We start from the raw sequence: 57,671 nt of genomic DNA, 5'->3' as shown, positions 1-57,671 counted from the left end.
TAACGAAGTTCACAAACCGATTGTGCGGCAACGAGGTTACTTTATCGGTGGCAAATTTGACCAACTCAAGCGAGATATTCCTTATGCTTCTTTGATTCAAGCATTTCGAGAATTGATGCGACAACTGTTAGCTGAAAGCCAAGCCAGAGTTGAGGTTTGGAAAAATAAATTGCTACAAGCATTGGGAGTTAATGGTCAAGTTATTATTGATGTCATCCCGGAAGTAGAACTGATTATTGGGCAGCAAGCGCCTGTACCGCAGTTGGGGGTTGCTGAGTCTCAAAACCGTTTTAATCGGGTGTTTAAGCAATTTATTCATGCCTTTACTGCTGCTGAACATCCCTTAGTACTGTTTTTAGATGACCTCCAATGGGCAGATGCTGCCTCTGTGAAGCTGGTCGAGAATTTGATGACTGACCCAGAAAGTCAGTATCTCTTGCTGATTGGGGCTTACCGAGATAACGAAGTTAGTGCTACCCATCCACTGATATTAATGCTAGAGGCAATTCGAGCATCTGGGGTTACGGTTGAAGAGTTGCTCTTGAAGCCATTAGCAATACCTCATATTACTCAACTCGTTAATGATACGTTCAATTGCGAATCATCTCAGGCAGAACCTTTAGCTGATTTGTTGTTTCAAAAAACCCAAGGTAATCCCTTTTTCTTGACTCAGTTACTAAAAGTACTACATCAAGATAATCTCTTGACATTTGATTATCGTTCGGGTTTATGGCAGTGGGATCTTAGCAAAATTCAGGAACAAGCCATTACCGATAATGTAGTCGATTTAATGGTGAATAAAATTCAAAGACTCTCAGAACCAACGCAGCAAGTTTTACAATTAGCTGCTTGTGTTGGAAACCGTTTTAATTTAGAAATTCTAGCTGTAGTCAACGAAAAATCTGCATCAGCAACAGCAATTGATTTATGGTCAGCTTTGCACGCGGGATTAATTATACCCTTAAGCGATACTTACAAAATTCCTCAGTTGTTGAATCAGTCGGAATTGGCAACATACTGCGATACTGCGGTACAAGTTGACTATAAGTTTTTGCACGATCGCGTTCAGCAAGCTGCCTATTCTTTAATTCCAACCGACCAGCAGCAACAAGTACACCTGAAGGTTGGAAAATTACTATTACATAATACTGAAAAAGCCCAGTTGGAAGAACATCTTTTTGATATCGTCAACCATCTTAATGCTGGCAGTTCATTGATTGTGGAACCAGCAGAAAAATATGAACTGGCAGAATTAAATCTGAAAGCAGGTCAGAGAGCAAAATCATCGTCGGCGTTTGTAACTGCACTCAAGTTGCTGGAAATAGGGATGAATTATTTACCTGAAAATAGCTGGCAAGATAAATATTTGCTCACATTAACTTTATATTTACAAGTTGGAGAAGCAGAATTTTTAAATGGTAAATATGAGCAAGCTTTGCTGATTTTTGAGCAGACTTTCAGCCAGGTTAAAACTACTCTTGATATGTGTCGAGTGAATGAATATCGGATTATGTGTTATCGCATGGAGAATGATTTAAACTCCGCATATAAAATTGGGCTAAATACTTTGGAGCTTTTAGGCTTGGAGTTTACAGCTTATCCCGATGATGCATATCTATTGGAAAAACTTAATCAAACAAAAAAAGTTATTGGCGATCGCTCAACTTTTAGTCTCGCAGAACTACCACAAATGCAAGACGAAGAGAAGCTAATGGCTCAACGCATCTTAAAAGAAGTCTGGCCCATTGCCTACTTTTTAGGATCTAAAGCGTTGCATATCACATCTATGAACATAACTCAACTTTCAGTTCAGTATGGCAACTCACCAATTTCTGTATTTGGTTACATGCTGTATTCCTTCAACTTAGTATTTCAATATGGTGAGGTAGATTCAGGTTATGAGTTTGGTGAGCTATCTTTGCATTTGCATGAAATTTTCAGAACGAAGGAATTAGAAGCGAATATTTTGAATATGTGGGGAGGTTTAATATGTCATTACAAAGACCATATTAGCCAGGCAAAACCTTATTTATTGAAGGGATTTAATAGTGGTTTAGAAACAGGTTCTTATCAATGGTCTGGTTATTGTTCAGTTAATTTTTTATGGCAATGCTTATTTGGGAATGAATCTTTAGAAAAAACCGCAGAAGTAGCTGAAGATTTTATTCCTAGCCTCCGCAAGATTGACAAAAATATGTTGAACTACCATCTGCTGGCTATGGAAGCGATCGCTAATCTGACTAAGCCAGCAGGCAAGATTGACGAGCTTGTTGGAGATTGGGCAGATGAACGGCAGGTGCTAGAGTTTGCATTGGCATCTTCGGATATGTTGAGTGCATTTGTAGTTTACATCTATAAACTTGCGCTCTGTAACTGGTATGGAGATTATACCAAAGCTGTTGAGTATGCAGATAATGCCGAAAAATTTGTTGGGGGAGCGCGAGGAATTTTTATTAATCCTGTTTTCTATTTTCACCAAAGTATTGCCTTAGCTGGGGCTTATGCGGAGGCAGATACCGCAACTCAAGCCATTTATCTGCATAAACTAAATGCCAACTTAGAAAAATTCCAGCAATGGGCAATGCACTGCCCAACTAATTATCAACATAAGTTCCTGCTGATTCAAGCTGAAATTGCTCGGATTTGTAAACAAGATTATCAGGCAATGGAGCTGTATGACCTTGCGATCGCTTCTGCTGCCGAAAACGGTTATTTACAAAATGAAGCCTTGGCAAACGAACTCGCATTTCGATTTTACTTAGCCAAAGGTAGGAAAAACTTTGCCAAAGTTTATTTTAAAGAAGCCCGCTATGGCTATTTAAAGTGGGAAGCTACAGGTAAAGTTCGGCAACTGGACGAACAATATTCCCAAATTTTTAGAGATACAGTCGAGCGGCGTACGGCTACAAAGCAGATTCGGGATATTTCTGAAGTTAAAACCCAAGTTCTAGATATCAGCACAGCGATTAAAGCATCCCAGGCACTCTCAAGCGAGATGGAGTTAAATCCTCTGCTGGAGAAGATGATGACGATCGCGATCGAGAATGCTGGGGCCCAAATGGGTTATCTACTTGTAAAACGAGAGAACCAGTGGGTGATTGAAGCCGAAGGAAGCATTGATCGAGATCAAGTGACAGTGCGATCGTCGAGTCTGTTTCAAGTAAAGCATAAATTGCCAGTTTTGCTGATTAACTATGTTGAAAGAACAAAAGAAAATTTAGTTTTAGACGATGCTAGCCACACAGAACGTTTTGTGAGTGACAACTATATTGTTGCCAATCAACCCAAATCAATTTTGTGTTTGCCTTTCTCTCATCAGGGTAAGCTAACTGGAGTTCTTTACCTGGAAAATAACCTCACCACCGGAGTCTTTACCGCAGAGCGATTAGAGGTACTAAACTTATTAACTTCGCAAGTTTCCATCTCTATAGAAAATGCTCGGCTCTACACAAATTTGCACATATACTCCCAGGAGTTAGAGATTTCAGAAACACAAGCGCGTGAGAAAGCAAAACAGCTAGAACACACCCTCGATGAATTGAAGCTTACCCAGTCTCAGATGGTGCAAAGCGAAAAAATGTCTAGCTTGGGGCAGTTGGTAGCAGGGGTTGCTCACGAAATCAATAACCCAGTCAGCTTTATCTACGGCAACCTTACTTACGTTAATAATTATGTCAAAGACTTGATGAGTGTAGTAGAACTTTATCAGCAGCAAAACCAGAATTTACCGCCTAAAGTTCAGAATGAGATAGATGCGGTTGACTTAGATTTTTTGATGGAAGACTTACCTAAGCTGTTGGCTTCCATGAAAGGGGGAACCGATCGCATTCGCCAGATTGTATTATCTTTACGAAACTTTTCCCGTTTAGACGAAGCTGAAGTCAAAGCCGTTGATATCCATGAGGGCATTGATAGCACCCTGATGATTTTGCAAAATCGGCTTAAACCCGAACCAAACTCTCCCGGAATTCAGGTAATACACGAGTACGGCAACCTGCCACCCGTAGAATGTTACCCTGGCCAACTAAATCAGGTATTTATGAACCTGATCGCTAATTCGATTGACTCTTTGGAAGAATTTAACAAACATCGGACTTATGCCGATATCGCACGTCAGCCAAGTATCATTACAATTCGTACTACTGTTGAAGGCGATTTTGCCGTCATCCGCATTGCTGACAACGGCTCTGGTATCGGCGAAAATGTGCGGCGGCAACTCTTCACACCCTTTTTTACTACCAAACCTGTTGGTAAAGGCACTGGTTTAGGGCTATCTATTAGTTACCAGATTGTGACTAATAAGCATCGAGGACAGTTGGAGTGTGTATCAGTTTTAGGACAAGGGGCTGAATTTATGATCTCTATCCCCCTTAAGGCAAGGCAGGGGGCAGGGGAGGCAGAGAGAGCAGGGGAGGCAGAAAAATTGTAGGTTGGGTTAAGCAAAGCGCAACCCAACAAAGCCCCCGAAATGTTGGGTTACCCTGCGGGATCTTGCTACGTTCCTGAACCGAACCTACACAACTTTTCTCCCCCTGCTCCCTTATCCCCAGTCTCTAATAAATAAATTAGCAACCCAACAAAGCCCCGGAAATGTTGGGTTTCGTTCCTCAACCCAACCTACACAGTTTAAGGTTTTTAGCGTTAACTGAACTGTATTGCCCCTGCTCCCTTATCCCCAGTCTTTAACAAATAAATTAGTGCCTCAACTAAAGCTTGATTTTGTTCATCAGTACCAACAGTAATGCGTAATTTATCATCTAATCCAGGCTGCTTGAAGTAGCGGATTAAAATTCCTCGTTCCTTCAGTTTTTGATAGAGATATTCGGCGTTTCCTTGTTTTGGCTGTACCAGTAAAAAGTTAGTTTGGGAATCCCAAAGGTGAAAACCTAATTGTTTTAAGTCTGTTGCTAACTTAGTCCGCGATGCTTTAATCTTTGCCACACAAGCATTTTTATAAGCTTGATCGGTAATAGCAGCCGTGCCAATTGCACAAGCGATCGCATCAATGTTATAGCTATCTTTCACCTTAAACAATCCCTGCAACAGCTTGGGATTTGCCACCCCAAATCCCAGCCGTAATCCAGCCAACGAGTACCCTTTAGAAAGTGTGCGAATTACGATAACGTTTTCATAGTCTTCTACCAAAGCCAATGCATTCTCTTCGGTAAAATCTACATAAGCTTCGTCAATCACTAAAACTCCAGACAACTGGCTGGCTAATTTTCGCAGATCATTTGTTGCTACCACATGCCCCGATGGACTATTAGGCGATGCAATGAATGTCACACATCCATTGGCAGCAACCAGTTCTTCCAAAGGTAAACTGTAGTCATCGCTGTAAGGAATCTCAATAATTTCCGCAGCTTGCATTTCTGTTAATGTGCGATATAGCACATAAGTTGGTATTGGATAAACTACTTTCTTTCCAGGTTCTGCACAGGCTCGAATCACCACACTCAACAATTCGTCACTGCCATTTCCCACAATTATCCAATCCCTAGGAACACCTAAAACTTTACTTGCAGCTTGCCGGAACTCCCCCCCGAAAGGTTCTGGATACCGCCGCAACCACTCGCCATCAATATTCCGCAGCACAGCTAGCGCCGCAGGCGAAGGAGGATAGGGGTTCTCGTTACTGTTGAGTTTAATAATCTGTGTACCGCGTTGAGGCTGCTCACCGGGAATGTAGCTAGCCATTGCATCAACATTAGAGCGAAAGTAGTTGGTCATAGAGCATGAAATATGGAAAAAACAGATTTTTATTAGTTAAGAGTTATTTAATTTTGGATTTTAGATTTTAAATTTTAGATTTCTTCTTCAATCCAAAATCCAAGTTGCGCTGGAAGCGCACCAAAGGTGCAACCCAAAATCTAAAATTGGCAGAGTTAGGAGTTCACTAGACATTCAATCCTTGGTTCAAGGGAAGCAAGCTACGCGTAGTGTTCCGCAGAAAAGGTATTATCTGTTAGAGAATAACTGTTAATCTACCTGATTTTGGGCTTAACCCAGAAGTATTGAGACAGCACCTTCTAAAAACAACAAAGACCGCCGATACATTTTAGAACTTGGCATAATTAACTCTTCGCTATATTGTTTTTAACCCAGCAAACACTCGTAAGTCCCTATAAGGAGAAGGGAGGAGCAGGGGGAGCAGGGGAGGCAGGGAAAGCAGGGGGCAGGGGGAGAATACTAATGACAAATGACAAATGACAAATGACAAATGACAAATCATTACCGATATATTATTTTTTACAAACCCTATGGCGTTCTCAGCCAGTTTACAAAAGATGCTCCCACACATAGCACCCTGAAAGATTATATTGATGTACCTGATGTGTATCCTGTGGGACGCTTAGACTGGGATAGTGAAGGGTTGCTGCTGTTAACGAACGATGGGCAATTGCAACATCGTCTCGCCCATCCGCGTTTTGGTCATAAACGTACTTACTGGGTACAGGTAGAGCGAATTCCAGATGCAGATGCGATAAAAAGGTTGCAAACTGGTGTGGAAATTCAAGATTACCGCACTCAACCAGCAGAAGTTAGGCTATTACCACAAGAACCACAGCTACCTGAACGTACTCCGCCGATTAGATTTCGCAAAAATGTACCGACAGCTTGGCTAGAAATGACTTTGACAGAGGGAAAAAACCGCCAAGTACGGCGTATGACTGCGGCTGTAGGGTTTCCGACTTTGCGGCTGGTTAGGGTTAGCATAAGCCACCTACAATTAGATGACCTACAATTGGGTCAATGGCGCGATCTCACCACATCTGAACTTCAATTTCTGCATAATTTCAGTAAATCGAAAAGTTTTCCTGCAAAGGGGAATGCTCTATAACAAGAATTCGATTTTCTATTGTGAGCCTGCGACTTCCAATCTGATACCATTTTGGATTTTAGATTTGGGATTTTGGATTGGAAACCGCTTAGTGTATCTGGGTTTTCTCTGTCCATCTGTCGCAATCATTTTTAAAATTGGTATGATGGGCATTTTGCACATTGGGGATGCACTGGCTATATCAACCAAAACTTTGAACAATATACATATCATTTCCTGTATCCCCCACTAAAAGCAAGCTACTGTCATCACTTTCTAAATTTTGACTGCCAGCAATACCCTTTTGCAGAACTTTAATTATTCTTTGGGCAGTGAAAGATTCCAATTCTACAAAGTTTCCAGATTCTAACCATGCTAGTTCTTCAGCAGATAAACTTTGACGAACTTCTTCAGGCAATTGTTTAGCTGCTTGCGCCGACTCTGGAGAGGATTGAATGAACATTCCGCGTTTAGTAGCGATAATTTGACGTGGCGTTAATCCGATATCAATAATTACAATCTCGCTATTGAGAAACCAGTTAGCATTGGTTCTCAAATTATGAACTAAACCAATTCCTCGTGGATTGCAATCATGTATTGCATAGACTTTCAAATCGGGATTGCGGCGGAGCATTTGCATTGTGGTGTCAAAAATGCTTTGAGGATATCCAGTAATGCTGAGAATTGCACAGTTATTTTCAAAGTGAAAATTATTAGCAATTAATAGTTGAGCAATAGTAGCAGTATCACAAACGACTAATCTATCAAAACTGTAAACAGTCACATCAGGATTAACCGTGGCTGGTCTATTTTCCTGGTTTGGAGAAGGAAGAATTTTGAGAATTGAACCATTGATTTGCTGCCAACGATCTAGCCAACCTTGAAAATCATTTTGAGAAAATAAAAACTCCTGTGGAAATTTAGTTGGTCGTAGCTGTCGAGTTCCAAAGTATATTGATAACATTCCTAGAAGAACGGCGATGACAAATAGACTAAACGAGTTATATATAATTAAAGCAGCATAAATTCCTACAGCAAGAATTATGCCTCCTATTATTTGTAAGCATCTAGCATATTCTTTGCGAGACTTAATGTTTGTTTTGTTTGATGTGGATTTTGTATATAAATATAAGATGAAGCATATATTAAATAGAATAGATACTATCATGAAAGAATTAGCACCAAACAAGAAAGAAGCAAATCCACCTATGAACCCTGGTGCCCAAATATTAAAAAATAAATATATAAACAACAAACCAAATATTGAAGCAGACTTGGCTTTTATCCGATTATCTAATAAATAAAGCAGTTGCTTGGGTGTAAAAAATAAGGTGTGATTTGCAGAAATATCAGCGATCGCCTTTGCAAACATAGGGTCAGTAATCTTAACATTACTCATACTAGTCGGTTCAAAAGCAAAGGGATGATTGCATTTTATACACCGACCTTGATTAGCTGTCCGGTCTTTTAATTTATTGTCAGTTCCGCAGTTAATACATTTCATAATGGTTGTTGGATGTTAGTTATTAATTGTTAGTCAATACGGTTCAGAGCAGACTTGATCCCCCCTAACCCCCCTTTTTAAGGGGGGAACTATCAAGCATTTGATTTGTTAATAAAACACTGTAGTCTTCTCGTTGGCGAATTAGGCGATGTGTGCAATTTTCTAGCAAGACTTCCGCAGGTTTGGGGCGGTGTAAAAAATGAGACGACATGGCATAACCATAAGCACCGACATCTAGAATGGCAACGATATCACCAATTTCTAACGCTGGGAGTTGGCAATTTTTCCCCAGGTAATCTCGTGAATAGGTGGTGTTACCACAAATATCAGTTTTGAATAGGGAGACGCGATTAATCGCGTCTGTACAAGAGATGCGATTAATCGTGTCTGTACAGGAGTGGGGAGTGGGGGATTTATTTGCTTGCTTCCAAGTGATAATTTCTCGGTAGCCGCCGTGTACTGAGGGTACTGAAAGATTAGCAACGGTGGTATCAACTCCAACAATCTGTTTTTCTCCTTGCCATTTCACAGAAACAACTTGAGCAAGCAACGTGGCACATCCGGCGATCGCACTTCGTCCCGGTTCAATTACCAAATCAATTTCCCGTCCTAAACGAGTAATTCTCTTGGTTAACTCAGCCCCAAATATTTCCCAGGCAAAGGCTGTTTTATTGTGATGATATGGGTAGCCAAAACCACCACCAAAATCTAAATATTCCCAATCTGGTAACTGTTGGGCTGTGGCGATTACTGTATCAATTACCTGGGTAAAAGCAGTTGTGGCATTAGTTCCAGTTCCTCGATAGAAGTGTAAACCACTCAGCTTTAGTCCAACCTCACCAGTTAAAGCGATCGCATCACCAAATTCTTCAGGACGTACACCAATGCGGCTATCTCCCGTAATTTCTGGCAAATTGAGGCGTAAACCCAGGCGAATATATTTCTCTCTGCTTTTGGGCAAAACTTCGCAGCACAACTGCAACTGAGCCAGACTATCAAAATTGAGAGTTGTAACTCCCCAATTCAAGACTTGTAGCATCTCAGTCCGATTCAAATTACTACCGCTATAAACAACCTCACTAGGATCGAAACCAGCTTGCAATCCCAGGTAAATATCTCCTGGCGTATTGGCGTGAAGTCCCCATCCAAATGAGCGAAAAATTTTTAACAGCGCAATGTTGCCATTGGTAACACTGGCAAAACGAAATTGTGTGCGCGGATAGCTGACTGCTTTGGTAATCCCCTCAATAGTTTCGTCCAAGCGATCGCCATTATAAACATAAAGCGGAGAACCGTAAGTATTTATTAACTCCTGCGCCTGTTCCCAAGAAAATGGCGGACTAAGGGAATTTTGAAAGTCATAAAATTTCTTGTTCTCCATAACTTAAACTTATTTTCTCCCTATATCAATTACGAATTACGAATTACGAATTACGAATTATCTTGTAATTTCTCCATAGCCAACGAGGTAACCAAAACGGATGATCCCAGGAATGTTTACTTAGTTTTTCATTTAAAACATGCGATCGCCAAAGTTGCCACATAATCAGTAACCAGAGAGTCTCACCAATTCGCCGTCCTTGAATAGCTGCTCCTAGTTTGCCTTCAACGATTTGTGCCGCGATGTCAGGATAAAAGTGATTGTTGGCACGAAGTATCTCAGGATTGAGCCAAATGCCCAGTTGATGCCAAAAATCATTTAAACACCAAGAAGTTAAGGGAACCCCCATACCCCGCTTTTGTCGCCAGACAATTTCCGGCGGGAGCCAATTTTCTACAGCCCGCTTGAGGATATATTTTTCACAGGCTCCCTGCAAACAGAGTTCTCCAGATAGGCGGAATGTCCATTCTGCTAAAGGTAAATCACAAAAAGGCGATCGCACCCATAATCCATGAGCAAACCCCAATGCAGTCGCACGGGGATGGATATTCTGTGCCCCTTTGAGCATCAGACTGGCGCGGCGCAAGCGATGTAGCAAAGATGGACACTCATTGCGATCGAGAGCCGCCAATAGCCAATCTTCAGGATGCAAATTTTGGATTTGTGCATAGACCTCTGGCTGATAAACTTGAGATTCGTATCCCCCAAGACGGTGAAAGGTGCGGAGATATTGCTGGATAAAAGTTTCCTGTCCGGCGGGATTTTCTGCTTGATAAACACCTGCGGCAATTAAAGGTTTGTTCGTCCAACCGGCAAATAATTGATCTCCCCCTTCGCCGTTAAAAATCACCTGAGTTTCCTGACTCGCCCTCTGAGATAGGAGATACAACGGAACACACACGCCATCTCCAAAGGGCAAATCCAATGCTTGCACAGTAGGAATTAGGGCATTCTTGATCGAACTTGGGGTTATTGCAACTTTAATCAGTGGAATTTTGAGAAACTGGGCGACTTGTTCAGAGTATGGATATTCTGGAATGCCTGCCTCACCGAAATCTAAAGTGTAGGCGCGGACTTTCACCCCTGCTTGCACCAGCAGCCCCGCCACCACTGAAGAATCGAGTCCGCCAGAGAGCAACACCCCAACAGGCTCATCCTTTAAATCGGCAATTTGTCGCTCAATCGAGTCTTTAAGAAGAGTTTGCAATTCGGTAATTGCTGTAGCTTCATCTGTTAAATGTTCTGAGGCTTCCCGCCACGAGTGGATGTTCTTAGATTCAGGCGATCGCAGCTTACCTGATTGACAATCACTCTGCCAAACTAATTCAGTTCCCGCCGTCACTGCAAACACTCCATTAACAGGGGTTAAGGGTGTTGGAACGTAAGAAAAACAGCTATAGCCATATAATCCAGAAATGCTAACTTCTGACTGTTGCAAAATCGGTAAGAGTAGTTGCAGTTGAGATGCAAACCAGATCACTTGTCCTTGTTGAGTCCAATACAAAGGCATCTTTCCGAAAGGTTCTCTACCCAAAATTAGGCTGTTGTTTTCCTGTAGACTCACCCAAGCATCGGGTAAACTGAATAATCCTGATGCAGAGATAGCAGCAACTTGATTATTAGGACTTACGCAGAAGAGATCCCCCAACCCCCTTAAAAAGGGGGCTTTCAAGGTTCCCCCTTTTTTAAGGGGGGTTAGGGGGGATCTAGATTTCAGGTGTTCAGCGTGTAAGTCCTGATTTTGTCGTGCTGAGGAATTTCCATCAAGTCCTATATAAACAACATTCCAGATGGGAAGAGGATAATTTTCCTGTGGAGATAACTCGCTTTTCAGACCTAACCCCCTAACCCCCAACCCGTGGCGGGAAGGGGGAAAATTCAAAGCCTCTCCCCTTTTAGGGGAGAGGTTTGGAGAGAGGTTTTCCAGAACACTACTTAACAGCGCTTCCAACTCGTGTTGAGCGCCGTAACCCCAATAACCAAGAAAGTGATGCGGGATGTTGCCCATCTGGACTATTTAACTTCAAAGGTTTCATCACTAATCTGCCGACCTTCCAAGAACATCTGCACCTTCCAATTGCCAACAGTTGCAGCAGGATTAATAATGTAGCGACACTGGGTATCCCAGACAGACGTATTAATTTCGCGGGTTTGATAGTTGTTTTGCTTGACAATTTGACCACTTGGGTCAATCCAATTACAAGAGAGAGCCAGCTTTTTACCCAAGGGTGCATCCTTTAAAGTGACACGGTAAGAAATTTCTGGATTGGTTTGACGGGAAATTGTCTTCAAGTCACCGCCACTATTTTGCACCAAGGTGATGCGGTCTTGTTGAGCAGAAACACGAGAGAGTGTAGAATTCTGCTGCTGCATGAAAAATATTGTAGATGCAATGACCACCACTACAACTGCCACAACTCCAGAAGTAATCCATCGATTCCGGCGTTGTTGTATTTCCAGTGCTTGGCGGCGATTTAACTGAATCAGCGCTTCATCCAATAACTCTGGCGGTAAATTTAACTCCTGTAAAATTTCTCTAATCTGCTGTTGGTCTAATTCCGCTTCCCGACGCACTTGCAGACCTTCTACTTCTGTAACTATTTGTGATAATTGCTCTTGAGTCAGTTGCTGCGTCATAGCTTAACTCCTGTTAAAAAAACTTTATGGCGATCGTTGATTACGTGCAATCAGAAGAAATTTATATTAGACATCTCATATGATGTCCGGGCAATTAAGCATAATACCCGGAACCCCACCCCGCATTTGCTGACGCAAACGCTCCCCTCCCCGCTTGCGGGGAGGGGTTGGGGGTGGGGTTCTTTTATTATGGGTAACTTGGCGGACATGATATCACTTTTGTAGGTACATCATAAGCTACAAAATTAAGTTGTTGCTTTTCGGATTCTTTCTAAGATATCTTTCCGAAAGCTTTATTTATTTTGAACCAATCTAAAATCCAAAATTGATATGACTCAAGAACAACAAACGGCAATTGAAGGTATCTATGAAGTCTGTATCGGCATCCCAGAGGCAATTTCTGCAATTCAGTATTGGGAGCAATTTGGCTATCGCATTGGTGAAATGGGTGAATTAACCGCAGATGTAGCCAATCAATTATATGGGGTGAATTCATCTTTACGCTCAATCCGCCTCTACCACCAAAATGCAGATCATGGTTTGATTCGGCTAATGCTTTGGCAAAACCCCACCCATGAAGGTTTGGGAATAGCGTCAATGAAAATTAAGGGAAATCGCTGGGCGACAAGCTTAACGGCAGATGTTTTAAGTATTTTAAATCATATAGAGGATGCAAAAGCGGCAGGTTTGCCTATTAGGTACACTAACCCTTATTGGGAAGTCATCTATAACAAAGAGAGGAAAAGCCGTCCTTTTATTGAGCCAGCAGTTGGTGTACGAGAAATGCTGCTACTACAACCCTTAGCTCGACAGGTTTTATTTCAACGGTTTGGCTATACACTACCGCATTACGGACAAGTTAACCATAATGCTGCTCTCAAGACTAGTCAGTTTACCCACCTGGGAATCATAGTTCAAGATGACAGCAAAGAAACGCTGAAGTTTTATGAAGAAGTTTTGGGTTTGCTGCGTGTGCGTGATGATGTTGAAACTAGCTATGAATCTTCACCAGCAGGTAAAGATATTTTTGACCTTAACCCTGGTGAAAAGTTTATTGTCACGACTTTTGATGATCCCCGTTCTTCTAAGTCTGACCTGATGGCTGCACGTAGTGGTAGACTTTACATCATTCGATTCCCAGAATCTATTAATTTGGAATCGCGCTTTGAAGCTGCCCAACCAGGTAGCTTGGGTATGTCTTTATATACATATCGCGTAAAGGGAATAGAGGAGTATTGCGATCGCATCAAAGCAAGTACTGTACAAAAAGTTACAGACATCATTATTAATGAGTTTGGTGAGACGAGTTTTTCCTTCGTTGCGCCAGATGGCTACTTCTGGACTTTGCTAGAAGGTAAATAACGTCTCCCCCAAATCAAGAACTGTTGGAGAATTATTGAATGCTGTTGGCGAAGTCGTATTTGCCTCCACGTTCAAGGGCGCGTTCGTAAGCAGGTCGTGCATGGATGCGCTCGATAAATTGCTTAATCTTTGGTCGGCTTGAGATGAGTTCAGCTTCCATAGCGACTATTTCCAGAGGAAAGCTCATTTGGATATCGGCGGCAGTAAATTCTTCGCCTACAAACCACGTACTCTTACCAAGTTCACCTTCTATGTAGTCAAAGTGAAGCTTGATCTGGGGTGCGATAAATCCTTCGTTTACGCTGGTGTCTCCTGTAGCAAAACGGTTGAAGACGAGGTTCATCACTAGAGGTGGCATTGCAGATCCTTCAGCGTAATGCAGCCAATACGTATAGCGCAGACGCTCTGACGTACCGGATGGCGGGATTAGCCGACCATTGCCGTAGCGACTCACTATGTATTCGATAATAGCACCCGACTCAGCAACAGTCTCTTCTCCATCTGTGATTACTGGTGACTTGCCAAGTGGATGGACTTCACGCAGCGATGTTGGTGCCAGCATCGTCTTTTCATCGCGTTCGTAGAACTTAATCTCGTATTCTATACCTAATTCTTCAAGCAGCCATAGCACACGCTGCGATCGCGAGTTGTTGAGATGATGGACAACGATCATAATAGCTACTTTTTCACAATCGGGTTGATAGGAGCTTTTGCTCATCTCAACTTATCATCAGTTCCCCCACTCTTCATCTATCTGGTGGTTTGTCTTGCGTCTTAGTGTAGATCAAGCGATTGGCAGTTTCCAGATGAATCAAGTGGCGATCGCTGGAATGGCAATTTTGACTTCTTTGAATTCTTTAGGGTGAGGCTTTAGACCCAACTTTTCGGTAATTTAGCTTAGTGGTCTGTCAAGTCAACAATGTTTAGTAAACCAAGTTTTAAGCTGATATGCATCTAAATTATATAAACATTCTTTATAATCGTTGACGGTTGACGGTTATCGCTCATCAGTCAACGGTCAACAGTCATCAGGTAAATGTACAAGTTAAATGCGTAACAGCTTAGAATCTTTCTCTCTTTTTCTCTGTGTTCTCTGTGCCTCTGCGGTTCGTTATTCCAGCAAAGTTAGCTTGACAGACTACTATATTTGTGCGTATTCCTCTTGCCATTATTGCTGCCAATAACGGAATCAAGCCAAAAAGTGACCAATAATTCAGATTTTCATTGACTACGAACCCACAATCATTAACAGGGGTTGCTACTGCATTCCCTGGTGATTCCAGCTTTGACTCCGAAGAACTAGCTGGTATCGACTTTGTTATGGTCTTCATTTTAAAGTTTGATGGTTGTAGATGAACATAGGAATAATCCAGCCTTACAGTAACGGGTTTTTAGAAGTTGTACCAGAGAGCGATTATTGGCAGATTGCAGCTATACACATCAATGGCCAAGCCTACTGCCCTACTCCTCGGCTGTATCGATCAGAAAAAGTGGCATTAGCAAAAGCTACACAAATTTATGATTGGCTAGCTGACCACGAAGGAGAAATTAGTGGTGGGGGTTACTACTGCTCTGAATTGAAACTCATTCTATGGCAGCAACCGAAAGTATCTTAGTACAGTTTTGCATAAAAGCGTAGCGTTTTTAATGCAGGGGAACACATTGGCATTGTCAGCCGACACATTGGCATTGTTAGCCGACGCATTGGCATTGTTAGCCGACGCATTGGCATTGTTAGCCGACGCATTGGCATTGTTAGCCGACGCATTGGCATTGTTAGCCGACGCATTGGCATTGTTAGCCGACGCATTGGTATTGCAGGGTATTGCCAAATTTAATTCACTACGAATTAATGAAACTCTGTATTTAGTTAACTTTGTATTAATAGCTGCTTAGAGTAAGCCTGTAGTCCCTGCCTCAAGTGTGGGGATTTTACTTTGTTGATAGGATGCGATCGCGTAGCTTCTCCAAGAGTTGTCCGTCGCAGGTATCGCTCCTCTTGTTCAAGCCTTCGCGTTCAATCTTTGTGCCATTTTCCAAAATACAGCATTTGCGATGCCTGCGGTTTTTGCTAGCCTACGCACCTGCGGAATGTGGGTTAAAACAGCAGCGATGGCAAGTATTGTCAGTTTCCCAACAAGCGATCGCTTCCCAGCAAGATGTAGCTGACACTTTCAATCCCTAATAGGGATTTTAGGTAATTGCAATTTATCCGCATTGTTGATTAAAAATGGTACTGCTTGTTTCAATCCCTAATAGGGATTTTAGGTAATTGCAATATTATCAAGTACAGATTTACAAAATAGCCGCCAATCGTTTCAATCCCTAATAGGGATTTTAGGTAATTGCAATTTATCGGTTTTGTTCTATTAGTGGGGAGTGATGTTTCAATCCCTAATAGGGATTTTAGGTAATTGCAATTGAGTTGTTCTGGAGAGGGCAAAACAGTTTTGAAGTTTCAATCCCTAATAGGGATTTTAGGTAATTGCAATGCTGGCTTCTGAAAGTCTTGCTCTATTTGGTTTTGAAGGTTCGGTTGCGCGAATGGAAAAATCATAACACGAGGAGTTGTGATTTGGCTAGAGGCAAATGGCTGAAAACTAGTCCCCATAAGGTGCGCGGATGGTTTAGAAATGCTAACGCTCTCAAGTTCTTGCATATAGGGCAATTCAGCCATTTTTGTAGTCACCCCTTCCCGAACACCTACGCATCCGCGCATTCAGCGAAAAAACTAATCTAATGGAAAAGCTGCTTACTTATAAATATCCTACTTGATTAGGTTGGCTGACCAACCTTACTTGGCAACGTCTTCAAAGTCTGTTATGGCACAAGCAAACTCCGTAAAAGCTGTTTTAATCAAAACCTCTTTCGTTCCCCTTTCCAGCGAAGAATTGCGTATGAGGTCTGTTAATTCTATGAACAGCAGAGAAAACATAAAACGATCTTGGCGGTCAACTTGTTTCAAGCAAGACGATATAAACTGATAAAGCTCTGTTTTTCTAGGTTTGGTTTGTTCTTCCCATATTTGTAACCCAAGCCGAAAAGTTCTCAAACGGATTTCATTACTGTTGAAGGACGCGTCTTTGTAGCGGACTGATACGCGTTGGGGTATTTCCATGAGTTTTAGCTATACATATTCAATGTAAAGTAATTATTCACTTATATTTTCGCTCAACCGGAAAAATCTCATATTTTGCACCAATTCCAACAACTGCCATAGGTTAGAAATGAATGACTTGCATGGAATATGAACAGTAGGGGACCACAGCCGTCATAGGTGTCAACTTAACGTGAAACCCTTGCAATGACGTTATATCAAGTTCACTCAATTACTAATTAAGCCGTCGTCACCCCACCCCGCTTTTGTCTAACGACAAAATCTCCCCTCCCCGGGAACGGTGAGGGGAGATTTTGGGGAGCCAGGGAGAGGCTAGCGCCAAGGGGTCTCCCCAAGTGGAGCATCTGGTGTGTGGGGTAAAATGACTGTGGAATGAAGCTCTCTGACTTAAGTTGACACCAATGCACAGGCGTGTGCCCCTACTATGATCAATTTAGAGGATGCCCCAGAAATGGAGTAAGCCTTGACCAGAAAAAGCTTCAATCAAAATGGCAGATAAAAAACCAATCATCGCAAGACGACCGTTCCAGTTTTCACTCTGAGGAGTGAAGCCAAAACGCACAGCATTAGGATCTTCTGAAACAATAGGCGCAGGATTCTTAAAACCTGTCATCAGTAAAACTCCAAATTTCAAGTGTTGTAGCAGTTGTAACTGTCTGTAAAGTAATGTAACAGATGTTTAAAAAAATGCAAAATTGAGTGAATAAAGAAAAGCTGAAGAAAAATCTGCTCGACATTGTTTCATTTCCATTTACCTTTTAGAGTAAAAGTGCTTTCTCAAATTTTGCGATCATCTGTAGCAAAGATTCTGGTATTCCTTGCTCATATAGCAGCATCACTGGGATGAATGGAAAACTAGCGTGGTTTGTGCTATAGGAAAGATTCTTTAGAATTCCCAAAATAAAGCGAAAAGGTAACTTGAGTTAATTCAGTTTTGTGGCGATCGCAGTAATTAGCGAGTTAAACTGCGTTTGATTAGAATCTGCCCAATACTGCTCAGTTAAGCCTCTTTTGAAGATTATAGACAAGGATATTTCGAGGATTTCAGCCTAATTTTGTCCTTAACCGAGTAGTATTGTGATGCGTTTGCCCCGATTGCCAAACAGGAAATTTTTCATAAATCGTTGCAATAATCACACCCATAGCAATTGACGATCGCGTTACTTAACGTTAAGTTAGTGCTTGATTTTATACTAGCTCTACTCTCGGTCAGCTAGTAAGTTGTTGTCAAAATTATTCATTGGTTTTTTATTGTTGTTAATTCGCACCCAGTAATGATTTCTGGCAAATTCGCTCATATATACCAAGTCTATATTGACCTGAAAGCTAAAATATGGTGTCCAATAACTCTCAAACAGCTAAAACCGTTCTTGATGTAAAACTTGAGGGACAACAATTATTCTCTCCAAACTCCCTTTCCACTAGTGCAGCAGGAACGGTTAACGGAAATCAAACACCTCTAGGTGGTCTATCTGGTGTTGTTTACGATGTGGCTAATAATGTTTACTACTCTCTTTCCGATGCTCGCTCTGATAGCAATGGATTAGCTCGTTTTTATACTTTTACTGCTAACCTGACTGGCATTTCCACACCCCAAGTCACTTTTACCAATGCCACTCCTTTAAAAGATATAAACGGTCATTTTTTTAGTAGTAACAGCCTGAACCCAGAAGGTTTTGCTCTTACAGAGAATGCTACAGTCTTTATCTCTTCTGAAGGCGAAGTTAACATTAACGCAGGTAGTGTTATTTACCCCTTTATTAAAGAGTTTAACTTATCTACAGGGAAGGAATTGCGATCGCTACTCATACCGCAGAAGTTTTTGCCTGTAGTAGATGATACTGACAAGAGCGGGGCAATCAATACAGGTGATACACAAATTTCAGGTGTTCGTGATAACTTAGCCTTTGAAAGTTTGACTATCACCCCCGACCAACACACCCTATACACAGGGGTAGAGAATGCTCTAATCCAAGATGGGCAGATTGCTACACTCGACACAGGCTCTCGTTCTCGCATTCTGCAATACAATTTGGTGACTGGACAGACAGAAAAAGAATACTTATATATCACTGAGCCAGTAGCAGAGCCACCAAAGCCCGCAACGCCCTTTGCTCTTAATGGTTTAGTAGATTTACTGGCAATTGATAACCGAGGTACATTATTAGCATTAGAGCGTTCTTTCTCGGCTGGCGTTTCTGGTACTGGTTACACAATTAAACTCTATGAAGTGAGCCTACAAGGGGCTACAGATATCAGTAATCTTAATTCTATACCAGTAAAGATTTCAGCTATTCAACCAGCCCACAAGCGGCTGTTATTAAACCTCAATCAAAATAATTTAAATATACTCATCGACAATATAGAGGGTTTGGCTTTTGGCCCCACATTACCAGACGGTCGTCAGTCGATTGTTTTGGTCAGTGACGATAATTTCGGAGCGTTGGGGCCTAGACCAACCCAAATTCTGACTTTAAGTGCAGAGGTAAATCCCATCGGTGTAACTATCACCCAAACAGAAGATAGCACCAATGTTACCGAAGGAGGTGCAACTGATAGTTACACAGTTGTTCTCACTAGCCAGCCTACAGATAATGTCACTATCAATATTAATCCTGGCACACAAACCACAACTAATCCGAATCAGCTAATCTTCACTACTCAAAACTGGAACGTCGCCCAAAATATAACGGTAGCAGCTGTAAATGATGCCCTAGTAGAAGGAAATCACAGCAACACCATCCAGCACACAGCTATAAGTAACGATGCTAATTATAACGGCATTGCTATTAGCTCAGTTAACGTTGGCATCAGCGAGGTAAACCCTATCGGTGCAACTATCACCCAAACAGAAGATAGCACCAATGTTACCGAAGGAGGTGCAACTGATAGTTACACAGTTGTTCTCACTAGCCAGCCTACAGATAATGTCACTATCAATATTAATCCTGGCACACAAACCACAACTAATCCGAATCAGCTAATCTTCACTACTCAAAACTGGAACGTCGCCCAAAATATAACGGTAGCAGCTGTAAATGATGCCCTAGTAGAAGGAAATCACAGCAACACCATCCAGCACACAGCTATAAGTAACGATGCTAATTATAATGGCATTGCTATTAGCTCAGTTAACGTTGGCATCACCGATAACGACATACCTTTAGCAAAGAATGCTGACAATGATATTTTTACTATCAAAAGTAATAATGACAAAGCAAGACTTCAAGTAACTGTGACGGGACAAAATTCTAGCTTGGTCAATGAACTAGGGTTTTTTATCGTCGATGATGCTCAAGGTAGAATCGGTGGTATAGCCCCAGGCGCATCAGCTTACACGCAAGCAGCGCTTAACCGAGCCAAAGTAATTTTCTCCGTCATTGCCAATCTTCCTAATGGTTTTAATAGCACAAATCTGACACAACAGCTGGAATTAAACTCTGGTGACAGCTTGAGATTTTACTTAGTACGCAATAACTCAACCGATGCTGTCAATGCTCAAACTACCCCAACAACAGATGTACTATTTTCTGATCCCACAACCCTAAAAATTACAGACTTTGGTACTGAGGGCTTCTCTTTAGCTTGGCAGGATACAGCTACTAACACCAATAACTTTCAGAATTTGGTTGTAAAGATTGAGTCCACAAATCAACCTTTACCTCTTGGTGTAAATCTGCAAACCCAACAACAGGGAGAACTGATTGATTTACGAGGTGTCACGGAATTGGTTAAAGCTGATTTTGTGGTGAATAGAGAAGCTGCTTTTAATAACTTTGTTGGCTTCTATCAAGTAGTGAATGAGAATGGTGGTATTGATACTAATGGCGATAGCCAACCTGATATTCTCCCCGGAGAGGCTGGTTATACTCAAGCAGCAGTTCGTGGGCGTATTGCTGGCATTGAACTGACAGTTAATAACCAAGGTACGGCTACTTACATCGGCAGTTTAACACCTGGTTCTATCTTTGCACCATTTATAATTGTTGATGGCAGACCCGATGCAGTGTTAGATACTAATTTTAGTAACGACCCAGAAGTTTACTTCCCCTTTTTGGGTGCTAACACTGACAAAGTGGATCATCTTCGCCTGTTAGGAAGTAATATCTTTGGTTTTGAAGATTTAGTCAATGGTGGCGATCGAGATTTTAATGATGTGATTGTGCAAGTTAATTTAAGCAAAAATATTGTTTAGACAGTCAGGGTTTCAAATGCAGGGTAAACGCACGTAATTTTTTAAACCCTATTTTATACCATTTCACTAAATAGCTGATACAAATATATGGGTAGGGGCGTACAGCTACCTGATGACTGTTGACCGTTGACTGATGACCGATAACCGTCAACCGTCAACCGTCAACGATTATAAAGAATGTTTATATAATTTAGATGCATATCAGCTTATTAACCGCTTTCGCTATTTCAGCGATCGCTCTCAACAAAATTTTGTTCTGCACAGATTAAACTTTTCGCAAAAGTCAATTTTCTGAAAATGAAAACACAGATACAAACAGATAAATACTGATGGTTTAACTGTTTATATCTGTGATTATCGGAAATTAAAGGGTTTAAGACCCCAACCATTACACGTAGCGCAGTTTCAGTTGGGGTTTAAATCCCCATCTGAAAATGTCTAAAATGTTTGAATTTTGAATGCGTGAATTTTGAATTGTTAACTGGTGTTAATACCTGGGAATTAAACAATTAGGCTTGTTGTATTTCTGGACGACCATCTTCAACCACAAATGAAGCCCGTTTACTAATGGTGCCAGATGGGGTTGTGACGTTTGATAAAACTAAATAATCTGTCTTCCAAGTTGTGGGAGTCAGCGCACAGCGAACATATCCCCGTTGACCGTTGAAAAACTTAATGTGTGGGTTATCAGGTAAGTAAGCTTCAACTGCGGGGGTAGTGTCTGATCCATCGCCACCGGAGCTAATTGAGGAACAGACGAATTCACTACCAACTGTGGCTGATTCTGGGTTATCAAAGTTAGCCTTCAGGTTCATCGCCCAGTGGGAATGCACATCACCTGCCAAGGATACTGGATTAGAGGGCTGGCGCTGTCCGAGGAAAGCCATGAGGCGATCGCGCGAAGCCACATAACCATCCCATTTATCCATGCTGTAAGTTCCGCCTTCTCTTGGTGTCATATCTCTTTGAGCAATCGGAACCTGCTGCGCCAAAACATTCCACTTGGACTGTGAACTATTTAAACCATCAAATAACCAATTCTCCTGCGCCTTACCGGTAATAGTTGCATTCGGATCTAAATTTTCCGGGCAACGTTCTTTAGTGCCATCATCACAGGGCTGATCGGTGCGATATTGGCGGGTATCTAAAACATGGAACGTAGCTAAGTTGCCAAAGGAGAGCCGACGGTAAAGTTGCATATCGGGGCCAACGGGACGCGAGAAGGGGCGCAGTGGCATGTGTTCGTAGTAAGCTTGATAAGCAACAGCCCGCCGTTGCAGGAAAATTGCCCGATCCTGATCTGGTTCAGTATCAACTTGGGAGATGTCGTTGGCGTAGTTGTTTTCTACTTCATGGTCATCCCAGGTGACAATCCAGGGAAAGGCTGCATGAGCTGCTTGCAGGTTAGTATCGGTTTTATAGAGGGCGTGACGGTTGCGGTAATCTTCTAAAGTAAAAATTTCTGAACCATTGTGTTTTCTAGGGCGATCTTCTGTGATTCCCCCTTCGTAGATGTAATCGCCAACATGCACTACTAGGCTGAGGTCTTCTTTGGCCAGATATTTGTAGGCAGTATAGTACCCCTGCTCATAGTGCTGACAAGAAACAAGGGCAAAGTTAAATTTACTTAAGTAACTATTTGCTAAAGGCGCTGTACGAGTGCGACCAATGGGGCTAGCGTCTTGGCCGACAAGAAACCGATACCAGTACCAAGTATCAGATTGCAGTCCTTCTACCACAACTCGAACTGAATGAGCTAGTTCTGGAGTTGCCAGTACCGTACCTCTGGAGACAATGCGCCTCATGTCGGGATCAGTTGCCACTTCCCAGCGAATTGGCACGTTTACAGGTGGCATTCCACCTCCGTCTAAGGGTTCAGGAGCGAGACGAGTCCAGATCACTACGCTGGTAGGATATGGTTCACCCGATGCTACACCTAAAGTGAAAGGATAATTGGAAAATCTGCTTGTGGCGATTGCTCTTTGAGGAGAAAATTGGTTAGCGATCGCTAAACCAGACAATGCTCCTGCCCCGATAATTAAGTTGCGTCGTTTCATTCGACTGTGCAGGAACTGTTCAAAATTCCGGTAATCTACCATTCTCTACTCCTGGCTAACAGGTAAGTTGAAGCACAGCAACAGCTAACACGAAGAAGGCAGGGTAATCGTAAACAAACTTCGTAAATAATTCCCTTATCAAAATCAGGTTTTAATTCCCAATTTTTATCTTAGTATCATTGTGTTAGATGTTGTTTTGCTACATCAAAGCCTACTAATAAGAGATTAATTCTGGGCAAAGAAAGCGTTAATATCAACTTAACCAAGGCTAGACTTTAACCTTTTTCATTGATGCAACTTTTCTCTTCATCATCCAGCCAAGGTTACAAGCAAAAAGAGCGCCAACTAAAGGTGTAGGTTCAGGTACTTGTGTATACGAAACCCTACCAGATATGGGTTCAGCATCTGGAGAATTTCTAGAGAAAATTGTCAAATCCTCACCGATGATTTCGTAACTAATAGAACTAGAAGGATTAGATTTATCATTGAATAAATAATCTAATGCAAAATATGTTTGTCCTGTTGAAGATGTGGCTGGAAAGACAAGAGGAAAATCTGGATATTTGGTATCATCTTGTTCAGTGTAAACGGTATCATCCTCCAATTGGAAAGAGAGTGACTTAATGGCGGCTACGGGATTAACTTCATTACTGAAAGTTGAGTCATCAAAGCTAAAAAAGCCATTTCCCTTATTTACCATGCTCTCAACTGTGAAAGCGTAATTAATAATTGCAGCAGATACAGATTTTGCATTTACAGTAACAAGGGCTAAAGTAAGACTAGCAGCAGCAAGCACTAATTGTGGAACCAATTTCATCTCAGTTTTCCTCAACATAAACTTCTATAACCAATGCACACTGAAAGGTATAGAAATACTTATTTCTCAAAGAGATATTTATTACTAATTAGAAAATTGATAAAATCAATGTTTTATACCTTTCTAATAAAAATAAATAAGTCTCCAATTAATTGGATTTATCCTATTTTAGAATCAGGAGTTTAAGCATACTTTAATCAGAGGTAAAATTGAAGAAGAATTCAGAAATCAGAATTCAGAAGTCAGAATCAAGATGCTCGTTCCGACGCTCGTTCCTCGCTAACGCTAACGCTAACGCTACGCTATCGCTAACGCTACGCTATCAGTCCGCGACTTTCTTGTTATACCAATTCTGTATACTGTAAATGCAGCAGGAACATAATCGACGGATTCACGATTGAAAAATAGCACAGATATCAGATTGCGAAAAGTATGTACTCCCCAAGCTGAAGTCAATCCTACTGTGAACCATATAGGATTAACTTCACTAGAAGGCACAAATAAATCCTGAATCCATTTTCCCCAGGTTGAAGACTGTTCATATAAGTAATTGCGATCCGGATCGCCCAAATCATTAGTGTGATTATGATGTACTCGGTTATGAACTGCTTTCCACAATGTTGGTGGCATCCACAACATTGTTAGCCCTATAAAGCTAATGATATAGGTTAACCGGGCGTTTTTAATCACGCTACCATGCATCAGATCGTGGGTGCTAAATAGTAAGGCAACCACGCTATTACCCATAATGATGCTTAGAGGAAGATAAAGCCATAAAAGAGATGGCGACCAACAATCTAACCGAGCCGCTATCATCCAGCCTAGTATCAAAATTGTCAGATTAATGAACAAGATAACTAACTTACTTGGATCTGGGATAAATGCTTCAGGTGGAATGAGAGAACGTAATTCTTTAGCATATATTTTCTGGTGAATCAGTGTTTGATCAGTACTAACCTTCATAAATCATTGTCACGTAGAGAATTGAACTAAATACAGTTTTGCGGTAAATCGTAGCGTTTTTAAACGCAGAGAAACACAAAGTCTTTCTTAATATGCTTTACGGACTTGTGAAATTCTATACTAAGACATTCCAAAAGATAACTGCTCGCCAAAAAAAGAGGATGGAGAGATAGGCCGATGCAAAACTTAACTAGAGAAGCACGAGCAGACGGGCAAGGGAAGCAGTTCTTGAGCAAGAAAAGAATGAAAAACAATCTTTTCTTGCCTATGAAGTTATATCATGTCCGCCAAATTACCCATAATAAAAGAACCCCACCCCGCCAAAGCTGTGCTTTGTCTCCCCTCCCGAAGAGCGGGGAGGGGTTGGGGGTGGGGTTCTTCGGGTTTAATAAGTAATCAAGCGGACATAATATTACTTCTGTTTTCCAGCAATTGAGTAAATTTTGTTGTTCTAGTATAGCGGGCGCGGAAATAAACATACCATTTCAAATGGCGCAAGAAGCTCGGAATACAATTATGCGTGAATGCGTGACTTCCACCTTGCGGTACTAGTCTTTTATTGTTCTAACATTTGGAAGAATCGGGTAAAGTAATCTGGAAAGGTTTTCGCTGTACAGCCAGGATCTTTAATTACAATCCCTGGAACCTTCAAGCCAGTGACAGCAAAAGCCATCGCCATTCGATGATCGTGATAGGTTTCAATCGCCGCTGGGGTAATGGGGCCAGGCTCAATTTTTAGTCTATCTGGAAATTCTTCAACCTTGACTCCTAGCCGACGCAACTCTGTAACCACAGCTTTAATCCGGTCGGTTTCCTTATAGCGAATATGTTCCACGTTACGAATAGTAATTGGTGAACTGGCAAAGGGCGCGATCGCTCCTAATGTTTGCACCAAATCTGATATATCATTCATATCAATGTCGATGCCTTGCAATTGCTTCGGCCCCGTCACTTCGGTGTAATCATCCGAATCTTTAATTTGGCAACCCATCTGTTCTAAAACGTTCAGCCACAGAATATCACCCTGACAAGATTGTTTGGTCAAATGTTTGACGCGCACCCGTCCACCCGTGACAGCAGCGGCGGCAAAAAAGTAAGAAGCATTTGACGCATCGGGTTCTACTGTGTAATGTCGAGCTTGGTAACGTTGACCCGCTTTAATCTGAAATTGATTATCGCCGATTTGAATCACCTCAACGCCAAAATCCGCCATCAGACGACAGGTCATTTTGACGTAAGATTGAGAAACTAATGTCCCCTCAACCTCAATGTTCGTATCTTGTTGAGCATAAGGCGCAATCATCAGCAATGCCGAAAGTTGCTGACTTGTTTGGTTAGCTTTCAACCGAAAATTTCCGCCAGCGAATTGCCGACTATAGACGGTGTAGGGCATAAAGCCGGAGTTTCCTTCAAAGTTAATGGTTGCTCCCCCTGCTTCCAGCACCGTCAGCATGTCACCCATCGGCCGTTCTCGCATTCGGGGAACGCCATCTAGACGATATTCGCCGTTACCCAATGCCACCAGCGCCGAGATAAACCGTGCTGCTGTGCCTGCCAAACCGACAAATAAATTTGCCTGTTTCGCTGGGATGTCGCCTCCTCTTCCCGCCACTTGGATTTGTGCCAGATGAGAATTCAGTGTAATGGGAATGCCTAATTGCTCTACGCATTTGGCAAAATACTCGCTGTCTTCACTAAATAAGGCATTTTCTAAAACGGAGTCACCTTGTGCCAAAGCTGCGACAAGCAACGCCCGATTGGTAAGACTTTTAGAACCGGGAATTTCTACCGTGGCATCCACTGGTCGATTTAGAGCAGGAATTGCAATGGTATCCACGTTAAACCTCTACGTAGGCGGTTAGCTACAACTTTATATATTATTGCCATATTCTGACCAAAAGGGGCAGGGGGGGACATTTTCATAGAGCAAATGTCATCTCTTGTCACTTATATAGACTACAAAAAATCTTCAAATACTATTCAGTTTTGCCTAAATTAGGACTGCCCCTTTCAAGGTGACTCGTAAAATAAGATTGTTTTTTCTCAGCGCTCTCTGCGCCTCTGCGGTTTAAAAGTGATTGATTTAACCGCAGAGGCGCAGAGAACACAGAGTAAGGAGCTTAAAGAGGAATTTAATGCCAGGAGTTTATCTGCGTAAAATCACTGAGTTACAGAGTGAATGTAAAGTAAATATAATATATTTTTAATGAGAAAAATTGAACTATGTCTATTACACGTATAATTGAAGGTCTAAATGAGTTTCATGACAACTATTTTCTTACACATCGGGAGTTGTTTGAACAACTCTCCCAGGCTCAGAACCCGGAAGTATTATTCATCACTTGCTCTGACTCGCGCATCGATCCATGTTTAATTACTCAAAGTCAACCAGGAGAATTATTTGTTATCCGTAATATTGGTAATATAATTCCTGCTTATGGAACGCAGAATAATAGCGAAGGAGCAGGCATAGAATATGCTGTCCAAGGTTTTAATATTAAAGTTATTGTCATCTGTGGTCATTCTCACTGTGGAGCAATGAAAGGGCTATTACAAATAGGTAGCCTGGCTCAACAAATGCCTTTAGTTTACGACTGGTTAAAGCATTACGGTGAAGCTACTCGCCGCCTTGTGTTAGACAACTATAAGGATTATCCTAGCGATAAACTATTAAAAATTGCAATTGAGCAAAATGTATTAACTCAGATAGAAAATCTAGAAACATACCCAATAATCCGCTCTAAACTACATAGTAATCAACTTACCCTTCATGCCTGGATTTATGAAATAGAAACTGGTGAAGTCTTTGCTTATGATGCAAGTGTTAGTAAGTTTAAAATTTTGGAAAACCGCCCTTTTCCTGTACCTAATCTCCTGACCCGATTACCATCAGATTAAAATAATTCGTAATTCGTAATTCGTAATTCGTAATTAAGTTTTGCAATAGGGATTTTAACCCCACCGCAAAACTTGTCGCGATTTAGAAGCGAGGGACTTAGACCCCTCAAAAATGTTAAACATCTTGTGACAATTTGTGAAATTTGTGGCATTGGCAGTAAATATAATTTATTCTTGCCTCAAGATGATGAAACAATAGTCATCCTTAATCAAGAAGTACCTGTGAAATACACTATTTTGCAGGGAAAATATGCAGTGGGAATAGTATTTATAGGAGCATTGATTAGCCTCTCGCAAAAAGGGGCGCAATTGCGTAAACGCCCAGCGTCTTGTCAGCAGAAATCGCCACATTTTTTAGAACTCTTGAGTAATATCAAACTCAAGTTATTGAATGAGCTAAAACTGGCTACAGAAGAAGAACACATCTATGCCAAGGTGATCCAACAGTCTAATCTTGACGAGCATCTTTTTCTGCTTCGGTTTACAGCTGTTCCCCTAAAAGCGATGTCTGACGGCAAGCCGCTAGGCGTCTACGCAATTCTTAATGCATTGTGTCAGCCTGGGTAACATTAGGACATCAATATTCAAATGGTAACAAAGGAGGTGTATATAAATACGGTTAACCGAAAAAGTAGGTAGTCTAGGTTTTTTGAAAACAGTAGCAATTGTTGCTGATAGAAGCAGGCGATCGCGCTAAGATTTTGGACTTAAGCCTGATCCAACTCCAATAACTCCTTAATAATTCGTAATTCGTAATTCGTAATTTATGGTATGAACCAACTAAGTTGAGTTATGGGGATAAAAATATGATTTTTTCTAAAACTGAAATTCAATTACATCCCAAGGACAAATGACGAACGTAAACAAATTTCAAAGACTAGTAGAACTTGCAAATGATCATGGTATTATTTGCCAGCCAACACCAGAAGAATGCTTAATTGCATCCTTGCCTGGAGACGATGATTTCTTATTAGCTTTTACTTGGTCTGGTACAGTTGAGGGTGAGCCGCCAGAGCATGAATTAATCGCAATTAGTGTACAAGATATTGTCAAAGAAGTTACCGTTGCAGCTTGGCAGATTCCTTTTTATTTATTCGGAAACGTTTTAAGGCAGGCTCAGATGCTTGTCACTGCCCACAAAGATTTTGTTAGCTAAGAGACAAGCTATAGCTAAAAACTGCTATCCCTGTCAACTCGTGGCAGGGATTTTTATTTTAACTTTATCTAATCTTCAGTATTTTGGAGTTGGGGCTACTAGAAACAATTCCAGTACCTGTTAAGTCATAAATTTTCAGAAGATTGAGTGAAGGTGGGTGTATTGAAATTTTCGCCACCCAAGCACTGTTGCAACTCTGACTGGACAAACCTTTTGATATTCTGCAAACTTTTGTACTTGTGCGATCGTTGTAATTTTCTCCCATAAGAGGGATTTACAGAAAGGCGATGTCTACGATGGGTTACACCTACGCAGACATCGCCTAATTCATATTTTGGTTCAGCAACGCCGATTAATTTTTGCCAATACCATCGCAGATTTTTCTATCATCCTTTTTTACCTCCTGGCTATTTTTGAGATAATCTCGCGCCCAATCGCAAGCACTTACCATCAGAGAATCTAGATCCCAATCCCACAAAATTACAGTCCCGTCATCACTAGCAGAAGCAATGGTTTTACCGTCGGGACTAAAGACCACACTTTTGACCCTATTCTGATGTCCTCGGAGATTTTGATGTCCTTGGAAATTTTGCAGTAGATTGCCCTGTAAATCCCAAAGTTTCACGGTTCCGTCATCACTAGCAGAAGCAATGGTTTTACCGTTGGGACTAAAGACCACGCTTGTGAGACCTTTTTGATGTCCTTGGAAATTTTGCAGTAGATTGCCCTGTAAATCCCAAAGTTTTACGGTTTTGTCATTACTAGCAGAAGCAATGGTGTTACCGTTGGGACTAAAGACCACGCTTGTGAGACCTTTTTGATGTCCTTGGAAATTTTGCAGTAGATTGCCCTGTAAATCCCAAAGTTTTACGGTTTTGTCATTACTAGCAGAAGCAATGGTGTTACCGTTGGGACTAAAGACCACGCTTGTGAGACCTTTTTGATTACTTTGGAAGGTTTGCGGTGGCTTGCCTTTTAAATTCCAAAGTTTAATGGTTCCGTCAACACTAGCAGAAGCAATGGTGTTACCTTTGGGACTAAAAACCACGCTTGTGACCGAATTTTGATTGTCTTGGAAGTTTTGCGGTTCCTTACCACTTAAATCCCAAAGTTTCACGGTTCCGTCATAACTTCCAGAAGCAATGGTGTTACCATCGGGACTAAAGACCACGCTTGTGACCCATTGTTCATCTCCTTGAAAGATTTGTATTGGCTTGCCCTTTAAATCCCAAAGTTTCACGGTTCCGTCATAACCAGAAGAAGCAATGGTGTTACCGTCGGGACTAAAGACCATGCTTGTGAGACCTTTTTGATTACCTTGGAAGGTGTGCAGTTCCTTACCGCTTAAATCCCAAAGTTTCACGGTTCTGTCATCACTACTAGAAGCAATGGTGTTACCGTCGGGACTAAAGACTACGCTTGTGACCTTATCTTGATGTCCTTGGAAATTTTGCAGTAGATTGCCCTGTAAATCCCAAAGTTTTACGGTTTTGTCATCACTAGCAGAAGCAATGGTGTTACCGTCGGGACTAAAAACCATGCTTGTGAGACCTTTTTGATTACCTTGGAAGGTGTGCAGTTCCTTACCGCTTAAATCCCAAAGTTTCACGGTTCTGTCATCACTACTAGAAGCAATGGTGTTACCGTCGGGACTAAAGACTACGCTTGTGACCTTATCTTGATGTCCTTGGAAATTTTGCAGTAGATTGCCCTGTAAATCCCAAAGTTTCAGGGTTTTGTCATCACTAGCAGAAGCAATGGTATGACTGTCGGGACTAAAAACCATGCTTGTGAGACCTTTTTGATTACTTTGGAAGGTGCGCAGTTCCTTACCGCTTAAATCCCAAAGTTTCACGGTTCCGTCAGTATTAGCAGAAGCAATGGTGTTACCATCGGGACTAAAGACCATGCTTATGAAACCTTTTTGCACACCTTCCAAGGTGTGCTGTAGCTTGCCTTTTAAATCCCAAAGTTCCACAGTCGTGTCAAGCCCGTAAGGACTTACAGAAGCAATGGTGTTACTGTCGGGACTAAAGACTACGCTTAGTACCGGATTTTGATGTCCTTGGAAGGTGTGCAGTAGCTTGCCTTTTAAATCCCAAAGTTTCACGGTTCCGTCATCACTAGCAGAAGCAATGGTGTTACCATTGGGACTAAAGACCACGCTTAGTACCGGATTTTGATGCTCAAGACTATTGCGCTCTTTGACCTGATAAACTCCTTTGTGTAAAGCTGCTATAGCTAGGGGCCGGGTAACATTTTCTTCTTTGAGGATTTTTCCAGCCTTAATCCCTTCTGTAAGTGCTTCTAACTCTTTATGGGAATCAAATAGTGCCGAAGAAGATTGACTTATTGCCTCAGCTTTAGTTATTTTCGCTTCTCGCTTTTGATCCAAAGCCACCCCCCCCAAGCTACCACTAATAATCACGGCAACAACTGCTCCGGTAGCTACTCCCCAAGCTGTTCTAATTTCCCGACGGCGACGCGCTTCTTTTTCTTTTTCTTGACGCAGGCGCAATTCCACACAAGCGTTTACATAGTCAGCCTCAAGTTGGTTAAGAAATCCGGCTTGCTTCGCTAACACCTGAGCATCTTCTAATCTCCCGCCGCGATGCACCAAATAATTATCATCTTTTTGTTGCTTTTCCCATTCCAAAGCCGCCTGACGAATAGTTTCCCGTAGCTGCAAATTAGTCCGATTTTCATCTAACCAATTCAGCAACCGCGGCCAGTGGCGAATTAGAGCTTCATGGGCGACTTCTACCTCTTCTCGATTTGTAGACCCGTCTACACTGGTAACTACCAGTCTCGCTCCTTCTCCTGCTAAACGGTTGACTAATTCCTTAATCAGTGCTATAGTACCCCCCGCAGGAACTAACTCATCTAACCAAACCCGTCTGCGTGTATCCCGGCGTTTGTCTCCCTGTATGGCGCTGTCATCCAAGCGGGTTAAACGAATGAAAATATTCTGAACTTGGGCTTGTTCTGGGAGTGATAAGCCATTATAAACATCATCGGCAGTTTGTGCGATCGCCATATTTACACCACCAATCGCTTCATACTCCAAAGCCTGCAACCATCTACCATGTCGCCGCTTCCACAATTCCAGCAGTGCATGTTGCAATAGTGGCATTGCCCCTGGTTCACCTTGAACATCATCCAAAATCGAGTTACTTAATCCGGCTTCAAAGCGTAAACCCACCTTGGCGGCTTGCATTTCCATCGCTTTTCGTAATTGGGCAGCATCCATTGGGCCAATTAACTTTTGCCTAGCTTCCATCAGTTCTTTTAACTCGCAGTAGGGGGCGCATTCTCCCCAAAAGTCTGCCCGCATAGTAATTACAACTTTCTGGTGCTGCGTTAAATTTAAAACTTGTTGGATAAAATCCACACGTTGGGTTTCATCAGCACAGAGGGTAAATAGTTCCTCAAACTGGTCAATCACCAAGATTGCTGATTTATTGAAAGTCGGCGGTAAACTCAAAGCCTTGGGTGGAGAGGAATAGCCGTCCGCCGACTGGAGGAATGGGGCATTGTTGCGTGGGTGGGTTTCCCCCTGTTGTAGCAAGTAGCCACGAACTGGGATCATTTCTGCTTCTTCCCCATGCCCAATACCCCATTCTCCATACCCAAAAGGAGGATAGAGTTTTTCATTTTGCACCTCGGCAAGAGTAGCTTGCAGTTGTTCTATGGGGTTACTACTCGGTGTCATATATGACACCACTAAAGGCTGTTTCTTCTGTAGAGCCGGTATCAGCCCTGCTAGCACCACTGATGATTTGCCACTCCCGGAGGCTCCTAACACAGCTAAGAAGTTATGCTGTCTCAGCTTTTCTTGTAGTTGGGCAATTAATTCCTCTCGCCCAAAGAAAAACTCCCTGTTTTCCTCTCGGAAGGGATATAAGCCGAGAAAGGGACAGCGAGCATTATAAGCAGGTGGTTGCTGACCTAATGCCAAAGCGTTAAAGCTGAGGTCAATTATTTCTTGACAGAGGGTATTCACCTCTTCTAATACCTGCTCTCGTTCCTGACGAGCTTGTTTACTCAAAGCTGTGATATCTGCCCCTAGACTGTTTCCTAACTTCTGGGCTTGCTCTGATAACCACGGGCGCAGTGCTGGGCCTCGTTCTGACAATAATTTCTCAAATTGCTGTAAACCATACTGAATGTCGGCGTTGGTCAATTCTCTGTCTAGTTGGTCACTAAACAGGGGTTTCCCCCCCAACCGACTAAACAGTGCTGGGACAGTTACATCACCGCGTTCTGCTAGGAAAGCTACGGCTTCATGCAATGCTGAGTCTACTTCCCCTGATTCTCTCAGTTGTCGATAAAAACCCTCTGCTAAAGCTAGGGCAGTTTTGACAGTTACTTTCTCTGTCATGGCGATGACTGCGGGCATTCCTAAATCCCGCACTAATCTTTGCCCTAAACCCCCTAATGCTGCTTCGGCTTCTGGGCTGGCACTTTCGCAGGTGGAGAGAAAGGTAAAGTGTGGTAGCCCTTTGGCTCCTCTTAATGTCCGCAGTCTTTCTATTAAGCGTGTTCCTGTCACTGGGTCTACTTTATTATCTGCTTTCGCCCAGTAAAAAACAGTTTCCCCCTGCTCTATGACTTTGCTATGACTGACAAAGTGCAGCATGGTATACTGCTTTGTGCGATCGGTTAAGTGTTTACACAGTTCGTCTAGAGTTGGTAAACCAATTGCACCTTCTACTGTTGCCAGGACATCACATGGTATTTCCCCTAAAGCTTGGCGGACGCTCTCTACTGCGGCTTCGACGTTGAAGGAGTCTAAGCTAAACCGTTCAATTTCTGAAGGACTGGCTACTAATATCAAGGCGCGTAAGTCTCTTCTGCCAATTGGGGGAAAACGGCGGTCTGTAATTGCTGGTATATAGAGTGAAAATGGTGTTCGCTGTTCTAGGGTTAATAAATGCCATCCGTCATCGATGTTACCGCAGAGTCTTTCCCAGCGTAAGGTTCTCAGTTCGCTATCTTCGGCTTCGATAAATAACAACACCCGTACTGTTTCTTCTGAGTTCCGCAAAGCACTGACAAAAGCATCTCTGATTTCCTCGTGAAACAGTGCTTTTCCCAGAAAGATACCGTAGTCTTTCGGCTGTCCTAGCAAGCTAGTCAGTTTCTGAAAATTTTCCGGTGACAGTTGGAGAATTCCTTCCGATCGCGATGACATGAGTTCACCTGGTCGGCTATGTTCGACTACAATCGGCCAGTGGCTTCCTGATTTGCGCTGGATGTTAATCTCAAAGGTATTCATAGTCTATTTTTTATCGGATTGATAAAAGGCGATGGCTACGACGGGCTATTTGGCGTCGCAGATAAAACTAAGTTTTTTTAAAATACTTTAGGTTTTGAAACTTTACTTTCTAGCTTAAGTAGCTTTTTTATATTATTTGCTACATATTAACTATGCAAAATTGGGCTATACATCAGTTAATATACTGAATATGTTTTTTTATAGTAAAATTTATTTCTTTAATTAAGAGACTTTATCTTGAATTCAAGCGATCGCGTTCAGCGTCTCGTAGAGAGGAAATATTGGAAAACAGCGATGTTTACGACGGGTTAGGGCGTGTTTTCAAAGTCTTAGATCCCCCCAACCCCCCTTGAAAAGGGGGGCAAAGAGTCTCTTCAAGTCCCCCAATTTAAGGGGATTTAGGGGGATCTAAAAAGTTATGGGGCAAAACGAGTAGTTTGAAAACACGGGCTACGCCTAAGCACTTTGCCATATTATCAGGTGAAAATAAACTGGCGATCGCAGTCAGGACTTTAGTCCTAAATTTGAGGACTAAAGTCCCCACTACAAACTGAGCATCATATAATTCGGCTCATAAGTTGTCACTATAGTAAACGCTGTAACTTAAAAAATTAAAGCTGTAGTAACTACAACTCTTTCTGTGTTAACTACAGCTTCTTCTGTAGTTAATACAGAAGAAGCTGTAGTTAATAACGTTCCTAGTTTAATAAGTAATGCTTAAGTTGTTGTTACTACTGCTGAAACAGTAGTTATCAATGCTCAAGGTGTTATAAGTAATGCTTAAGTCGTTGTTACTACATCTGAAACTGTTGTTATTGTTGTTGAAGCTGTAGTTAATAACGTTCCTAGTTTGATAAGTAACGCTTAAGCTGTTGTTACTAACGCTGAAGTTGTGCTTATCAACGTTCAAGTTGTCGTTAACAGATAAGAAACTAATCTTCTCAGTTTTCATTTCCTTTCTTTAAATTTTTAACTCCTGTCCGTGGGTTTAAGTCCCCCGGTTCAAAAATCACGCAAGTTTTGTGTTGGGGTTAAATCCCCATTACAAAACAAAATTTACGAAAGCGTTGCGGGGCGTTCGCGATAGCGTCTCTAAGAGTTGCCCATTACGAATTACGAATTATATCATGTCCGTATAATTAGTTATGATTTCCACAGTCATTGCACCCCACCCCTTAATCCCCTCCCCGCAAGCGGGGAGGGGAGACAAAGCGTAGCTTTGGCGGGGTGGGGTTCTTCGGGTTTAATAAGTAATCAAGCGGACATGATATTACGAATTATTTAACCGCCTGCTACTCAATTGCTATTCAAAACGGTAGCCTGGAAGAACTCAGCAATTCACACACTACATCATGTTACCTAAACCTAAAAAGCACTGGACACCTTCAAATTGGGCAAGTTGGAAGCCTTTTGGCATTGGCGAACAGTATCCCAATAATTATTGGGAGGTATTTCGCGCAATCTGGCTGTCTCGTGACAAACTACCTTATGCGTGGAATATTCTTGATAAAGGTGTCTGCGATGGTTGCGCTCTCGGAACAACCGGGATGAAGGATTGGACTTTAGATGGTATCCATCTCTGCAATGTCAGGTTGCGGCTGTTGCGGATGAATACTATGCCAGCTTTTGACGCTGTGCTATTGGAAGATGTGTCGCAATTACAAAAGCAAAAAAGTGCCCAATTACGTGACTTGGGAAGACTCCCGTACCCGATGATTCGTCAACGAGGGGAAAAAGGCTTTCGTCGGGTGAGTTGGGATGAAGCTTTAGGAGTAATTAGCGATCGCATCCGCTCCACTACACCAGACCGCCTCAGTTTCTATGTTACCAGTCGCGGCACTGTCAACGAAACTTATTATGCCACCCAAAAAGCTGTGCGGGCAATGGGTAGCAATAATATTGATAACGCTGCCCGCATTTGCCATTCTCCCAGTACAGCAGGATTGAAGGCTGCTTTGGGTGCTGGGGCTACCACCTGTTCTTATAAAGACTGGATTGGAACTGATTTATTAGTCTTCATTGGCTCTAATGTTGCTAACAATCAGCCTGTTACCGTTAAGTATCTCCATTACGCTAAAAAAGCTGGCACAAAGATTGTAGTTATTAATACTTACCGCGAACCAGGAATGGAGCGCTACTGGGTGCCCTCAATTGTAGAAAGTGCCGTTTTCGGTACAAAGTTTGCCGAAGACTTCTTCTTAATCAACATGGGCGGGGATATAGCATTTTTGAATGGCACTATTAAACATATAATTGCTAACAACTGGGTAGACCAATCATTTATAGATTTATATACAGATGGCTTTGCTGAACTGAAAGCATCGTTAAAAAATCAATCTTGGGAAGAATTAGAGCGGCTTTCTGGAACATCCCGCGAGGAAATGTACGCCTTTGCCAAAATGGTCAAAGAAGCGAATAAAGCCGTATTTGTTTGGAGTATGGGCATTACTCAGCATGAATGCGGTGAAGATAATGTGCGAAGTATCATCAACTTAGCTCTTACCAAAGGTTTTGTCGGTCGGGAAGGCTGCGGTTTAATGCCAATTCGCGGTCACTCTGGGGTGCAGGGTGGCGCAGAGATGGGATGTTACGCGACAGTATTTCCTGGTGGTAAACCCATCACTCCAGAAAATGCTGCCCAATTGAGTCAACATTGGGGCTTTGAAGTGCCAGCAAGTAAAGGTTTAATTGCTCCAGAAATGATTAACGCCGCACATCAGGGGCAATTAGATGTGTTGGTTTCTGTGGGTGGTAATTTTTTAGAAGTACTCCCAGAACCAGATTATGTGGAAGCGGCGCTGAAGAAAATACCGTTGCGGGTACATATAGATATTGTTCTCTCCAGCCAAATGTTGGTGGAACCTGCTGATACTGTGGTGCTTTTACCTGCGACGACTCGCTACGAAATACCAGGGGGAGTCACAGAAACTAATACCGAGCGCCGGGTAATTTTCAGTCCAGAGATTTTGGGGCCGCGCATTGGGGAAGCGCGTCCTGAGTGGGAAGTATTTTTGGAATTGGCAAAGCGGGTAAAACCAGATTTGGCAGATAAGCTGGCTTTTGCTGACACAGCTGCTATCCGTCAAGAAATTGCTCAAGTTGTCCCGCAATATGCTGGTATTCAACACTTACAGCAGGCTGGTGATCAGTTTCAGTATGGTGGCTCACATTTGTGCTTTGGTTGGAATTTCCCTACATCGGATGGGAAGGCACATTTTGGCGTATTATTGCCACGCCAAAGAGAATTACCAGAGGGTTATTTTTTATTAGCAACGCGCCGAGGCAAACAATTTAATAGTATGGTGCAGGAACGCAAGGATGCAATTACTGGGGCGATGCGCGAGGCGGTGCTAATGAATGCTGCTGATGCGGCACTATTGGGTTTAAAAGATAGCGATCGCGTCATTCTTAAGAATGAGTTAGGCGAGTTGTTGTGTCAAGTCTATATTGCGCCAATTCAGTCAGGTAACTTGCAAGTACATTGGCCAGAAGGGAATGTGCTACTAGATAAGAGTAAGCGATCGCTAGAAGGTGTACCTGATTATAATGCGATCGTGCGGTTGGAAAAAATCTGAATCAAGTCTCATTTTCCCAATTTATTTCAACAACCACATCTATCGTAGGGGCACAGCAATGCTCATTGGTGTCAACTTAACGTGAAACCCTCGCAATGACGTTATATCAAGCCTACTCAATTACTAATTAAGTCGTCGGAACCCCACCCCTTAATCCCCTCCCCGCAGGCGGGGAGGGGAGACAAAGCGTAGCTTTGGCGGGGTGGGGTAAAATGCTTGTGGGATAAGCGTTTAATCTTAAGTTGACACGCATGAGCAATGCTGTGCCCCTACAACCTGATCTATTTACCTAAAAATAGCTGTAATTTTCTACTTTCAGTTATCCCCAATTCTAAAAAGTATTGAGAGTTCTTGGACTTAACTAACCGAACGTTTCCACCACACTCAGCATGAAATTAATCCGTTGCTCAAACTCTAGATTTTTGAGCAATGCGACAAATTCATCCGTTTCACCAGGAAGTTGATAGTCGGAGGGCACTTGAATTATGCTTCCATCCTCCATTCCTTGTGCCAGCAGAAACCAAACGTCTAATTTGGCATTAGGACTTAGACTATTATAGGTTTGGCTGATATCGTTAGCTGCACCATTAATAATGTCGCGTTGTGCTTGCAGTTGCTCTTCTTGAGACAAGTCCAGGAATTTGTCAAACACTGCTTTAGCAGGAACTTCTACGCTTTGAGGAGGTGCTGGTTGTAGCTGCTTTTTAAGATCCAAGTAACCGAACCAAAGTAGGGCTAGCTGAGTATCTACATCAAAGCGTTGAAAACTTTCTAAAGCTGGTTTTGTTGCTTCATCAATTGTGTAAGTCATAAAAAACTCCAACTATCGTTTTGGGTATTCTGATTTCCTCAGTTACTTACTGAGAAAATTTGCTTTCAGTACTTCATACAACTTAACGAATAAATGTAGATAGATAACCCTACTTAGGGTAGGTATAACACTCACTACATAAGACAGATATAGATAACTCAAGTTGCTAGTTACAAAAATGCCTGCTTCGATGTATGGAAAGCAAAGATAAATGTTAAAACTTGAAGTAGCGTCTGTGACAGTAAGCGATCGCTTGAAGGGGTTCGTGATTATAATGCAATACGCTTGGGTTAAGGAAAATTGTAGGTTGGGTTAAGCAAAGCGCAACCCAACAAAGCCCCGGAAATGTTGGGTTTCGTTCCTCAAACGCCACTTGCTTCAAGTCGGGAAACCGCAAGGGCGCAGTGGCTCCCCAACCTACACAATTTAAGGTTTTTGGCGCTAACTGAACTGTATTGGATTATAATGCGATCGTGCGGTTGGAAAAAATCTGAATCAAGTCTGATTTTCCCAATTTATTTCAACATCGCATCCGTATTTACTGAAAACACGCCCTAGTCCTAAGTCTGAGCAAATTGGAGAAAAGCTTGGCAGTGAAATTAGCACAGTTGAGAATTTATACTAATTCGTAATTAAGAAAGTCAGATTTAATCTGGGTTTCTAGGTTTAAATCTGTTACCGGATTTTAGAGAATTGGTATTAATTATGCTATTAGACAACGCATTAACATTGTATCGGGATGCATTGGCATTGTAAGAGAACGCATTAACAATGCATCGGTATACATTAACATTGCAAAGTATTGCCAAATTTAACATTTTTGAGGGGTCTAAGTCCCTCGCTTCTAAATCGCGACAAGTTTTGTGGTGGGGTTAAAATCCCCAGACGCTCTCGAAGAGACGCTAAAAGCGAACGCGGACTCGCTAACGCAACTCTTGGAGACGCACTCGCGTTCGCTAATGCAAAACAAAATTTACGAATTACGTTAGCGTAGCGGTAGCGAGGAACGAGCGTCATTACGAATTACGAATTAACCATCACTTGCGCTTCAGGTTTTACCCTAGCTTCTGCTTCCAGAAATTCAGCCACTTGAGCCTCAATTTCATCCCGGACAATCTGACGATACTCCAAGAAATGCTCAATTTGGGCACAAACAGCTAAATAACTACTGACTCCACCCGGATTATGCTGATACATGTTCCACAAGTTGCGCCAAAATTGCCACCGCGTTTGACGACGTACACCCTGCCGCCAGCAAATGATTAGAAACGCTCGGAGTACTTTCCAGTTCAATGGTTTCTTGGCAGCTTTGCCCTTTTTCGGGTAGGTTGCTTCGCCCAAAAGCCGGAAGTGTTTGTATGTACGCTCCAAAAACCGCTCTGGCTCATACAAATCACAGAACGCCTGCACATATTCACGAGCGATGTCTTCTAAAGGTCGAGTTGGGACAAAATTCATCAACGTGGTTTGGTTGATGTTGGCAGATTTATTGCGGAGTCGTCCTTCCTTTTCTAATCTATGCCAAAGCGCTGTATCTGGAAGCGCTTGCAACATACTAAATAAGGCCGTGGGTATTGCTGTTTGCTCGACAAACTTCACAATTCGTGCGCCGGCTCCTACTTTCTCGCCATCAAACCCAATGATAAAGCCTGCCATGACTCGCAACCCTGAGCGGGTAATCCTATTCACCGCCTCACTGAGCGAGTCTCTGGTATTCTGGTATTTTTGAGTGAAAGTGAGACTTTCTTCGTCGGGGGTTTCAATTCCCAGAAAAACGGCTCCAAAATTACACGCTACCATCAAATCCATCAGTTCTTGATCTTGGGCTAAATCAACTGAAGCCTCTGTGGCAAAGGAAAAAGGATAGTTATGTTCTACCATCCAGGGCAGAAGAGACTTCAAAAATAATTTGACATTCCGCTTATTACCGATGAAGTTGTCATCCACCATAAAAATACTGCGTCGCCAACCCAGTTTATAGAGATAATTTAGTTCTGCTAATAGCTGTTCTGGGTTTTTAGTGCGGGGTTTGCGACCGTATAGCACAATAATGTCGCAGAATTCACACTGGAAGGGACATCCACGCGAAAATTGCACCGACATCTCCGCATAGGCTTCAAATTCTAGCAAGTCAAAGCGAGGAGTTGGAGTGTTGGTAACATCTGGTTTTTCACCACCAGAGCGAAAAATGCCTGTGCGATCGCCCCGTGCGATCGCTGCTACAAATAAGGGTAGGGTAATTTCCCCTTCGTCCAATATCAAGTAATCTGCTCCGGCGGATGTCATTTCATCTGGTAGCGCTGTCGGGAAAGGGCCACCCACAGCTACCCGTTTACCTCTGTGTTTTGCTTCTAATATCTGAGAGAGCAAATCCTCTTTTTGCACAATCATCGCCGACATAATAACCAAATCTGCCCAAGCCCATTCTGCTTCGGTACAGACGCGAACATTTCGATCTACTAGCTTATACTCCCATTCTTGAGGTAATATCGCAGCTACAGTTACCAAGCCTAAAGGCGGTAGCATTGCTTTACGGTCTAATAAAGCCAGTGTTTTTTCAAAAGACCAAAAACTTTTTGGAAAACGGGGGTATAGAAGTAAAACATTCATATTTGACGCTTATAAACCTTCATCTTAGCTGCTGGTTGAATTTACGTACAACTTAGCCACTCTGACAACACATTAGAGCAGCCTTTGTATCCAGTAGCTGTAATCTCTACTATGACTGATTTAGACAAAGCAATATTTTTTAAGCGCAATTAAGCTAATCGTCATTCATTTTTCCAGAATGATTCGCTTGTAGTAAGGGCTTCAGCCCTGCTTTTATGCAACTTAAATGCCGATTAGCTTATTGCAATTATTACTGCTTTTAGACAATTGCTCAAGAGTACGAGGAGTGCGATGTCTACGACGGTCACTGAGCTGCTGGTGAGCGGCTGGCCCTGAGCCTTGGGAGAGCGTAGCCGAAGGGCGCAGCCTAAGAAGAGAAGGGCGCAGTCGTTCGCGTTAGCGTCTCCGACAGGAGAAGGGAGTCGAACCATGTCGTACCACTTCGGGGATCTTGCTACGCGCAGCGTCTCCAAGAGTTGTGCGGGCAACTCTTGGAGAGACTACGCCAACGCCTACGCAATTTCCGAAAATCTTCAAACATAGATAGTTAAAAGATTTACCCAGAAAGACTAGAAATTGTGGGATGGTTATAAACCAATACAGTTCAGATAAGCCCAAAACCCAGATGTAGAGACGCGATTTATCGCGTCTTGATTTATCGCGTCTTGATTTATCGCGTCTTGATTTATCGCGTCTTGATTTATCGCGTCTTGATTTATCGCGTCTTGATTTATCGCGTCTTGATTTATCGCGTCTTGATTTATCGCGTCTTGATTTATCGCGTCTTGAAAGACTAATTATCTACACCAATAACCCTTAACCCAAGCGTATTGGGTTATATTTCTCAACTGATTACTCCTGAAAGCGGGTGCAGTATTGTTAAATGAAAGCTATGCTTAGTTTCAGCTTTCAGATACCGTTCTTGCAAGGGTTGCCACTTCTGCCACGACTGGTAGCGATTTTCAGTTAACAAAGTAGCAAGGGTAGGCAGTTCAGTCTGGATTTCTGACTTGAAGACATCTGTAAGCCAGTCAGTTAAGACAGCACTATCTTGCATCGTACCCAAAATTTCTTGGATATTTTTCACTTCTGTAAGATAAGCTGCGTAAGATTCACCATATAAGTCAGTAAATAACTCCATCTGGTAGCGTATACGTTTAGCTTCTTTTCGCAAACTGTGAAGAATTTCACCTTCCGTGGTCAATTGTTTTTCTATTTTTTCTGGTTTCCAGTTTTTCTGGATTATCACTTCTGATTCCACAAATTGCGTGCCAACTAGCCAACCCGGATGCAGTAAGAAGTTACTAACTTCTGGTAAAAGTAAATCTGGTAGTACCTGCTGAATAGTAAAAGATGCCAAAGGTTGATAACTAGGTTTTTCTAACCACTTGTCTAATGCATCTTTTAGAGACTTGTAAGATTCATCTTTTAACGTTTTCTGTACACTCGATAGTACATCTTCACGTTGTTTAGCTATAGCGTTGAAAGCTGTTTGTAGAGATTCCTGCTCTTTGCAGGGTAAGTTTGGTTTGTAATTGTTTTCTAAACTTTCTTTGAGTACGTCTAAATCTCTCAGACTACCAAGACGACGGGCTATTTTACCAATATTTTTATCGTTGACTGGTTTCGGCACATCCACCGCTAGTCCAAAGCTAGTTACAGATGTCCGTAAGCGACGCATTCCCACTCGCATTTGGTGCAACGCTTCTGGATCTTCATCTTTCTTCACTGATTTTTCCCACTTCAAGGTTTTCTTAAAGTGTTTTTCAATCGCTTGGTAGGCATAGTCCCCTAGAGTTTTTACCGTGGGTTGTGTGGCTAGTTTCATAATTGATCTTAAATGACGATTACCTCATGAGGTTATTGAATAATAACATTAGTTAAAAATTTGTATCTACTTTTTGATATTTTTTATTCAATGGATATTGTCAAGTATGCTGATGGGCATTAATACTAGCATCCTCTTAGAGAAATATCCAATATCTATCAAAGGTCTAAAGAGCAGATTCACCCTGGCATTTTATATGTACGATAGCTTCTAAAAATATTTAGCATGATATTAAATCATTTATTATGATAACATCATTAATCTTTCTGCAATCAAAAAATGTCAAACTCAAATTTGCTCAATCAAGCTTTATTGACTTTTGTAGATAATTTTAAAGAACATAGAGAAGACTTATCTGCGCTGCTGCTAACACACCATAAATATTTATGGCTGGGGTCAGATGAAACCTCAACTATTGAACGTCTCTCTTTGGTTGATACTGATAAATTTACAGATCATCAACAATTTAGGGTAGCAGAATTTATCAATTTACCTGCACCAGAAGACCAAGAAATCGATATAGAAGGGCTTGCTTATACAGATTATTACTTATGGTTTGTTGGTTCTCATAGCTACAAACGCAAAAAAGCTAAACCTGATAAAACCGATGCACAAAACTTTAAAAGGCTGACAAAAATTGAATCAGAACCCAACCGTTACCTTTTAGGACGGATTCCTTTGATAGACGGTAAGTTGTTCTCATCTTGCCCACACCCGGAAAATCCAGATGTGCAATTGAATGCCGCTAAACTAGAGGTGACGAACCAGGGTAATTTGCTTCTTACTGCTTTAGCAGATGACGCCCATTTAGGCTTGTTTATCAAGGCTGGAATTGCAGGAAAAGATAACGGCTTTGATATTGAAGGAATAGGCATTTATCAAAACCGGATTTTTTTGGGTTTGCGTGGTCCTGTATTGCGGGGTTGGGCTGTAGTGCTGGAAATTGAGTTAGAAGATTCTAGCCCTGGAATTCTGAAACTACGGCAAATTGGAGAAGCGAAGGAGTTATATAAAAAGCATTTTATCTGGTTGAATGGTTTGGGAATTCGGGATTTGTGTGTAGATGGAAATGATTTGTTGATTTTAGCTGGGCCAACGATGGATTTAGATGGGCCCGTGCAAGTTTATCGCTGGATAAATGGCGTTAACTTGCGAGAAAATGTCTTCAGCAATCCAGATTTTGTACAAGATATTCCCTATGGAAATCGGGAAGATCATGCTGAGGGAATGACGCTGTTTCAGGATGTTGCTGGCATACCTTCGCTATTGGTAGTTTATGACTCTCCAGCAAAAACTAGGTTGGTGGGTGATGATGGTGTAATAGCGGATGTGTTTAAGCTGGGCTAATATCAATTTTGGATTTTAGACTTCGGCTAGGCTCAGTCGAACGATTTTGGATTTTGGATTGTTAAAGGTTAGTGGAGATTGCTTGTACAGGGCAGGTGGGGATACACTGTTCGCAGACGATACAACGCGATCGCGTGAATGTGAGCTTGTATGTCTCTGGGTGGAGGGTGAGGGCTTCGGTAGGACAAACCCCAGTACACAAGCCACAGTGGACACACACATCCTCGTCGATCGCAATTTCGCCTAAGGTATAAGAAACATTAACATGGCGCGATCGCATCCACTCGATCGCCGCATCTAATTGATCGATATCTCCCAATAGTTCCACTACCAGTTTGCCAATTTGATTTGGGGCAACTTGGGCACGGATAATATTGGCGGCAACGTTGAACTCTTTGGCCAGTACGTAAGTCACTGGCATTTGTACGGCGCGTTTCGGGAAGGTAAGCGTTACTCTTTTTTTCATAGGTTTAGCAGAGGGTTTTTTCTGTTGTAGCGTATCTACTTTGAAAAGTTACAAGCTAATCCGTTAACCAAAGCGATTCCGGTGATTTTATTAACTGCCAAAATCCAGGCTTCCGATCGCCATCGCTATACCCAGATGGGAATGATCAGTGCGATCGCTAAACCATTCAATCCTCTAGAATTAGCTACTGAAGTCGCAGTAGCGTTGGGCTGGAGTCTGGAAAAGTAAAGGCGCACATCTGTACGCCCCTACTTGTATGGTTTTCAAACCTCGTTTCCAACCTCTGGCTGGAAATGCTTACGATCGCACCTGCGGAATCTGGGTTATACCAATTTGAAAAAAGAATGCGACAGATGGGTAGGCAATACGGTTCGGATAAGATCCCCCCGCCTGTGGCGACCCCCTTAAAAAGGGGGTAAAAGAGGGTCAGAAGCCCCCCTTTTTAAGGGGGGTTGGGGGGATCTTCGAGGACTAAACACGTTAACCGAACCGTATTGGATGGGTAGGGGCACAACATTGTTCATTGGTGTCAACTTAAGCTAAAAGTAGCTTAACTGTTAGCTTCCTCACCCGCCTCGAACTAAAGTTCAAGGCTGATAGCTAAAGTCTACTGAAGTAGACTAAAGATTTTTGGCTATATTTAGTCATCAACAGAAGACTTCCGCTAAAAGCCAAGGAAGTTCAGTTCCTTGCGGGACATAGCTTTTACGTTAAGTTGACACCTATGAACATTGTTGTGCCCTTACAAATAATTGATGTGTCGCAAATATTATTTGAATTAGTATTTGATTAACGCAAACCTAAAATTTCAGAAATCGCCGCTACAATATCCAAATAGAAGTTGCCTTTCACTGCCCGAAACAATTCAAATTTAGAGTCAGGCGCACCAAAAAACGGTCTGAGAAACCATCCTAACTGCATACCAACAAAGGCATAAAGCAATAACCAGGATCTTAAAATAGTGGTGCGGGTTTTTTTACCAACTTCATCTTGTTGAGAAAGTAATTGCATTCCTTCATAAAGGAACTTAACGCCAAAGATGCCTGTAATGCCAAAAATTAATACATTCAAAAGTTTAAAAAATTGATAAGAATCGGGTGTAGTGATCAGAAAAAATAGTGTAACTGGTGCCAAGCTGAATAAAAGCACACTAATCACTGATACAGATGTGAGCAACACAACGAAATGCTGTTGAATACTGCTCCGGGAACCAAACAAAACGTTAAAAAAGAACAAAGTTGGGAAACAAATAATCAGTGTTAATAAATAAAATGCTGGGAGTTTGATAGCACCAGATAATGCCTGTGCCCAACTGTTAGATGCACCGATAATTGCGCCATAGATGGCAAAGAAAATGGAACTAGATACGAACAGAGAACTAATTTTATTTTGTAATCGAACTCCCTGACGAATTTCTTCTAAGAAAGCCTGGCGATCGCGCAATAAATTAACCAAAACACTAAATTGTTGAATTCCGAACTTTTCTTTGTTCCGCATATTTTTATATCTTGTATATTTTGTGTAATTACTAATGACTGATTAACGGATTCCCAAGAGATAGCTAATAGCTTGAATCACACTCAAATAGAAATTACCTTCTCTTTCGCGGAATAGTTGAAAAACAGAATCAGGCGTGCCAAAAAATGGTCTGAGAGTCCATCCTAACTGACTCCCTACAAAAGCGTAAAGAAATAGCCAAAATTGTAAAATTTTCTGGCGTGTCTTACTACCTTCATTATCTTGTTCTAAAACTAAACTTGTGGCTTGATATAAAGACGAAATACCAATAAATCCAGTTAATGCAAATATGAATACATTTAACAGAATTAAAAATTGGTAATTATTGGTGGTAATTAAGAAAAACAGGGTGATTGGTGCAAAGCTGAATAAAAGTACACTCGTAACTGAGACAGCAGTCAAGACTAATGCTAAATGCTGTCCAAAAGTCCGCTTTGAACCAAAAACAATGTTAGCAAAGTACAACGTTGGGATACAAATTAGGAGTGTGATTAAATAAAGGGCTGGAAGTTTAATGGCGGAAGACAAAGCTTGCATCCAACTATGGTATGCACCAATGATTCCGCCATAAGCGGCGAGAAATAAGGAACTGCAAACTAGTAGAGAAATAATTTTATTTGGTAATCTCGTACCTTGGCGAACTTCTTCTAGAAATCCTTGGCGATCGCGCAGGAATCCAATCAGCACCGCAAAGTATTTGATTCCTAAAGATTTCCGTTCAATCATGTTATCCTCACACAGCTAAAATTCTAAGTTTCATCTGAGTAATCACCGCCAGAACCATATTTCCAGGCATCAATCAAACGACGCCAATAATATTGTTGTTCTTTTGGTTGATTCTTAATCCATGTTTCTAGCATTGGACTTAGCCAAAACAAGACAGTGTACACACCTAAATTACTGTAATGTAACATCCAATCTAACAAACTTGCCAAACCTACTTGCGGAATTATCTTGGCAACCAATACCGGATGATCTAAACCAGTTTTTAACAGTGTTTGTGTTAGTGCCGAAAACTGCACTATATCCTGTAAAAATGGTTTTAGCACTGGTGTACCCAACTGTTGCATTTCCTCAAATACCGCCGAGAGTAGTTGGTTAATTTGATCTGGGGCAATTTTCTGATTTACACCAACACTCATCGCCTTTTGAAACAACCAGGTAACAGTCAAACTTGGCTGATAGGGTTGCAGCAGTGCTAAGGCTTTTGCAGATAATTGTTCTGTTTCCAGTGCTTCGTAAATGCCAAACGTTAAACGCTTCAGGTGACGTACCATTGCCCCAAAACCTCCAAAACTCAAAGGAGATTGACTACCACTGCTATCTCCGGCTGGGAGAATGCGACTCCAAGGGGTTTTGATGGGGCTTTGGCGATAGGTAGGAAAGAAACCAAATAGCGATCGCTGAAATTTCAGTTTGTTCAACTCCACTCCCTGATATTCTGGTAAAAGACGCAGATATTCCTCAAATAGAGCTTCTAAACTTAAACGTTCGGGATGTGCATCCATGTAAGTAAACAAGTAAGTTGTTCTGCCATCCCTGGCTGGGAAAGCTTCCCAGAAGTACTGACATTGATTTTGCAAAGGTGTAAATGATAATATTAAATCACCTGAGTTATTTTCTGGAAAACCTTGGGCGCAACTTCCTACCACCAAACACAGTGCGTCTGGTTTTTTGCCTTGACGTGCTTGTTGGGTGATGGGTGAAAGATGTCCCATCGCGTCGATTAACAACCGAGTTTTAAATTGGTTATTTACCATCACCCCATCTGGATGAATCACCGCTTCAGTAAAGGGTGTGTTTTCTAACAACTTTCCACCAGTGGCGAGAAATCGGGTTTTCAAAGTAGCTAGTAGATAAACTGGATCTACGCCGATATTCAAAACATCCTCTACCCAAACTTCTGTACCGCCATCAAAACTAACTCGTGCTGGGTTATATTGAGTTGCGATCGCACTCTCTAATTCATCCTCAGTCAGCAAGTTTAATTCCACAAACACATCTAATTCTTTGCGAGAAATATTCCACTCTTGTTCCCTCCCCTGTAAAATACCCCGTTCCATCAACGCCACCCGCAGTCCCTTCACCGCTAAGGCGCAACCAATTAAAATGCCCAAAGTGCCACCGCAGATAAGCAAATCGTTGTCTACAACACCTAAAGGCTGTTGACTTTCTTTAACTAACCTTGGTACTGGTGCGGAGTTTTCGCGCAGAGATGTTAGAATGCGATCGCTTTGACGTAACCCTGCTAAAACATCGCCCGGTAATTGGGAAAGAATTTCTTCAGTTAAAGACATTTTGGAAAAACTCAACTCTACATTCCAAAATTACCTGAGAATGAAGAAAGTAGATATGATCATGGCCAGATAAATCGTAATTGGAAGAGGACTTAGACAAAAGAGATCCCCCCTAACCCCCCTTAAAAAGGGGGGAACTAGAATTGAATGCCGCCTTTTTAAGGGGGGAACTAGAATCTTTTGCTCCCTTTTTAACGGGGAACTAGAATCGAATGCCCCCAATTTATCGGGGGTTGGGGGATCTCTTCTGCGTAATAGCTTATGGAACTTTTAATTACGAACTACGAATTACGAATTACAAGAATATGTCCACTACAAAACCTGTAGAAGGTCTGTATACTTTTAAGGAATATCTCACCTACGATGATGGCACTGACAAGCGCTATGAACTTGAGGATGGGATACTGCTAGAAATGCCTCCAGCCTCAGATTTGCATGAAACCAGCAAATTTTTTCTCCGACTTTTCCTGAGTTAACACTGACAGCGCAGCAGATATTAACGGCTTAGGGATTTTTTATTGGGCGTTGCTGAATCTAGGGATGAATCTTGTGGGGTGGGTATCTTACCCGCCCCAAAATACAAGGGACAGGCGAGACGCCCATCCCACAAAACCATTAAAATCATCCCGCAACTATGCAACGCCTTTTATTGAATTAGCTCAATGAAAAGACCTCTCCCTGGTTTTACTACGCAAAACCGTCCCTCTCCGACTCGGAGAGGGACAGACTTGAACTTTAGTTCAAGGCAGGGAGAGGTTCGTCGAACTCACGATAATTTAGAAATCGCAGGCAATAATTTATTGCCCGCTTCCACCAGTTAGGCGATCGCAGGTAAGCTGTTCTATATTTAAGTTGCATAATTATGGCGGGCAAGATGCCCACCCCACAAGACTTATGTTTAATTCAGTTATGCAAATTAGATGTTTTTCAGCTTAACCCTGTAAATATCCCTTTCAACATGGTGATTGCTTCGGGACTAATAGAAGTGCAATCTTTCGGGCAGCAGGGCAACGCTTACGCCCATTAATTTTCAAGCGTTGGCACAGATGTAGTAAATCAGTTCACTTTTTTTAAAGTACCAGTAACTACTGAACTGTTCCACTTTACGGAGGTGAGCAAATTTTACTACACGCTCACCTTTGTAATTCAGGAATGGTTAGATATTTTTCATTAATGGAGTTAGGGACTTCCAAATAAAAAAATATCCCACTGTTCACAGTCAACAGTCAACAGTCAACAGTCAATAACTTCAAGCGGTTGTTTTTATTTCTTGGAGTTCCCTTATCATGTCCGGTTGCTTAGTTAACGTGAATTCGATTGCTCATATAATATCTACCCAATTTGCTCAATCAAAAAACCTCTAAGAAGGTTTTACTACGCAAAACCGTCCCTCTCCGACTCGGAGAGGGACAGACTTGAACTTTAGTTCAAGGCAGGGAGAGGTTCGTCGAACTCACGTTTAGTTACTAAACCCCAAGAAGTCTTTCACCGCATATAAAATAAGGTGGGCTGTTTACCCACCTTAATGTAAATCTGTATTTTAGGATTGCCGTGACATAAACAACGATATCTTTTGGTTTTGGCGAAATTGTTCCGACTTGTTAAGTAATTCAAATATTAGCGGAAATTACCAGGTTTTAAGCGAACATTAGGCTGTGACTGACGACGAATTGCTACTCCACTCCGCAAATTGTTCCCAGTACCACCATCTTTGCGATCGAGGAAAGGTTTCAGATTAATCCCACCTCTAGACGAACTAACCCGATTATTACCACTGCCTAGAAGTGTGCGTCCTAAATTATATAATTCGTTCCCTCCACGACTGCGATCGCCATAAGTGTTAACGGCTATAGTTTGTTGTCCACTGTCAGCAGTAGTCAAGTTCTGAAAAATACTATTGCGGATAACAACAGGATCTTTCCCAGGAGGTACTGTCAGCACAATTCTACAGGTTGGGTTAACCTCAGTTGTGACGCAGACAATATTTTCGTTATTTTCTACAGATGTCTGGAGTTCTTGTAAGCCATCTGGGCGATAAAGTTCTAAACGACTGGCAATTGCTGTACAACGCCTTTGTGTGTCCCAACCACCGCCCAAAGCCGCAGGCGCAGCCCAAGCGAAGTATTGCCCTGGTTGACTTTGTGGCTGATACATAACGGTGTACTGACCATTGTAAGTCTGACAGGTAAAGCGAGTTGTACCGTCAGATGAGGGTGAAGGTGGTATACCTGTTGATGTGTCTATTGGTACTGATGACCCGCCTGATGGTACTGTTGGTACGACAATGCCATCGCCAGTAGAGTCATATTGCGCCATTGCTACGGAATTGCCCAGACACAAAGATAAGCCAAGACTACCCAAAGATATCAATCGAAGCAGTTGTGATGGCATAAATCATCCTCCAGTAGAAATAGGTGGGAAATTGATAAGCTGTTACGCATTTAATTTGTACATTTACCTGATGACTGATGACTGATGACTGAAAACCCGTCAACAGTCAACAGTTAACGACCATCAACAGTGTTTATATACTTTAGACGCGCATCAGCTTAGTTTAAGTGACGAATAATTCTATGTTTTGATTCATCAAAAACGCTATTTTTTTTCTTCTCTTGCTTTTTTCTCTTCGAGTAGCTTTTTCACCCGTGCTTGAATTTCTAGATGACGCGCCACTCCTTCATAGGCGTAACGGTTGTAGTTACTACGGGTAATGAGGTTTTCTAAATAACTAACTCGCTCACTACCGCCTGGGTGCGAAGATAACCAACTAGGAGGAGCATTTTTTTGTTGTTTTTCTAGCGTCACCATTAAGTTACGCAAGCCATCAGCAGCGTAGCCAGTGGCAACAATTAGGCGTGTGCCGAGATTATCTGCCTGACGTTCCATGTCGCGGCCGTAACTTAGTGCAAACAGTTGACCGATAGTGCCGCCCAGAGGTAGATATTGGGTAACGTTAGAAATCAGGTTGCCTTGGCTGACTAATTGAAAACCGTGGGATAAAAGTACATGGGATAATTCATGACCGATTAACCCAGCTAATTCTGCTTCGGAATTAGTTTTAGCGATCGCACCCGCATTAATAAAAATTTTACCCCCAGGTAATGCAAAGGCGTTAAGGCTTTCCTCTGGAATCACAAAGAATTCGTATTTAAACTCGTCCCGTCCTCCTACCTTCGCCAATTTCTGTCCAATTTCATTGACGTATGCCAAAATATCTTCGTCTATAATTACACTCAGTTGTTTTTTTGCTTGCTTTGCCACCGACTCACCTATGGCTTGTTCACCTTGTAGCAGCATAATCGTAGAGTCAAGGGCAGAAAACGGCCCAAGCAGACTGCCAGTGACGGCGTAACCTAAAGCACCTGTAATAATATTACCGATGACATTGCCTCTAATTTCTCCTTGTGTATAAGATTTGTAACGGTTCAGATTTTCCTCTGCTAGTTTTGTAAACTCAGGCGCTTGGGGATCTTTAGGGTTGAGAATAGCAAATTGACGCGCCGCCAAGGACGCTTCCATCCATTTTTTATCAGCAGCTAGGGCTGTAATTCTAGCTTTAATTAATTCTGGTTGATCTGGATACAGCGAAGAAGCCCGTTCTAATATATCTAACGCTTCTTTAGTGCGATCGTATTGTTTCAATACTTCAGCATATCGGATATGACCAGGGATAAATTCAGGATATTGCTCAACTAATAGTTGCAGGGGTACTAAAGTTTTTGTTTGCAACTTTTGTGCTATCCCCGCCTCTGATTCTCGCCAGTAGACTTTACCTCCTGGGGATAGTTGCGTGGGATCGAGTATGGCAGCTTTACGCTGTTGATTATCTGATGTTTTAGCAAAAGGCTGCTTAACTTCGCGGTAAATTTTTTCTGCCTCTGGGATTTGTCCCGCCAGATAAAGTCTATCCGCTTCTATAAATTTTAGCTGACGCGTGAGTTCTTCCGGAGTGAGTGGGGGTTCCTGTGACGACTCTGGCTTTTTCGGTTCGGAAACTTCAGGGGTGGGTTTTGGTGCTTCTGGCGTTGATGAACGTTGCAGCGCATCCCGTAACTTTTGGACTTTAGTTGTTTCTGAACTGGGCTTTGTCGTTTCAATAGTGGTAGAAGCAGCAGGTTCTTGTCCCAGAAGGGGTGAAGTTGGCTGCGTCAGGATTATCAAAATTGATGTAGCAGCTGAAAGTAATATCCACTTCCAGGCTGGCAGTAAAGACTTCCAGATTCGTTTCATGCTTGCGCCCACGTATGCAAAAGGCTTTTTTTTAAATTTTATGAGGAATTAGCAAAATACGCATATAGCGATGTATTTTTTGTGAGACACTATGCAAACCGCGAACTGTTCGGTGATGCACCCCAGCACTTATTTGTTTAAACTGAGTCACTCAAATACTTAAAAATTTTGTCTATATATCCTAAGGCAAATTATTTGGATCAATACCTTGAGATTGTAAATAGGCAATTAGCCGTTCTTTTTGCTGGCGTTCCTGTTCAATTTGTTCCACTGCCCAAAGCAACAAATTACCTGCCTCATCCCACCAGCGCAACCAGTAACCAGTTCTGGCTTCTTTTGTTCCTTGCCAAGTTCCCAGAAATAAACCTATTGAATCAATCCAATGACGACCATTTTCATCCGGTTGCTTTAACTCGTAGCGGCTGTTTTCGAGTTGGTAAAATTCTAACAAACCGCCATTTGGGTCAAAAATTACGTAAATTGGGACTTGAAGAATCTGCTGATAAAAAAACCATTTTCCTGGTGGATAGGTTCGCTTAAAAGAGTATTCTCCACCCTCAGTATCAGATAGAAATTCCATCACAATTGCCGGAATATCTCCATCTAAATTGGGTGTATAGCTTTTGCGTTCTCCTAAAACTTGATTTACCGATGGCACATAAACCCAGTCGGGTGCTTTAGCTACAAATTGCCCGTTTATCGTTGCACAAAGTCCAAAATTCGAGGCTATCAACATCTGCAATTGGATGAAACCACTTATCTCTAGGCTTTCGCGCAAAGCACCAGCTAATAGTGGCTGACCTGTATTTTCCACTGGTTCATCCTCTAGGTGAAAATCTGCGGGCAACGCTTCCCAAGATATTACCAGTTCTGTTGAAGATTTAGCTTCACCGAGTTGGGTTGTCATAAACACCCCTTTTTATTGATTTGTCTTTATTTTATGGGCGATCGCAGTTATTTTACAATGTCGCCGTTAGCCAACGCACAACATAAAAAAACAAACAAAAAACCCCGGCGAAACTAACCGAGGTAAGGGAGAGAGGTACGAATGACGATGAGATACAGCGATACCGAAATCTAAAAAATCTTAGCTAACGCTAAAACCAACCAAAACTATAGTTGTGACAATTAAAGTCGCAAAAACAGCCTGTAAAACATATTTACGTTGTTCCCAAATTGCCGGGTACTCAGCGTAGTACATCTTAGGTTCAGCTGCGTAGTTATTGAGGATGCCGTCTTCATTTACTGTGGTGTACATAGTTTTTTTCTTTTTTGTTTGTTTATGTAACTAAATTTAACAATATTGTTACGAAACGTCAATAGAACTTGACAAAAAAAGTTTTATGGTTATTATAAAAACTACTTATCAGGCATAAGGCAATACGCTTGGGTTAAGGATAATCGTAGGTTGGGTGGAACTTAAGTGTTACCCAACAAACCCGCGTCGTAGGTTGGGTTTCGTTCCTCCAACGCCACTTGCTTCTCCCAAGGGGAGACGCTGCGCGAACAAGTCGGGAAACCGCAAGGGCGCAGTGGCTCCCCAACCTACGCAGTTTATGGTTTTTGGCGCTAACTGAACTGTATTGAGGCATAAGGGATTTAGGCGAAGCTGCTCCAGCCGCCGAAAGCGCCATATATTACGTAATTTTTTAAATCGCAAAATAAAAGGGTAGAGACACGTTAGCGTAACGATTTTGCTTCTCTACTAGTAACCAAATTTAGCGCTCTATCTGTTGCAATGATTTTTGGATGAAATAAAATCTACATCTAATTTTTCATCACTGCATCCAATAGCACATTGGCATCAAAGCGGACGACATCGGTGCAAGGTAGCCCGGTTTCTGCTATTGTTTGAGCGATGCTTTCCTGAGCCGCAACTTCATCTAGATGAGCTGTGTTCAGCGCTATACCAACTACAGGAACACTTCCAAAAGCACCACCGGCACTAGCAACAGTTTCATAAAGCCGAATCACCTCTGGTAAAGGTGGAATTAGTACATGGGGATGATTACGTACATGAACTTGTCCTGCGCGATGTGCTAACAGCAGGTGGGTTGGTTGCGAACCACGGATTAGGGGTAAGGTTGCCGTTGAACCAGGGTGTAGCAGTGAACCTTGTCCTTCAATGTGCAAAATGTCGTAGTTTTTGCCATAGCGCATAACTATCTGTTCCACAGCACCGGCGGCAAAGTCTACCCGCACGGCATCTAAAGCCACGCCGTCCCCTTCTAACATCACCCCAGTTTGACCGGTGGCGAGGAATTTAGAAGGCCAGCCTCGCTGTTTTGCTGCCCAATGTAACTCTAGACTAGTTGACATTTTACCGATCGCCATGTCGGTTCCTACTGTCAAAACCCGCCGACAGGAAAGGGTGCGTGCCATTCCACTAGCAACACTTATATTAGGCGGCTCTTTGCGTACATCCCAAATTACTTGTCCTGGTTTGAGCAGTGCATTTAACTCTGGTATGTTCGCCATTGGTGTATGTAAACCATTTAACAGCGACATTCCAGCTTCTAGAGCGCCTTTAATTTCCAACCAGTAATCATCTGGTACAGCACCACCTCCTGGAGCAATGCCTATTACTAAGACTTCTGGCTTGTATTCAAGGGCTGCGGCTACCGATGCCACTATAGGCACATCACGCTTGATATTTGTTAATTCTGGTAGGGATTTGCCAGCACACTCGCGATCGATTACGGCTACGATTGGGGCTTCACTGTAACGTAAAATTGCTAACCCTGTTTTGCCGTGATGCCCAGTAATTCCCTCATGTAACAAGATAGCTACTCGTTGATTAGGTGATAGACGCACTCTGTTCTACCCCCAAGCCTGGTAAATCGTTTGGCAAAACTCTCCCTTCTTTTATTAGCAATGCACCCGTAAAGGGATCATTGACTAAATTGAGGTGACTGTCTAAATCTAGATAATCAGCTAGTGGCGCTAGCTGTAATGCTGCTGTATTAGCTAGTGAACTGTCAGAATAGCAACCGAACATTACTTGCAACCGATATGCTCGCGCTGTATGTACCATTCGCATTGCTTCGGTTAGTCCCCCTGATTTCATCAGTTTGATATTGATACCATCCACGTAGTTTGCCAAATGGGGAATATCGGAGCTTGTGAAGCAACTTTCATCGATAAAGATGGGCAGGGGAGAGTGTTCTTTAAGTTTTGCTAAACTTTTTTCCTGCCCCCGTGGCAATGGCTGTTCTACATATTTTATACCTAAATTAGCTAGCCAATTGCACATTGCGATCGCATCTTCTAAACTCCAACCCCCATTAGCATCAACAAATAATTCTGGTTCCGGTGCTTCTTCTCGTACTGCTAAGAGCATTTTTTTATCTGCATCTATCCCATCTGGACTACCTAGCTTCACCTTGAAAAGGCGGACATCAGTAAATTGTAACCAGTCTCGCGCTCTAGCCTTGGCTCCTTCAGGTGAATTAATCCCAATTGTGACAGAAGTCGGTACTATTTGGTTGCGATCGAGTCCCCAAATTTGCCACAAGGGTAATCCTACGCGCTTACCCAACCAGTCGTGCATTGCCATATCTAACGCCGCTCTAGCAGCAGAAGGAACCTGGTTTTGTGTTAAAACTTGCTCAATTTCCTGTCGCTGTAAGGGGCTGAATACTTCCAACAGTGGCACAACTTGCTCTAGAGCGTCTTTGATCGTATCAGTTGATTGCCGATGATTACCCACACCGAATGGCGATGCTTCTCCCCAGCCTTCGATCCCATCTTGTGAAATTCTCACCCATACATTAGTTGTCTGTGCCGTTGTACCCCGACTAATAGTCAAGGGAAACCTTTTGTTTACTGTAAATAAATTTATATTTATTTGCATACTTGTTATACATATTATGTTATGCAAAAGCTAGTGTAAGTTCAAAGTTTAGATGATCAGATGCATCTGTTATACTTTTTTACATTCATTGCTTGATGACTAAAGGTTTTATACATTATTTTTATTTATGAACGACTTAAAAAAATGGAAGATTTGGAAATCAAAAATGGTTTTAGATCATCCTTGGTGTCAGGTGAGGCAAGATGAAATAGAATTACCCAATGGTAAAATTATAGATGATTATTTTGTCAGTCTTAAACCAGACGTTGCGATGGTTTTACCTATTACTACTAGCAAAGAAATAATTTTTGTCCAGCAATACAGACATGCAGTAGGTGAATTTTTCTTAGAACTGCCAGCAGGTAATTTTGACCCGACAAAAGAGAATGCAGAAGTAGCGGCAATTAGAGAACTGAAAGAAGAGACTGGTTATATTCCTCAAAAAATTAGAAAAATCGCAACTTTATATGATAAACCGAGTAAAGATACTAATCAAATACATTTATTTTTAGCAGAGAATGTGAGCAAAGTTGGAGAGCAACAACTAGATATTACAGAAGAGATTGAAGTTCTATTAATTCCTGTAGAATTAGTTTGATAAAAAATTATTCAAGGTAAAGTTTCTGTGGCGGGAACTGTAGCGGCTCTCTTCTTAGGTTTAAATTTTCTAACTTATTAATAATCTAAAGGTTAATTATTATGGTGTTTATTCGCAAATTTCCCACATCTCCAAACTTTGTCTTTACAGTAACTTCTGATACTTTCCTAAAACTTTATCCAAGTGAGTTAGCGGAACTAGCTGAAGATGAAAAAGTTCTCATTCGAGGCAAAAGTGTCTTGGAGGTGATTTCTTATGTTGAGGAGGAAGAATATTACAGAATTACCTTGAAAAACTCTATCAAGGGCAAAGATACATGGTTTGTCCGTAAGAATTATATTGAAATATCTGC

Annotated in this window: 40 protein-coding genes, 3 pseudogenes and 1 CRISPR repeat array (2 of these 44 only partly in view); of the genes and pseudogenes, 17 read left to right on the top strand and 26 right to left on the bottom strand. The window is 42.0% G+C overall.

The window, feature by feature from the left end:
• Nucleotides 1-4,429, top strand: the 3' portion of a protein-coding gene (locus LC653_RS11120) for a trifunctional serine/threonine-protein kinase/ATP-binding protein/sensor histidine kinase (RefSeq protein ID WP_229494535.1). The gene continues 1,040 nt to the left of window position 1, outside the view; 4,429 of the gene's 5,469 nt are visible here — the last part of the coding sequence; the start codon falls outside the window, past its left edge; it ends in the stop codon at nt 4,427-4,429.
• A 212-nt stretch (nt 4,430-4,641) separates the two neighbouring features.
• Here the strand turns inward: LC653_RS11120 and hisC are convergent, their stop codons facing one another.
• Complete coding sequence (gene hisC / locus LC653_RS11115) at nt 4,642-5,730, bottom strand: histidinol-phosphate transaminase (RefSeq protein ID WP_229494534.1); 1,089 nt, start codon at nt 5,728-5,730, stop codon at nt 4,642-4,644.
• 490 nt (nt 5,731-6,220) lie between these two features.
• On the opposite strand from hisC, the gene LC653_RS11110 reads away from it, so the two are divergent.
• Entirely contained in the window at nt 6,221-6,841 is a 621-nt protein-coding gene (locus tag LC653_RS11110; protein WP_229494533.1) for an rRNA large subunit pseudouridine synthase E, read from the top strand.
• Nucleotides 6,842-7,022: 181 nt separating this feature from the next.
• On the opposite strand, the gene LC653_RS11105 is transcribed toward LC653_RS11110, so the two are convergent.
• The 4 genes from LC653_RS11105 to LC653_RS11090 form a co-directional block, all read right to left on the bottom strand.
• A complete protein-coding gene (locus tag LC653_RS11105; RefSeq protein WP_308189072.1) occupies nt 7,023-8,219 on the bottom strand; it encodes a toprim domain-containing protein in 1,197 nt (398 codons plus the stop codon).
• Nucleotides 8,220-8,388: 169 nt separating this feature from the next.
• Complete coding sequence (locus LC653_RS11100; RefSeq protein ID WP_229494531.1) at nt 8,389-9,705, bottom strand: diaminopimelate decarboxylase family protein; 1,317 nt, start codon at nt 9,703-9,705, stop codon at nt 8,389-8,391.
• A 43-nt stretch (nt 9,706-9,748) separates the two neighbouring features.
• Nucleotides 9,749-11,713 (bottom strand): asparagine synthetase B family protein, encoded by a 1,965-nt coding sequence (locus LC653_RS11095; RefSeq protein ID WP_229494530.1) that lies wholly within the window; start codon nt 11,711-11,713, stop codon nt 9,749-9,751.
• 5 nt (nt 11,714-11,718) lie between these two features.
• On the bottom strand, nt 11,719-12,342 hold the full coding sequence (locus LC653_RS11090) for a DUF3859 domain-containing protein (RefSeq protein ID WP_229494529.1): 624 nt from the start codon (nt 12,340-12,342) through the stop codon (nt 11,719-11,721).
• A 330-nt stretch (nt 12,343-12,672) separates the two neighbouring features.
• On the opposite strand from LC653_RS11090, the gene LC653_RS11085 reads away from it, so the two are divergent.
• Nucleotides 12,673-13,704, top strand: coding sequence for a VOC family protein (locus LC653_RS11085; protein WP_229494528.1), 1,032 nt, complete (start codon nt 12,673-12,675; stop codon nt 13,702-13,704).
• A gap of 31 nt (nt 13,705-13,735) precedes the next feature.
• On the opposite strand, the gene LC653_RS11080 is transcribed toward LC653_RS11085, so the two are convergent.
• On the bottom strand, nt 13,736-14,377 hold the full coding sequence (locus LC653_RS11080; RefSeq protein WP_372478159.1) for a glutathione S-transferase family protein: 642 nt from the start codon (nt 14,375-14,377) through the stop codon (nt 13,736-13,738).
• Between the two features lie 37 nt (nt 14,378-14,414).
• On the opposite strand from LC653_RS11080, the gene LC653_RS11075 reads away from it, so the two are divergent.
• The 3 genes from LC653_RS11075 to LC653_RS11065 all read left to right on the top strand — a co-directional run bounded on the left by LC653_RS11075 (nt 14,415) and on the right by LC653_RS11065 (nt 15,600).
• A complete protein-coding gene (locus tag LC653_RS11075; protein ID WP_229494526.1) occupies nt 14,415-14,570 on the top strand; it encodes a hypothetical protein in 156 nt (51 codons plus the stop codon).
• Nucleotides 14,571-15,056: 486 nt separating this feature from the next.
• On the top strand, nt 15,057-15,320 hold the full coding sequence (locus LC653_RS11070) for a hypothetical protein (RefSeq protein WP_100902524.1): 264 nt from the start codon (nt 15,057-15,059) through the stop codon (nt 15,318-15,320).
• Between the two features lie 31 nt (nt 15,321-15,351).
• Nucleotides 15,352-15,600, top strand: a complete 249-nt coding sequence (locus tag LC653_RS11065) for a hypothetical protein (RefSeq protein ID WP_229494525.1) — start codon at nt 15,352-15,354, stop codon at nt 15,598-15,600.
• 275 nt (nt 15,601-15,875) lie between these two features.
• Nucleotides 15,876-16,196: a CRISPR direct-repeat array (repeat unit 37 nt; unit sequence GTTTCAATCCCTAATAGGGATTTTAGGTAATTGCAAT).
• A gap of 302 nt (nt 16,197-16,498) precedes the next feature.
• Here LC653_RS11065 and LC653_RS11060 read toward each other — a convergent pair.
• On the bottom strand, nt 16,499-16,822 hold the full coding sequence (locus LC653_RS11060; RefSeq protein WP_229494524.1) for a hypothetical protein: 324 nt from the start codon (nt 16,820-16,822) through the stop codon (nt 16,499-16,501).
• 433 nt (nt 16,823-17,255) lie between these two features.
• Entirely contained in the window at nt 17,256-17,435 is a 180-nt protein-coding gene (locus tag LC653_RS11055) for a CAB/ELIP/HLIP family chlorophyll-binding protein (RefSeq protein ID WP_012407782.1), read from the bottom strand.
• Nucleotides 17,436-18,158: 723 nt separating this feature from the next.
• On the opposite strand from LC653_RS11055, the gene LC653_RS11050 reads away from it, so the two are divergent.
• On the top strand, nt 18,159-21,017 hold the full coding sequence (locus tag LC653_RS11050) for an esterase-like activity of phytase family protein (RefSeq protein WP_372478158.1): 2,859 nt from the start codon (nt 18,159-18,161) through the stop codon (nt 21,015-21,017).
• Between the two features lie 509 nt (nt 21,018-21,526).
• On the opposite strand, the gene LC653_RS11045 is transcribed toward LC653_RS11050, so the two are convergent.
• The 4 genes from LC653_RS11045 to aroA all read right to left on the bottom strand — a co-directional run bounded on the left by LC653_RS11045 (nt 21,527) and on the right by aroA (nt 26,691).
• Nucleotides 21,527-23,116 (bottom strand): alkaline phosphatase D family protein, encoded by a 1,590-nt coding sequence (locus LC653_RS11045; RefSeq protein ID WP_229494522.1) that lies wholly within the window; start codon nt 23,114-23,116, stop codon nt 21,527-21,529.
• Between the two features lie 226 nt (nt 23,117-23,342).
• On the bottom strand, nt 23,343-23,891 hold the full coding sequence (locus tag LC653_RS11040) for a PEP-CTERM sorting domain-containing protein (RefSeq protein ID WP_229494521.1): 549 nt from the start codon (nt 23,889-23,891) through the stop codon (nt 23,343-23,345).
• A 297-nt stretch (nt 23,892-24,188) separates the two neighbouring features.
• A complete protein-coding gene (locus LC653_RS11035; RefSeq protein WP_229494520.1) occupies nt 24,189-24,854 on the bottom strand; it encodes a fatty acid desaturase family protein in 666 nt (221 codons plus the stop codon).
• Nucleotides 24,855-25,410: 556 nt separating this feature from the next.
• Nucleotides 25,411-26,691 (bottom strand): 3-phosphoshikimate 1-carboxyvinyltransferase, encoded by a 1,281-nt coding sequence (gene aroA, locus LC653_RS11030; RefSeq protein WP_229494519.1) that lies wholly within the window; start codon nt 26,689-26,691, stop codon nt 25,411-25,413.
• A 386-nt stretch (nt 26,692-27,077) separates the two neighbouring features.
• Between aroA and LC653_RS11025 the strand changes: the two genes are divergently transcribed.
• The 3 genes from LC653_RS11025 to LC653_RS11015 all read left to right on the top strand — a co-directional run bounded on the left by LC653_RS11025 (nt 27,078) and on the right by LC653_RS11015 (nt 28,908).
• The gene (locus LC653_RS11025) at nt 27,078-27,752 is read left to right on the top strand and encodes a carbonic anhydrase (protein WP_229494518.1); all 675 of its coding nucleotides are present in this window, start codon (nt 27,078-27,080) and stop codon (nt 27,750-27,752) included.
• A 126-nt stretch (nt 27,753-27,878) separates the two neighbouring features.
• Nucleotides 27,879-28,319, top strand: a complete 441-nt coding sequence (locus LC653_RS11020) for a hypothetical protein (protein WP_229494517.1) — start codon at nt 27,879-27,881, stop codon at nt 28,317-28,319.
• Between the two features lie 283 nt (nt 28,320-28,602).
• Nucleotides 28,603-28,908 carry a hypothetical protein gene (locus tag LC653_RS11015; RefSeq protein ID WP_229494516.1) on the top strand — a complete coding sequence of 102 codons (306 nt, stop codon included), beginning with the start codon at nt 28,603-28,605 and terminating at the stop codon, nt 28,906-28,908.
• A 352-nt stretch (nt 28,909-29,260) separates the two neighbouring features.
• On the opposite strand, the gene LC653_RS11010 is transcribed toward LC653_RS11015, so the two are convergent.
• Nucleotides 29,261-34,186, bottom strand: coding sequence for an nSTAND1 domain-containing NTPase (locus LC653_RS11010; protein ID WP_229494515.1), 4,926 nt, complete (start codon nt 34,184-34,186; stop codon nt 29,261-29,263).
• A gap of 1,352 nt (nt 34,187-35,538) precedes the next feature.
• Between LC653_RS11010 and LC653_RS11005 the strand changes: the two genes are divergently transcribed.
• Nucleotides 35,539-37,761 carry an FdhF/YdeP family oxidoreductase gene (locus LC653_RS11005; protein ID WP_229494514.1) on the top strand — a complete coding sequence of 741 codons (2,223 nt, stop codon included), beginning with the start codon at nt 35,539-35,541 and terminating at the stop codon, nt 37,759-37,761.
• 361 nt (nt 37,762-38,122) lie between these two features.
• Here the strand turns inward: LC653_RS11005 and LC653_RS11000 are convergent, their stop codons facing one another.
• Together LC653_RS11000 and LC653_RS10995 are read right to left on the bottom strand one after the other, a co-directional pair.
• A complete protein-coding gene (locus tag LC653_RS11000; RefSeq protein ID WP_229494513.1) occupies nt 38,123-38,572 on the bottom strand; it encodes an orange carotenoid protein N-terminal domain-containing protein in 450 nt (149 codons plus the stop codon).
• 1,023 nt (nt 38,573-39,595) lie between these two features.
• Complete coding sequence (locus LC653_RS10995) at nt 39,596-41,182, bottom strand: B12-binding domain-containing radical SAM protein (protein WP_229494512.1); 1,587 nt, start codon at nt 41,180-41,182, stop codon at nt 39,596-39,598.
• A 691-nt stretch (nt 41,183-41,873) separates the two neighbouring features.
• Between LC653_RS10995 and LC653_RS10990 the strand changes: the two are divergent.
• Nucleotides 41,874-42,002 (top strand): annotated as a pseudogene (locus LC653_RS10990) (hypothetical protein); the annotation flags it as partial.
• 24 nt (nt 42,003-42,026) lie between these two features.
• Here the strand turns inward: LC653_RS10990 and LC653_RS10985 are convergent.
• Nucleotides 42,027-43,010: a CHAD domain-containing protein gene (locus tag LC653_RS10985; RefSeq protein WP_229494510.1), complete on the bottom strand. Its 984-nt coding sequence runs from the start codon at nt 43,008-43,010 to the stop codon at nt 42,027-42,029.
• A 279-nt stretch (nt 43,011-43,289) separates the two neighbouring features.
• On the opposite strand from LC653_RS10985, the gene LC653_RS10980 reads away from it, so the two are divergent.
• Complete coding sequence (locus tag LC653_RS10980; protein ID WP_229494509.1) at nt 43,290-44,357, top strand: DUF3616 domain-containing protein; 1,068 nt, start codon at nt 43,290-43,292, stop codon at nt 44,355-44,357.
• 61 nt (nt 44,358-44,418) lie between these two features.
• Here the strand turns inward: LC653_RS10980 and LC653_RS10975 are convergent, their stop codons facing one another.
• Nucleotides 44,419-44,823, bottom strand: a complete 405-nt coding sequence (locus LC653_RS10975) for an NIL domain-containing protein (protein ID WP_229494508.1) — start codon at nt 44,821-44,823, stop codon at nt 44,419-44,421.
• A gap of 39 nt (nt 44,824-44,862) precedes the next feature.
• Between LC653_RS10975 and LC653_RS10970 the strand changes: the two are divergent.
• Nucleotides 44,863-45,051 (top strand): annotated as a pseudogene (locus LC653_RS10970) (response regulator); the annotation flags it as partial.
• Between the two features lie 561 nt (nt 45,052-45,612).
• On the opposite strand, the gene LC653_RS10965 reads toward LC653_RS10970, so the two are convergent.
• From LC653_RS10965 to LC653_RS10955, 3 genes are read right to left on the bottom strand one after another with little or no spacing between them, the layout of a single operon-like run.
• Nucleotides 45,613-46,320 carry an actin-binding WH2 domain-containing protein gene (locus LC653_RS10965; protein WP_229494507.1) on the bottom strand — a complete coding sequence of 236 codons (708 nt, stop codon included), beginning with the start codon at nt 46,318-46,320 and terminating at the stop codon, nt 45,613-45,615.
• A gap of 42 nt (nt 46,321-46,362) precedes the next feature.
• Nucleotides 46,363-47,067 (bottom strand): actin-binding WH2 domain-containing protein, encoded by a 705-nt coding sequence (locus tag LC653_RS10960; protein WP_229494506.1) that lies wholly within the window; start codon nt 47,065-47,067, stop codon nt 46,363-46,365.
• Between the two features lie 23 nt (nt 47,068-47,090).
• Complete coding sequence (locus tag LC653_RS10955; RefSeq protein ID WP_229494505.1) at nt 47,091-48,638, bottom strand: FAD-dependent monooxygenase family protein; 1,548 nt, start codon at nt 48,636-48,638, stop codon at nt 47,091-47,093.
• Between the two features lie 305 nt (nt 48,639-48,943).
• On the opposite strand from LC653_RS10955, the gene LC653_RS10950 reads away from it, so the two are divergent.
• Complete coding sequence (locus tag LC653_RS10950; RefSeq protein WP_267923012.1) at nt 48,944-49,114, top strand: PDDEXK family nuclease; 171 nt, start codon at nt 48,944-48,946, stop codon at nt 49,112-49,114.
• A gap of 1,141 nt (nt 49,115-50,255) precedes the next feature.
• Here LC653_RS10950 and LC653_RS10945 read toward each other — a convergent pair.
• From LC653_RS10945 to LC653_RS10920, 6 genes are all read right to left on the bottom strand, one after another.
• Entirely contained in the window at nt 50,256-51,029 is a 774-nt protein-coding gene (locus LC653_RS10945) for a COP23 domain-containing protein (RefSeq protein WP_229494504.1), read from the bottom strand.
• A gap of 204 nt (nt 51,030-51,233) precedes the next feature.
• Nucleotides 51,234-52,868, bottom strand: coding sequence for a M48 family metallopeptidase (locus LC653_RS10940; RefSeq protein ID WP_229494503.1), 1,635 nt, complete (start codon nt 52,866-52,868; stop codon nt 51,234-51,236).
• A gap of 181 nt (nt 52,869-53,049) precedes the next feature.
• Entirely contained in the window at nt 53,050-53,775 is a 726-nt protein-coding gene (locus LC653_RS10935; protein ID WP_229494502.1) for a Uma2 family endonuclease, read from the bottom strand.
• A 180-nt stretch (nt 53,776-53,955) separates the two neighbouring features.
• Nucleotides 53,956-54,126 (bottom strand): photosystem II assembly protein Psb34, encoded by a 171-nt coding sequence (gene psb34, locus LC653_RS10930; RefSeq protein ID WP_229494501.1) that lies wholly within the window; start codon nt 54,124-54,126, stop codon nt 53,956-53,958.
• A gap of 509 nt (nt 54,127-54,635) precedes the next feature.
• On the bottom strand, nt 54,636-55,682 hold the full coding sequence (locus tag LC653_RS10925) for an N-acetyltransferase DgcN family protein (protein WP_229494500.1): 1,047 nt from the start codon (nt 55,680-55,682) through the stop codon (nt 54,636-54,638).
• The gene (locus tag LC653_RS10920; RefSeq protein WP_229494499.1) at nt 55,666-56,721 is read right to left on the bottom strand and encodes a dipeptide epimerase; all 1,056 of its coding nucleotides are present in this window, start codon (nt 56,719-56,721) and stop codon (nt 55,666-55,668) included. Before LC653_RS10920 ends, LC653_RS10925 begins: the two co-directional genes overlap by 17 nt.
• 127 nt (nt 56,722-56,848) lie before the next feature.
• Here LC653_RS10920 and LC653_RS10915 point away from each other — a divergent pair.
• Together LC653_RS10915 and LC653_RS10910 are read left to right on the top strand one after the other, a co-directional pair.
• Nucleotides 56,849-57,400, top strand: a pseudogene (locus LC653_RS10915) (NUDIX hydrolase).
• 20 nt (nt 57,401-57,420) lie between these two features.
• Nucleotides 57,421-57,671 carry the beginning of a toll/interleukin-1 receptor domain-containing protein gene (locus LC653_RS10910; RefSeq protein ID WP_229494498.1) on the top strand. It continues 1,111 nt past the right edge of the window, so the window shows 251 of its 1,362 coding nt (coding positions 1-251); the start codon lies at nt 57,421-57,423; the stop codon falls past the right edge of the window.

It is taken from the genome of Nostoc mirabile CHAB5784, assembly GCF_020829645.1.
In the GTDB taxonomy this organism is placed as follows: domain Bacteria; phylum Cyanobacteriota; class Cyanobacteriia; order Cyanobacteriales; family Nostocaceae; genus Nostoc; species Nostoc mirabile.
This window is presented reverse-complemented; position numbering and strand designations above follow the sequence as displayed.

Coding starts and splice junctions, on each gene's coding strand:
- hisC (WP_229494534.1), bottom strand. CDS start 5,730: ATGACCAACTACTTTCGCTCTAATGTTGATGCAATGGCTAGCTACATT.
- LC653_RS11110 (WP_229494533.1), top strand. CDS start 6,221: ATGACAAATCATTACCGATATATTATTTTTTACAAACCCTATGGCGTT.
- LC653_RS11105 (WP_308189072.1), bottom strand. CDS start 8,219: ATGAGTAATGTTAAGATTACTGACCCTATGTTTGCAAAGGCGATCGCT.
- LC653_RS11100 (WP_229494531.1), bottom strand. CDS start 9,705: ATGGAGAACAAGAAATTTTATGACTTTCAAAATTCCCTTAGTCCGCCA.
- LC653_RS11095 (WP_229494530.1), bottom strand. CDS start 11,713: ATGGGCAACATCCCGCATCACTTTCTTGGTTATTGGGGTTACGGCGCT.
- LC653_RS11090 (WP_229494529.1), bottom strand. CDS start 12,342: ATGACGCAGCAACTGACTCAAGAGCAATTATCACAAATAGTTACAGAA.
- LC653_RS11085 (WP_229494528.1), top strand. CDS start 12,673: ATGACTCAAGAACAACAAACGGCAATTGAAGGTATCTATGAAGTCTGT.
- LC653_RS11080 (WP_372478159.1), bottom strand. CDS start 14,377: ATGATCGTTGTCCATCATCTCAACAACTCGCGATCGCAGCGTGTGCTA.
- LC653_RS11070 (WP_100902524.1), top strand. CDS start 15,057: ATGAACATAGGAATAATCCAGCCTTACAGTAACGGGTTTTTAGAAGTT.
- LC653_RS11065 (WP_229494525.1), top strand. CDS start 15,352: ATGCAGGGGAACACATTGGCATTGTCAGCCGACACATTGGCATTGTTA.
- LC653_RS11060 (WP_229494524.1), bottom strand. CDS start 16,822: ATGGAAATACCCCAACGCGTATCAGTCCGCTACAAAGACGCGTCCTTC.
- LC653_RS11055 (WP_012407782.1), bottom strand. CDS start 17,435: ATGACAGGTTTTAAGAATCCTGCGCCTATTGTTTCAGAAGATCCTAAT.
- LC653_RS11045 (WP_229494522.1), bottom strand. CDS start 23,116: ATGGTAGATTACCGGAATTTTGAACAGTTCCTGCACAGTCGAATGAAA.
- LC653_RS11040 (WP_229494521.1), bottom strand. CDS start 23,891: ATGAAATTGGTTCCACAATTAGTGCTTGCTGCTGCTAGTCTTACTTTA.
- LC653_RS11035 (WP_229494520.1), bottom strand. CDS start 24,854: ATGAAGGTTAGTACTGATCAAACACTGATTCACCAGAAAATATATGCT.
- LC653_RS11025 (WP_229494518.1), top strand. CDS start 27,078: ATGTCTATTACACGTATAATTGAAGGTCTAAATGAGTTTCATGACAAC.
- LC653_RS11015 (WP_229494516.1), top strand. CDS start 28,603: ATGACGAACGTAAACAAATTTCAAAGACTAGTAGAACTTGCAAATGAT.
- LC653_RS11010 (WP_229494515.1), bottom strand. CDS start 34,186: ATGAATACCTTTGAGATTAACATCCAGCGCAAATCAGGAAGCCACTGG.
- LC653_RS11005 (WP_229494514.1), top strand. CDS start 35,539: ATGTTACCTAAACCTAAAAAGCACTGGACACCTTCAAATTGGGCAAGT.
- LC653_RS11000 (WP_229494513.1), bottom strand. CDS start 38,572: ATGACTTACACAATTGATGAAGCAACAAAACCAGCTTTAGAAAGTTTT.
- LC653_RS10995 (WP_229494512.1), bottom strand. CDS start 41,182: ATGAATGTTTTACTTCTATACCCCCGTTTTCCAAAAAGTTTTTGGTCT.
- LC653_RS10985 (WP_229494510.1), bottom strand. CDS start 43,010: ATGAAACTAGCCACACAACCCACGGTAAAAACTCTAGGGGACTATGCC.
- LC653_RS10980 (WP_229494509.1), top strand. CDS start 43,290: ATGTCAAACTCAAATTTGCTCAATCAAGCTTTATTGACTTTTGTAGAT.
- LC653_RS10975 (WP_229494508.1), bottom strand. CDS start 44,823: ATGAAAAAAAGAGTAACGCTTACCTTCCCGAAACGCGCCGTACAAATG.
- LC653_RS10965 (WP_229494507.1), bottom strand. CDS start 46,320: ATGCGGAACAAAGAAAAGTTCGGAATTCAACAATTTAGTGTTTTGGTT.
- LC653_RS10960 (WP_229494506.1), bottom strand. CDS start 47,067: ATGATTGAACGGAAATCTTTAGGAATCAAATACTTTGCGGTGCTGATT.
- LC653_RS10955 (WP_229494505.1), bottom strand. CDS start 48,638: ATGTCTTTAACTGAAGAAATTCTTTCCCAATTACCGGGCGATGTTTTA.
- LC653_RS10950 (WP_267923012.1), top strand. CDS start 48,944: ATGTCCACTACAAAACCTGTAGAAGGTCTGTATACTTTTAAGGAATAT.
- LC653_RS10945 (WP_229494504.1), bottom strand. CDS start 51,029: ATGCCATCACAACTGCTTCGATTGATATCTTTGGGTAGTCTTGGCTTA.
- LC653_RS10940 (WP_229494503.1), bottom strand. CDS start 52,868: ATGAAACGAATCTGGAAGTCTTTACTGCCAGCCTGGAAGTGGATATTA.
- LC653_RS10935 (WP_229494502.1), bottom strand. CDS start 53,775: ATGACAACCCAACTCGGTGAAGCTAAATCTTCAACAGAACTGGTAATA.
- psb34 (WP_229494501.1), bottom strand. CDS start 54,126: ATGTACACCACAGTAAATGAAGACGGCATCCTCAATAACTACGCAGCT.
- LC653_RS10920 (WP_229494499.1), bottom strand. CDS start 56,721: ATGCAAATAAATATAAATTTATTTACAGTAAACAAAAGGTTTCCCTTG.